Genomic DNA, 52,123 nt, shown 5'->3' with positions numbered 1-52,123 from the left:
GGATCTGCTCCTGGCCGATCAGGTCGACGGCTGACGCGCGTCACGGGGCAATCGCTGGACGCGAGCATCCGGTTGCCGTCCACGGCGGGGGCGCGGCGGTGTCGCATGCCCGGCTGGCGGGCCGCGGATCGCGGATCGCGGATCGCGGATCGCTCGTCACGGTCTCCTGGCCCGTGGACGAGCATGAGCCAGCGAGAGCCGGGGGCCGGCCCACAGGTGGGAACGTCCCCGGCCCTTGGTGGAGACGTCGGCAGCCAGCTCCGAGGGGAAGGCCAGGTGCCCCGTGCCGACCGCTGTCCCGGTCACCCGGAGGCCGGGTGTCACTCCGGGGGCTTCCTGTCCCGGGTCCTCGTCCGCCGCTGACCCTGAGCGGTCTGGGAGCGCCCTTGGTTCGTGGTGCTTCCGGGCCGGTCGGACGACGCCCTCGGGACCAAGTGCCCTGCAACCCGCGAGGGTCGCGCGTCAGGCTGGAGGAGTTCGATCGCGATCGGGAGCGTCCACCGCGACTGTCGGTGAGGTGACCCCATGTGGTGGCTGGTGTGCGGGACCGCAGGCACCGTCGGCCTGCTCGGCGGCCTGGCCACATCGCCGCCCGGGTCGGTGACGGCCCTGGTCATCTCGGTCGGCGCACTCGGAGCCCTCATGGGTGTCGGCGGCCGACTCTCGTCGGAAACCCTGCCCGAGACCGACCTCGGCCGCGCCGTCCTCCGCAGCGCGGGGCTCGGTGCCGTGGCCGTCCTTGGACTCGTCCTGCCCTTCCTCGTGTTCGGGCGGTTCTGGTTCGCAGGGGTGCTCCTGCTGGGCGTGACCTCACCGCCGTGTGTGAGGTGGTGCCGGCTCCGCCGGCGTGGCCCGGCGCTCCCACGTGGGCTCTCGGGGGTGGAGGCGGAGCTGTGGACGGCGTGGGTCGTGTCCGGCCGGGCGCTGGGACATTCGATGTCCGTGGCGGACGCGACGGTCCTCATCGAGGTCCGGCAGCAGATGCTCGACGAGCTGGTGGCCCGGCACGGAGGCATTCCGGAGCAGCTGTGGTCGGCTGGTCAGGCACCTCCCACTCCAGGTGGACGTCGACCCGAGCGCCCCTGACCCTCCGACCGCTGGGCGGTCGCCCGATCGCGTGGCCTGGCCTGTTGACCTGCCCGTGGATCTAACGTTCGCTCGAGGTAGGTGACGGATCGGCGACCCCCGAGATGGAGTGCGCCGGCGTACCGGGTCGCGCCCGCCGACCGTGTGCACTCGTGCCGGAGGGCGCGGCGGCAGGGCCCGCAGCGCAGGTCGAGCAAGGAGAGCCAGTCGTGGAAGACCTCAGCCCCCGTCCGGGAGACCTCGAGCCGATCGAGACGGCATCGATCGACGAGCTGCGGGCGCTCCAGACGGAGCGGATGGTGTGGTCGTTGCGGCACGCCTACGCCCACGTCCCGCACTACCGTGCGTCGTTCGAGGCCGCTGGTGTGCATCCCGGCCACGTCAAGACGCTGGGGGACCTGGCGAAGCTGCCCTTCACCACGAAGGCGGACCTCCGTGCGAACTATCCCTTCGGCATGTTCGCGGTTGCGCGGGAGCAAGTCGCGCGCGTGCACGCATCCTCTGGTACGACGGGCAAGCCGACCGTCGTCGGCTACACGGCCAGGGACCTCGACACCTGGGCCCGGGTCGTCGCCCGCAGCATCAGGGCAGCCGGTGGGCGGCGGGGGCACATCCTGCACAACGCCTACGGCTACGGCCTCTTCACCGGCGGCCTCGGTGCGCACTACGGTGCCGAGCTCCTGGGTTGCACGGTCATTCCCGTCTCCGGCGGCATGACCGAGCGGCAGGTCCAGCTGATCAAGGACTTCGAGCCGGACATCATCATGGTGACGCCGTCGTACATGCTCTCGTTGGTCGACGAGATGGAGCGGCAGGGCGTCGACCCGCGCTCGACCTCGCTGAAGGTGGGGATCTTCGGCGCCGAGCCGTGGACGAACGACATGCGGCACGAGCTCGAGGAGCGGCTCGACATGCACGCGGTCGACATCTACGGGCTGTCGGAGGTGATCGGCCCCGGCGTCGCCAGCGAGTGCGTGGAGACCAAGGACGGCCTGCACCTGTGGGAGGACCACTTCTACCCGGAGGTCATCGACCCCGTCACCGGCGAGGTGCTGCCCGACGGGGAGGAGGGAGAGCTGGTCCTCACGTCGCTGACGAAGGAGGCCATGCCCGTCATCCGGTACCGGACCCGCGACCTGACCAGGCTGCTGCCCGGCACGGCTCGCTCCATGCGGCGTATCGAGAAGATCACCGGCCGGACCGACGACATGGTCATCCTGCGCGGCGTGAACCTGTTCCCGACCCAGATCGAGGAGCTGATCCTCGCCACTCCCGAGCTGTCCCCGCACTTCCAGTGCGTCCTGCAGCGAGAAGGCCACCTCGACTCGATGACCGTGATGGTCGAACGGCGCGGAGCGACGCCCGTCGAGGCTGCGTCGGACGCCGGGCGACATCTCGAGGGTCTGGTCAAGCGGTCGATCGGCGTCTCGGTGGCGGTGCGGGTCGTCGAACCGGCCTCGATCGAACGATCCGTGGGAAAGATGCGACGCATCGTCGACGAACGCCCTGCTCGCTGACCGGGACTCCCTCAGTCGATCGGGTCGCGCAGGATCGGGCAGCTCATGCAACGACCGCCTCCCCGGCCGCGGCCGAGCTCGCTGGCGTCGATGGTGATGACCTCGACGCCGGCCTTGCGCAGCAGGGTGTTCGTGTAGGTGTTGCGGTCGTAGCCCATGACGACGCCGGGCTCGATCGCCAGCACGTTGTTCCCGTCGTCCCACTGCTCGCGCCGGGCACCCCACCTGTCTCCGCCGGTGGGGACGACGCGCAGCCGCACACCGAGGGCCTCGGCGACGACATCGACGAAGGGCCGGTCCTCCTGGCGGATGGCCATCCCGGTCGGACTGGCGTCGTCCCGGTGGAGAACCAGGGTGTTGATCCGGTCCACGACCGGCGCGAAGGCGGTGACGACGTCGCGGTCGCAGAAGGTGAACACGGTGTCGAGATGCATCGCCGCTCGCGAGCGCGGCAGGCAGGCCATGATGACGCGCTCGACGGCGTCTGCCTTGAACAGTGACCGGGCCAGCTGGGTCACGGCCTGCTGCGAGGTGCGCTCGCCCATGCCGACGACCAACGTTCCGTGACCGATCGGCATCACGTCGCCGCCCTCGATGGTGGCGGCGCCCTGGTCGATCGGTCGCTGCTCGGGGTCACCGAACCAGACGGGGAAGTCCTCGTCCGAGAAGGCCGGGTGGAACCGGTAGATCGCCGCGGTCAGGAGCGTCTCCTGCCGACGTACCGGCCAGTGCATCGGGTTCAGGGTCACCCCCTGGAACACCCACGAGCTGTTGTCACGTGTGAACTGGGTGTTGGGGAGTGGCGGCAGGAGGAACGGATAGTCCTCCTGGGAACGCAGTGCCGTCAGGAACGGCCCGCCGGCGTCGTCGGGAACCTCATCGAAGGAGAGGCCGCCGATCATGTACTCCGCCAGGTTCTCGGCCGGCAGCTCGTCGAGCCAGGCCCGAACCGGCTCGACGAGGCCAGATCCCACCTGCGCCTCCGTGATGCGACGGTCGAGCACCCACGCCCTCCCACGCGGATCACGGACGACATCGGCCAGCAGGTCGAGCATCTCGAGCACCTCGACCCCTCGGTCCCGCATCTTGGCGGAGAAGTCGAAGTGGTCACGCCGGGCCTGGCTGACCCAGAGGACGTCGTCGAAGAGCAACGAGTCGCAGTTGTCCGGGGTCAGCCGCAGGTGGGCGAGCCCCGGAGAGCAGACCATCACGCGTCGGAGCCTGCCCGCTTCGGACCAGACCCCGACGCGTGGGGCTGCGGTCGTCGTGGTCATACCGAAACGAACCCCTGGACGAGGCCGATGACGGCCACGACCGACGTGGCGGCCACGACAGCGACCAGGATCCGCTCCACGGTGGTGAACACCGGCTGGTGGCTCTGGACCCGGGCCCACACGAAGAGTGCGGTGCCGACGAGGTAGAACAGGGCCGCGATCAACAGGTACTGCCACCCACCGGCGTACACCAGCCAGACCGCGTAGCCGAGGGCCACGCCGCCCACCAGCAGGTCGCGGGTGCGACCGTGCCCGTCGGCGTAGGTCTCGCCTGTCACGGCCAGCTTCACCTGGAACGCTGCGGACCACAGGTACGGCAGCAGGATCAGCGACGTGGCCAGGTAGACCAGGTCGGTGTAGGTGTTCTCGTTGACCAGCGTCCAGAGCAGCATGGCCTGCACGCAGAGGTTGGTCAGCCAGAGCGCGTTCACGGGTGCTCCGTGCCGGTTCTCCTTGGCGAACGTCCTGGGCAGGACGTTCTCGCCCGCGGGCAGACGCAGGATCTCGACGGCCAGCAGCACCCAGGCGATCAGGGCACCGAGCAGCGAGACCACGAGCCCGGCGGAGATGAAGCCGGCACCCCAGGACCCGACCTCGTTCTCGAGCAGCCCGGCCATGGACGGGTCGGAGAGACCGGCGATGTCGGACTGCGCCATCAGGCCGTAGGAGAGCAGGTTGACGGCGAGCAGCAGGCCGAGCACGCCGACGAAGCCGAGCACGGTGGCGCGGCCGACGTCCTTGCGCTGCCGCGCCCGCCTGGAGTAGACGCTCGCGCCCTCGATGCCGATGAACACCCAGACGGTGACCAGCATCATGTTCTTGACCTGGTCCATCGTGGTGCCGAGCCCGGCGTCGTGGCCCCAGAAGTCGGCGGTGAAGATGCCGGAGCTGAACCCGACAGCGGCAATCGCGACGAAGGTGAGGATCGGGACGACCTTGGCCACCGTGACGACGACGTTGACCGCCGCGGCGTTCTTGACGCCGCTGATGGTCAGGAAGTGGACGAGCCACAGCAGGGCCGAGGCGCCGACGATGGCGACGGTGGTGGTTCCACCCTCGAACCCGTCGAACCAGAAGCCGAGGGTGGACATCAGCAGCACGAGGTAGGCCACGTTGCCCACCCAGGCGCTGACCCAGTAACCCCATGCAGACGTGAAGCCGACGTACTCACCGAAGCCTGCCCGCGCATACCCGTAGACGCCGCCGTCGACATCGGGCTTGCGCTCCGCGAGCCCCTGGAAGACGAAGGCGAGCATCAGCATGCCGACCCCCGTGATCATCCAGCCGATCAGGAGCGGACCCGGGGCCGCGCTCCCGGCCATCTGGGACGGGAGGGCGAAGATGCCGCTCCCGATCATGGACCCCACCACCAGGGCGGTGAGGGCCGGCAGTGCCAGCCCGCTCACGGTACGACGCCCGGTCGACTCCGGGGTACCGGAACTCGGCCTGGCTACTTGGGTACTCATCTGCGGCCTCCTTCGTCTGCAGACGGCAGGGCCAGTCCTGCTGCACCCTCCATGCTTCTCTCCCCGGCACGGGGTGGGCAGAGCCGAAGGTCTCCGCGGCTTCGGGTCCTTCGACACCCTCGCCAGCGGTCTGCCCCCCAACGACCGGCACTCCGTGCGGGTCGGCGACCGGGATGAGAGGCCCAACGGCGCTCAACACGGGACGTACGCCAGATCCCATCGCCCTCAATAACGGGTGGACTGGGGGGACAAGGAAGCGATCCCCGATGAAGAAGCCGCTCGTGCTCGGGGCAGGCCCAGCCGGAACCACGGCTACCACCAGGCCTTGGGCGACGCCTCGAAGAGCACTTCGGACTTCCAGCAGGGATGCCTGTTGGCGCCGTTCGGCGACCGCAGCCGCGACCTGTGCGTCAGCAGCCGGTGCCGCTCCCTCCCCAACGCCCTGCGACCCGCGACCGGAGAGCTCGGCGCCGGCTACGCGCTGCCCGGTGACCGACGCCCGCAGGCGAAGCGCACCCCACTGACGACCCGCCAACCGACGGGCACAACCCCTGAGGAGGGGACACCATGATGACGAAGACGATGGCGACCCTGGCAGCCCTCGCACTGACGTCCGTGTTCACGGCCACCGGTGCGACCGCCAGCGCCACAAACGCAGGACCTGACCCCGGAACGGATCCGGTGATCGGTGCGTGGACGTGGTCCTCGTTCACCGACTGGCAGACCGACCCGAACCCGCCCGCCGATCCTGACGGACAGGCCGGGGAGGACAACCTGCTCAACGTCACTCAGATCGGGGAGCGCTTCGAGCAGGAGGTCGAGGGTGCCGGTACCACCGAGACCACCGACTGGGTTCTCGAGTCCCCCGGTGAGGGTTGGGTCCAGATCGACCAGCGCACCGTGACCGACGTCGAGGCCCACGATGAGGTGATCGTCGAGGCTCAGCCAGGCCAGCACTACTCGTGGAACGGTGGCAACCGTGGGGTGGACGACCCGCCGACGGTGGTTCCTCCGCACGCGGACTGGCAGGCCAACACTGAGCAAGAGCCGCCAGGTCACCTGGTGTCGGCGACGTGGCTCAACGAGAGCCTGCACGTGACCGGCAACTCGCCGTCGAACGCTTCGTGGTTCTACTACGTGCACCCGGTCGAGGAGGTCGTCGAGCACCACGACGCGGTGACCCACGAGGAGTTCCGCTACGAGCTGACGACCTACGGCACCGTCACCGAGTACCGGTGGTCGGTCTACACGCGGGTCAACACGCCGGGCACCCCGCCTGGGGAAACCCCGCCTGGGGAAACCCCGCCTGGGGAAACCCCGCCCGGGGAAACCCCGCCTGGGGTCAACCCGGCCGCCGACGTGCCGCCCTCGGTGAGCACGCCGCCCAAGGCGAGCACTCCGGCCGCTCCGGCGGTCCCCGTCTCGATCGATGCGGGGTTGTGAGGTGAAGCGGCTCCTGATCAGCCTCTTCGCAACGGTCACACTGATCGCCTGCGGAGCGGCTGAGACGGAGCCGCTGCTGCCCTCGGCCACCCCCGCGCACAGATGGGTCGAAGCCACCATCCTCTCCCCGGTCCCCGCCACCCCCCTGCACCTGCGGATGGCGGGGATCGACGCGCCCGTGGTGCCGCTGACCCTGACCGGCACCGAGCTGCTTCCCCCGCCCGACCCGAGGGTCCTCGGCTGGTGGGGGCGACCTGTTGGTGCGCGCCATGGCGTCACGCTGCTGGTCGGGCACACCGTCCACACCGGCGGCGGGGAGCTGGACGACCTCGAATCCGTGCCAGTCGGCGCGACGGCCCGCGTCTCGGGGTTCGCCTACGAGGTGACCTCCGTGCGGGTGGTCAGCAAGCCCGCGCTGGCCGCCCGCGCCGCGAACCTGTTCTCCCAGCATGGGAAACACCGGCTGGTCGTCGTCACCTGCGAGGACTACGACGCCGCCACCGGGGAGTATGCCTCGAACGTCGTCCTGACCGCGGAGCCCCGATGAGGCTGGCGCCTGCGCGGATGCGCGGCTGCGGATCAAGGGCATCCGACCGGCATCAGGGGCCGTTGGTCCCTAGGCCCGGAGACGGGGTGCCGAGGACGGTGGAACTGGAAGCACCCACCGATCCGGGAGGCCGTCATGACTGAGCAGAACCCGCACCCCGTTGTCGTCGCCGTCGGGCACGGTCCGATCGAGGCGGCCCTGGCGTTTGCTGCTGGTGAGGCCGTGCGTGACGGGTGCGGCCTGCACCTGGTCCACGCCGTTCACCTCCTCGCCACCGGCCCGGAGATGCCCCTGGTGGCAGAGACCGACCTCGAACGCGTCGGCCGGGCCGCTCTGAACGCGGCCATGGAGCGTGCGCACGACCTCGTCGAGGGTGTGCCGGTGACCGCCGAGCTGCGCGTAGGAGCCGTCGTTCCCACGCTGGTCGACCTGGCCAGGGACGCGCGGATGATCGTCCTCGAGCGCCGGGACCTCTCGAGCATGATGCGCGTCGTCACCCGCTCGGTCTCCAGCAGCGTGGCCGCCCATGCCCGCGTGCCCGTCGTCTCCGTCCCGACCCACTGGTCACGCGCCCGCACGCACGGTGACTTCCCGGCCGTCACCGTGGGCGTCGACGTCCCGGAGCGGGCAGCGCCGGTCCTGGGTGCCGCGGCCGATGCGGCGAAGAGCCGTGGCGCCGTCCTGCACGTCCTCCACACCTGGACCTTCCCCAGTGCCTACGACGACATCATCCTCACGCGTACCGAGAACCAGGAGTGGGTTGCCCGCGCCACCGCCGAGATCGAGGCCGTGCTCGGCACGCTCGGCGATCGCCTCGCAGGGGTGCCGGTGCAGATCGCGGCCCGTCACGCCTACCCGGCCGACGCGCTCATCGGGGCCAGCCGGGAAACGGACCTGCTGGTGATCGGCCGGCATGACTCGCTCGTGCCGATCGGATCCCATCTGGGGCCGATCGCCCGAGCAGTTCTGCGCGAGGCCGAGTGCCCGGTGATGCTGGTGGACCCTCGGCCCGTGCGGGGCTGGAGGCGGCACTCCCACCAGGACTCCGCCGCACAGCCGGTGTGACGCGCCGGCTCCTCTCCTGGGAGGACCCACTCGAGCGTCCCAAGGTGATCCGATGACCGACCCCACTCTGACCTTCCTGGGCGCCGCGGGCACCGTCACCGGCAGCCGGTTCCTGGTGGAGGGCGACCGCGCTCGGGTCCTCGTCGACGCCGGCCTCTACCAGGGCCTGCCTGCGCTGCGCAGGCGAAACTGGGCCCCGTTCCCCGTCGACCCCGCCTCGATCGACGAGATCGTCCTCACCCACGCGCATCTGGACCACACGGGCTACCTGCCGAGGCTGGTCCACGACGGGTTCCACCACGTGGTGACGTGTACCGCAGAGACAGCCGAGCTCGCGGCCATCGTGCTCCGCGACAGCGCTCACCTCCAGGAGGAGGACGCCGCCTATGCCAACCGGCTGGGCTTCTCCAAGCACCACCCCGCTCTGCCCCTGTATGACCATGGTGATGTCGAACGGACGCTCCCGCTGATCCGCACAGTCACCCTCCACACGCCGCATCCAGTCGGCCGGACCAGCACGGTGACACTCAGGCCGGCCGGACACATTCTCGGCTCGGCAACCGCGACGCTCGAGGTCGACGGGCATCGGGTGCTCTTCAGCGGCGACCTCGGCCGACGGCACCATCCACTTCTGCGTCCACCTGCGGACCCTCCCCGGGTCGACACCATCGTGGTCGAGTCCACCTACGGAGACCGTCTCCACCCGACACCCGACCCGTCAGTCCTGGCCGACGCCGTACGCCGCACGATCGAGCGCGGGGGCAGCGTGCTCATCCCGGCGTTTGCCGTGGACCGCACCGAGCTGGTGCTGATCGAGCTTCGACGACTGATGCGGTCCGGCGAGGTCCCTCACGTCCCCGTGTTCGTGGACAGCCCCATGGCCCTCGCCGCGCTCGACGTGTACCAGCGGGCACTCGACTCACGCAGCGAGCAGCTCCGGCCCGAGCTCAACCGCGGTCGTGACATCTTCGAGGCCGGAGACCTCCACGCCACCCGGACCGCCGACGACTCCAGGCGCCTCAACCGGCCGGCGTCCCCCAGCATCATCATCTCCGCATCGGGCATGGCGGCCGGTGGACGCGTGGTCCATCATCTGGCGCACCAGCTCCCCGACCGCCGCAACACCGTCGTCCTCACCGGATTCCAGGCCGAGGGAACCCGTGGACGACGCCTTCTGGACGGTGCGCGCGAGGTGAAGATCCATGGTCGCTACGTCCCGGTGCGGGCCGAGGTCGTGTCCGTGCCCGACTTCTCGGTCCACTCCGACGCCGACGAGACCATCGGCTGGCTCAGGCGCGCACCGGGCGCACCGGGCACCGTCTACGTCGTGCACGGCGAACAACCCGCTGCCGCCCAGCTCGCGGACCGCATCCGTTCCGAGCTCGGGTGGTGCGCCATCGTCCCTGTCTACGGCGAGCGCGTCCTGCTGGACTGAACCGCTCAGGCGACCGCCAGGCATCCACCGACCACGACAACCGCCGGGAGGAAGCAGAGCGTCAGAGCTCCGGCGAAGCGCAGACCGCCCGCGGCGGCAGCCACGACGACCTTCGAGAAGGTGTTGGTGAGGAGGCCGGCGCCGATGGCCACGATGGCGGTCCCGACGGAGACCGTTCCGGCTGACACGAGGCTCGCCATCGCCACGCTCGCGCCGTGCACGTCGGCCAGTGCCCCGGCCGCGGTCGCCGCCATCGAACCCACGGCGCCGTAGCGCTGCTCGAGCCAGATCGCCAGCGGCAGCACCAGGGAGATGATTCCGGCCAGGACCAGGGCAGGAACGAGGGCGAAGGGTCGCCCCGCTGGTTCGATCGGCTCGTCCGACATCGAGGGTGTGCGGCCCAGCCACCACGCCTCCACGACCATCACCAGGGAGCCGAGGACCACCGCCGGCAGCAGTCGGACCGTGACGCGCGGCTCGACGAACGAGATGACCAGTGCCAGCTGCAGCAGCGTCCCGACGCTCGCCAGGACGGCGCCCGCCAGAGCTCCCCGCAGAGGCGCCTCCGAGCGCCGGAACTTGGCCGCCATCACCCCCGTGGTGGCCGTGCCCGACACGAACCCGCCGGCCATGCCGGCGACCATGAGCCCCCGACGGGTCCCCAGCATCCGCGTCGCCACGTACCCGACCCAGCCGATGCCGATGATCAGCACGACCAGGAGCCAGATCCGCTGCGGTACCCACACGCCGTACGGTCCGACATGCCCCGTCGGAAGCAGTGGCAGCACGACGAACGCCGCCACGAAGAACTTCAGCGCGTCGACCCGCTCGCGGTCGGTCACCGTCTCCCGGACGAACCGATGAAGAGACTCCCGGGAAACGAGCAGCACGGTGATCGCCACCGCCAGTCCGACCGCGAGAGCCGGTTCCGTCACGGTGAGAGCCCCGAGACCGAGGGTTGCGATCGCGGCCGCCTCGCTGGTCATCCCGGGGTCCCTGGACCACGAGTAGCCGACCACGACGAGCAGCACGGCGCCTCCGGCCAGCGCAACCGCGACGACCGCGGGGAGCTGGGCGGCCAACGCCCCCAGTACGGCGATGAGGGCAAACGTCCTGACCCCTGGGCTACCACCGCCCGGCTTGGCCCGCTCGCGCTCCGCGCCGATGAGGAGGCCGATCGCCAGGGCGACGCCCATCGACTGCCACAGCTCAAGCTCGCTCACGATGCGCCACCGTCGCGTCGATACCGGCCCGGGTGGGGATCCCGGTCACGTGCCCGTCAACCTGGCGGAGGGCGACCTCGACGCCTGCCCGCCACCCCGGCGCTCGGCCGTGGCAGGGGGGCACGAGGGCGTCGCCGGCCAGTCCGACCCGCGTCAGCAGCCACGCAACCACGGAGTTCGAGTTCCACATGTCACCGGCGCCGAGACCGTCCCGGCCCCACACCGGGGTCGGGCACTCGGGGACGAGTTCCAACAGCGCACGCGCTTGCGACTCAGTGGCCCGGAGATCAACCGGACTTTCGACGGCCTGGTCCACGTCAGGGATGAGGCCGTTGGGCCAGCGACGGATCTCGTAGCGGAAGAGTCGAGACCGACCGAGCCAGGCGAACCCGACCGGGCCCTCACGGACGACGCCGCGATCGGACTCACCTGGGCTCCACGCGGGCGCCATCTCCACCACCCAGGCCGCTCCACGCAGCCGCACCCGCAGCGCGGAGTGGAAGAGCCTCAGGCGTTCGCGATGGTCTCGCCGAGCCACGAGTGCTTCGTACGCGCGGCCGCACCACCGGACTGCCGGATTTCCATCGGCGCCCAGAGGAAGCCAGAACAGGCACAGCTCGGGGGCCGGCGAGGCGGTCAGGTCCGACGTCATGGTGGGTTCGCCGATCGCGCGGAGATGGTGCCTCAAGTCTCACCCCGCGCCGTCCGCGAACCATGTGCCGAGAGGCCCGTCGGCAGGGGACGAGTGGCACTCGTCGACGAAGTGGGTGATCTCCACGCTGGATGGCACCGACATCCCCCGGAGCGACACGCCAGTCCACTTCGCCGACGACCACCCGGACAGTCCTCGCCAGCCCGCATCGGGCAGCGAGCGGGAGTGGTGGCGGGTGACCCGACCGCCGAGTCGGGCTCACCGGCCGCGCGGACCACGCCCGGGAACCCGGTAGCCGCACGAATGAGCCGTAGGTCCTGTGGTGCCGGGCACCACGCCCCTGAACTTCTGGCTGCGGTCACCCCATGCTGGAGGCATGGCACCGCTGCGAACCGGGTCGAACGCGCCGCCCGCCGTCCCGGAGAACGGGCCCGCTCCTCGCTCGTCCGCGTTGGCCGCACGCGCCACGCATGCCTCCAGGACCTACGGCGCGGGTGACACGGCGGTGACTGCTCTCGACAACCTGGACCTCGATCTGCCCGCCGGGCGCTTCACGGCCATCATGGGGCCCTCGGGTTCCGGCAAGTCGACCCTCATGCACTGCCTGGCCGGTCTCGACACCCTCACCAGTGGCCGGGTGTTCGTCGGCACCACCGACCTTGCCTCGCTCTCAGACCGGGACCGGACGATCCTGCGCCGCGACCGGCTCGGTTTCGTCTTCCAGTCCTTCAACCTGCTGCCGACGCTCACTGCCGAGGAGAACATCACGCTGCCGGCCGACCTCGCCGGACGAGCGGTCGATCCCGCCTGGTTCGACACCGTGGTTGCCAAGCTCAATCTCGGAGACCGGCTGAGGCACCGGCCCGCCGAGCTCTCGGGCGGACAGCAGCAGCGTGTGGCCGTCGGGCGAGCCCTGATCTCGAAGCCCGAGGTCGTCTTCGCCGACGAGCCGACCGGTGCGCTCGACTCGAAGGCCAGCGCTGAGCTGCTGACGTTCCTGCGCTCGGTGGTCGACGACCTCGGCCAGACCGTGCTGATGGTCACCCATGACCCGGGCGCGGCGGCGTACGCCGACCGGGTGGTCTTCCTCGTCGACGGGAGGATCGTCCGGGAGCTTGCCGACCCGACCAAGGATCGCGTTCTGGACATCATGGGGCGGTTGGGCGGCTGACGATGCTCCGGGTGTCGCTCCGCAACCTGCTGCTCAACAAGCTGCGCCTCCTGCTGACCATCGCGGCGGTCACGGTCGGTGTCACCTTCGTGTCCGGCACGTTCGTGCTCTCCGACACCATGGTGAAGGCCTTCGACGAGCTGTATGCCGGGCTGACCTCCGGGACTGACGTGGTCGTGAAGTCCGAACCCGCCTACGACGCCGACATCACCACCACTGGCGGACAGCTCCGCCCGCTCGACGAGGCCATCGTCGCGACCGTGCGGGATGTCCCGGGTGTGGCGGTCGCGGAGGGGTCGGTGTTCGGTTTTGCGCTGGTCCTGGACAAGCACGGCGACCCGATCCAGCCCGGCGGCGCACCGACGCTCGGCACCAGCCTCACCGAGGACCCGGCGTTGGCGGGTGCCGCCGGGTTCCGCAAGGGGCGCACGCCATCCGGCGCTCACGAGATGGCGCTCGACGCGCGTACCGCCGAGAAGGCCGGCTACGGGCTCGGCGACTCCGTCGACGTGGTGCTGCAGGACGGCAGGCGCACCTACACCCTGGTGGGCATCATCGGCTTCGGAGAGACCGACAGCCTGCTGGGCGCGACCATGGCCGGGTTCGACCTCTCGACCGCTCAGCGGGCGCTGGGCAAGGTCGGTGTCGTCGACGAGGTCGACGTCCGGGCCGCGGACGGTGTCAGCGCGCAGGAGCTGCGCGAAAGAATCGCCGGCGTCCTTCCCGGCGGCGTCGAGGCGCTGACGGGGGAGCAGGTGGCCTCCGAAGGCACCGACGCGGTGCGCAGCTCACTCGGCATCTTCACCACCGTGCTCCTCGTCTTCGCCGGCGTCTCGGTCGTGGTGGGGTCCTTCGTCATCTGGAACACCTTCAACGTGCTCGTCGCACAGCGTCGCCGGGAGGTGGCCTTGCTGCGGGCCGTGGGGGCCACCCGCCGGCAGGTGCTCTCGGGTGTCCTCGTCGAGGCCGCGCTGGTCGGGCTGGTCTCCGGTGTCGTCGGGATTCTGTTCGGGGTCGGCCTCGCCAGGGCCATTCGGCTCCTGCTCGAGATGATCGGCGTCGAGCTCCCCAGCACGTCTCCGGCGCTGGAGGCCAGGACCATCGTCGTCGCGCTGACCGTCGGAATGTTGGTGACGATGGTCGCCGCGATCGCTCCGGCCTGGGCGGCCACGCGCGTGGCTCCGATGGAGGCCCTGCGCGACCTCGAGCCGACAAGAGGCGCGGACCGCAGGATGCGGCGTACTGCCGGATGGGTCATCACCTCAGTGGGCCTGGCGATGCTCGTGGCGTGCGCCGTCGTCGGAAACCAGCGCTGGCCGACGGTGTTCGCCACCGTCACGACCTTCGCCGGCCTGGTCGTGGTGGGGCCGACCCTGGCCCGGGGCATGGCACGGCTCGCCGATCACGGACGCCGCGGCGGCGGGTGGCGGATGGCCGCGCGGAACATCGCCCGGAACTCGCGGCGCTCGGCAGCGACCGCCCTGGCGCTCACGATCGGCCTGACGGTCGTCGCTGCGGTCGCGGTGACCGCGACCTCGCTGAAGGAGTCGGTCTCTGCCGCGGTCTCCGCCGGTAACCGGTCGGACCTGATCCTCGAGCCCGCCGGTGCAGGTCTTGGCATCAGTCCGTCGGTGGCTGACCTCCTGCGGACCCGCCACGACGTCGCCGACGTCGTCGAGCTGCGGGAGACAGCAGCCCAGGTGAACGGCGAGAGCTCACTGGTCACGGCGATGGACACGGACGGGCTGGGCCAGGTCATCGATCTGGGCGTCGAGAGCGGCAGCGTGGACGCGCTCGCTCCTGGCAGCCTGCTGGTCGGCACCAGCGCAGCCGACGAGCTCGGCCTCCACACCGGCGACACGGTGACGGTCACCTTCGCCGAGACCGGAGACGTCCCGATGCGCGTGGCCGGTACGTTCAGCAAGGGCAGCCTGATCAACGCGTCCTACGTGATGACGATGCCAGACTTCGTCGCCAACGTGACCTCGAGGCTCGACGGCGCCATCTTGCTGACCGCCGCACCAGGGGCAGACCCCCTCGAGGTCAAGACAGCGGTCCGGGCCGCGCTCGCGGACTACCCGAACGTCACCGTCAACGACTCCGCGGACATCACGCAGAAGGCCCAGGACTCCGTCAACCGGCTGCTCGGCATCGTCACGGCCCTGCTGCTGCTCGCGGTCGTGGTGGCGATTCTCGGCATCGTCAACACTCTCGTGCTCTCCGTCGTCGAGCGCACCCGCGAGCTCGCCCTCCTGCGGGCCGTCGGCGGAACGCGGCGCCAGGTCAGGACCGTCGTACGACGGGAATCGGTGCTGATGGCGTTGCTCGGTGCCCTGACGGGGATTGCCCTCGGCACCATCTCCGGCATCGCGCTCAGCCGGGCCCTCACCGACGAGGGCATCACGGAGCTTCGGGTGCCGGTCGGGACGCTGGCGATCTATGTCGTGGTTGCGGCGGTCGTGGGTGTCCTGGCTGCGGTGGGACCCGCCCGACGGGCCAGCAAGGTCGATGTCCTGGGAGCCATCACGGCCGAATGAGGTGGCCGTCATGCTCGAGCTCTCTCCCGGAACGCACGACGCGGCGCCGTCCTGTGTGCTGGTGACGGCGACGGTCTGGTGCGTTTCCTGACGCTGAGCCAGCGCGTCCCAGCGCACACGGTGTGCGTGACCTGCTCGTCACAGCCGGGAACTACCGGTTCGTCGTGGTCGACCGCAGTGCAGTCGGACATTGGCTGCCAGCGCGTTGACTCACCCGACCGCCAGGTCCTGAGCGGGCCCGGTCAGGGTCCTCCAGTGCGGGTCCGCGCAGCCGGGCGGGGCGCCAGGCTCGGGCTTCTAGCGCTCGTCCTCGAAAACGACGTGTGCGGCGCTCACTGATGAACCGTCGTACTGAGGAACCGGGATGGATTCCAGCACGCTTCGGAGGTGTTCGCGCTCAGCCTCGGGGCACTCGACACGAATGCACTCGGCATTGCCGAACCGTTCCGTCACATGCGTGAAGCCAGCCCTGTCGACGGCGACCGCGAAGACGACCGGGTCCACGCCGTTGGGGATCGCATAAGCGATCGTGTGAGTCCGCGGGTCATGAAGTCGTGTCTCTGTCTCTTTCTCCCTCAGGACCCAGGAGCGCATGAACAGCGCGAACGCCACGCTGAGCGCCACTGCTGCCGTGATCAGAACGGCTGCCGCTACGAACATCACTGCCTCCTCGATCCGACGCCCTGCCGTCAGCCCGGATGACGGTCACGGCGACTGTCCTGGTCCCAGCGTGGGCATCAGTCGCCCCCAGGGCCAGAGCCATGGGTCCCCGGTCTGCAGGCTTTGGTCCTGACCACGGCGACCAGGTGCTGGTCACCCGTCAGCCGCGACGCGACCTTCTCGCGCCATCTTGGAGCGGACTATCGACAAGGTGGTGGACGAGGAGATCAAAGGGGCGGCCAGGGAAGAGGGCGACCAGGAAAGACCGCGAGGGACGTCTCTGGCACGGAGTTGCAGATGGCCCGTGGACTCCGGGGCGAGCTCCAGGAAGCGTGCCATGGATGGCGAGCCGGCATCACGCCTACGCCTCCATGCCGAGGACATCGGTGCCGACCTCGTCCAGGACGGTCCGCTAGCTAGATCACCGATCGCCTCGCCATCGGCTCGGATCGGTCTGAGGGGTGGCACCACAAGTCCGTGCCGCGGGCCTACGCGTCGACCGCATCCGACGCTCACGAGCCAGAGCCATCCACGTCGGTGGTTAACATGCGGAGTCAGCCGACGTATGGAGGCCCATGACTGCCGATGGACGACAGCCGCGCAGGAGGCTGCGCAGCCAGGACTGGTTCGACAACCCTGACAACCCCGGAATGACCGCGCTCTACCTCGAGAGGTACATGAACTGGGGCCTCACCCGGGAGGAGCTGCAGGCGGGCGGGCCGATCATCGGCATCGCGCAGACCGGGTCGGATCTGTCGCCCTGCAACCGGCACCATCTCGAGTTGGCGCACAGGGTGCGTGAGGGCATCCGGGAGATGGGCGGGGTCGCGTTCGAGTTCCCAGTGCATCCGATCCAGGAAACAGGGAAGCGCCCCACGGCCGCCCTGGACCGCAATCTCGCGTACGTCGGTCTCGTGGAGGTCCTGTACGGGTATCCACTCGACGGCGTGGTCCTGACCACCGGCTGCGACAAGACCACCCCTGCCAGCATCATGGCGGCCGCGACGGTGAACGTTCCCGCCATCGTCCTGTCCGGGGGACCGATGTTGAACGGTTGGTACAAGGGGCAGCGCACCGGCTCGGGGACGATCGTCTGGCGGGCCAGGGAGATGCTGGCTGCGGGAGAGATCGACGAGGCCGAGTTCGTCGAGCTCGTAGCATCGTCCGCTCCGTCGCCCGGCCACTGCAACACGATGGGCACGGCGTCGACTATGAACAGCCTTGCCGAGGCGCTTGGCATGAGCCTTCCCGGATCGGCGACGATCCCGGCGCCACATCGCGACCGCGGCCGGGTGGCCTACCTGACCGGCAAGCGCATTGTCGAGATGGTGAAGGAGGACCTCAAGCCCTCCGACATCCTGACCTGGGAGGCCTTCGAGAACGCGATCGTGGTCAACTCGGCAATCGGCGGTTCGACCAATGCACCGATCCACATCAACGCGATCGCGCGCCACATCGGCGTTTCGCTCGGCGTCGAGGACTGGGAGAGGGTCGGCCATCGTGTACCGCTCCTCGTCGACCTGCAGCCGGCGGGGAGGTTCCTGGGCGAGGAGTATCACCGGGCCGGCGGGGTGCCGGCGGTCGTCAGTGAACTGATGCGGCACGGGCTGATCCATGCGGACGCGCACACGGTCAACGGGAAGTCCATTGGTGAGAACTGCCGCGACGTCGTCACCCAGGACGCCGAGGTGATTCGCACCTTTGAGGACCCCCTGGTGCAGGATGCGGGTTTCCTCGTCCTGACGGGGAACCTCTTCGATAGCGCGATCATGAAGACGAGCGTGATCGACGAGGACTTCCGCAACCGCTACCTGTCCGACGCCGAGCACCCGAACGTGTTCGAGGGACGAGCGATCGTCTTCGAGGGGCCCGAGGACTACCACGACCGCATCGACGACCCGTCACTCGAGATCGACGAGGGCTGCATCCTGGTCATCCGGGGCAACGGTCCGATCGGCTACCCGGGCGGCGCTGAGGTCGTCAACATGCAGCCTCCCGCCGCACTCATCAAGTGCGGCGTGCACTCCCTGCCATGCATGGGCGACGGCCGCCAGTCCGGAACCTCCGGCTCCCCCTCGATCCTGAACGCCTCCCCGGAGGCCGCCGCCGGGGGCGGTCTGGCGCTCCTGCAGACCGGCGACCGCGTTCGGGTCGACCTCAACGCCGGAACGGCGGACATTCTCCTGCCGGACGAACAGCTCGCCGCGCGGCGCGCGATCCTGCGGGACACCCCGTTCCCCGTGCCCGAGTCACAAACGCCCTGGCAGGAGATCCAGCGTTCAATGGTGGGCCAGATGGCGGACGGGATGGTCCTCGAACCGGCGGTGGCCTACCAGCGGGTGGCGCAGACCAAGGGCATCCCCCGGCACAACCACTGAGAGATGGGTACCGACACTGGCGGGTACCCCAAGGGTGCCCGAGTCCGGGTCCCGAGCGAGAGAGACGGAGCAGCCGATGCACCTTGTCCGTTACGACGGTGGGGATGGCCCCGTGGTCGGGGTCCGCCGGGAGGACTGGATCACGCCGGTGAGCGGTGTCGGCTCCATGGCGGAGATTCTCGCGATGCGGCGCGACGCGCTGCGCTCGACCGTCGAGTCCGCCTCCGGCGAGCCGATCCAGGTCGCGTCCGTACGCCTGCTCGCCCCACTGGACGGCCGCGCCGAGCTGTGGTGCGCCGGCGTGACCTATGCCCGTTCGCGAGGGGCGCGGATGGAGGAGAGCGCGGAGCAGTCGGTCTACGACAAGGTGTACTCCGCGGAGCGGCCGGAGCTCTTCCCGAAGGCGCCGGCCTGGCGGCTCGTGACGGACAGTGAGCCCGTGGGGATCCGGACCGACTCCGGGCACGACGTGCCCGAGCCGGAGCTTGCCGTGGTGGTGAGCGCGTACGGCGAGATCGTCGGCTACACGGTGTGCAACGACATGAGCTCACGGTCCATCGAGGGCGAGAACCCGCTCTATCTTCCCCAGGCCAAGGTGTTCGCCGGCGCGGCCGCGCTCGCGACGGGCATCAGGCCCGCCTGGGAGGTGCCTGATGCCGCCAACCTCGCCATCTCCCTGGTGGTCCGCCGCGACCGGGCCGAGGTATTCGCCGGTGAGACATCGACCGCTCAGCTCGCCCGTCCTCTGGTTCAGCTGGTGGACTTCCTGTGCCGAGCCAACTACTTCCCTGACGGCGCCGCGCTGGCAACCGGGACGGGGATCGTCCCCGGGCTGGAGTTCAGTCTGCAGCCCGGCGACGTCGTCGAGATCGAGATCGAGGAGGTCGGCAGGCTCGTGAATCGAGTGGAGTGTGGCAAGGAGCCTTTCCAGTGGCTCAACGACCGCGTGGCCGAGGCCATGCCCGAGGAGACCCGATGACCAAGCTTCCCAATACCACCGCAGACCAGCTGGAGCAGGTCCTCACTGCCGCGGCGGCCGCGGCGCCCGCGGTTGCCGCGGCGCTGCCCGCGGAGCGCGCGGCGTGGATCTTCGCCGCAGCGGACTCGCTCGACGCCGCCGCAGACCGCCTCGTCCCGCTCGCCGTGGAGGAGTCCGCGCTCCCCGAGCAGCGGTTGCGGGGAGAGATCGCCCGCAGCTCCGGGCAGCTCCGGCTCTTCGCCGAGGCCCTCGCGGAAGGAGCCCTGCACGAGCCGATCATCGACACCGCCGACCCGGACGCGGAGCCGATTCCCCGTCCGGACCTTCGGCGGATGCTCGTCCCACTGGGCCCGGTCCTGGTCTTCGCCGCCAGCAACTTCCCCTTCGCCTTCAGCGTCTGCGGTGGGGACACCGCCTCCGCGCTCGCGGCCGGCTGTCCCGTGTTGGTCAAGAGCCATCCCGGCCATCCACGGTTGTCCGAGGCGGTCGCCGAGGTGATGGTCACGGCGCTCCGGGAGGCCGGGGCCCCCGAGGGAACGCTCGCCGTCGTCCACGGTGACCGGGTCGGCGTCGAGGCCCTGGGTGATCCACGAATCAAGGCGAGTGGCTTCACAGGTTCGGTGGCCGGGGGGCTGGCCCTGCATGAGGTCGCCGCCAACCGGCCGGATCCGATCCCGTTCTACGGCGAGCTCGGAAGTCTGAATCCCGCGTTCGTCCTGACCGGCGCCCTCGAGGAGCGGCGCTCCGAGATCGCCGCCGGCTTCGTCGCCTCCTACACCTTGGGCGTGGGACAGTTCTGCACCAAGCCCGGGCTGCTCCTGCTGCCGACCGGGCACGGCCTGGAGAAGGAGATCGTGGCAGCCGCCGAGGACGTGGCTGCCGCCCCGATGCTCAACGAGCGGATCCACCAGGGCTACACAGCGGGTCTTGCCAGGCTTCGCGCACGAGACGGGCTGGAGGCGCTGGTGACCGGAGACGAGTCGGAGGGAGGGGTTTCCGCGTCACTGTTCAAGACCACCGTGCCGCGGCTGATCGAGGATGCCGCGGAGCTGCTGGAAGAGTGCTTCGGGCCGACGTCGATCGTGGTCGAGTACGCGGACGACGACGAGCTCTACGCCGCGGCGTCGCTCTTCCGAGGCAATCTCACGGCCACAGTGCACGGCTCCGACGACGATGCAGACGTCGCGGCCAGGCTGCTTCCATTGCTGGAAGGCCGGGCCGGCCGCGTGGTGTGGAACGGCTGGCCCACCGGCGTCGCCGTGTCGTGGGCGATGCAGCACGGTGGGCCGTTCCCCGCGACCGTCGGCTCGATCCATACCAGTGTCGGCACCACGGCGGCACGACGATTCCAGCGCCCGGTGTGCTTCCAGAACATCCCCGGTGGCCTCCTTCCCGAGCTGCTGCGCGACCGGAACTCGCTGAACGTGAGCCGTCGGGTCAACGGTGAGATCACTCGGCGTGACATCACGTCCTGAGGCCGGTGGATCGTGGGCGGTCCTGGACCGTGCCGCGTGGGCGGCGCTCGGAAACGGAAAGGGGGCCTGCGGTGAAGGTGGCCAGGTTGCACGGGGTCGGGGACCTGCGGGTGCGCGACGAGCAGCCGCCGCATCAGGCCGCCGGCCGCTCGCTTGTGCGGGTGCAGGCGATCGGCCTGTGCGGCTCGGACCTGCACTGGTTCTCCGAGGGCAGCATCGGCGACGCCAGCATGCAGCGGCCCCTCGTCCTCGGACACGAGTTCTCCGGCAGGGTCGAGGGCGGAGAGCTCGACGGCCGGCTCGTCGCCGTCGACCCGTCCATTCCGTGCCGACGCTGCCCCACCTGTGCCGCCGGGTTGAGGCATCTCTGCCCGGACGTCGTGTTCGCCGGGCACGGCGAGCAGGACGGCGGCCTGCAGGAGCTGGTCTCCTGGCCGACGTCCCTCCTGCATCCACTGCCGGAGTCGATGAACGCCGAGGAGGGGGCGTTGCTCGAGCCGCTGGGCGTAGCACTCCATGCCCTCGACCTCGGCCACGTTCGGGCAGGTGACCGCGCCGCGGTCGTCGGATGTGGTCCCATCGGCCTCCTGCTCCTCCAGCTCCTCCTGGCCTCCGGCAGCGCTTCCGTCCTGGCCGTGGACCCGCTGCCGCATCGCCGAGCCCTGGCGCGCGACCTGGGGGCGCAGGTGGTCCTCGCGCCAGAGGAGCTCCTGGAAGCTGGAGCGCCCTGGTCAGGACAAGACGCAGCCGTGGATGTGTCGTTCGAGGTGGCCGGCACCGATCAGGCGGTCCACGTCGCCCTCCAGGCAGTCCGCCCCGGAGGCCGTGTCGTGCTCGTGGGTATCCCGGAGGGAGACCAGACGTCGTTCCAGGCCTCCCTGGCGCGTCGAAAGGGGTTGTCCATCCTCATGTCGCGTCGGATGGGGGAGGTGTACCCACGGGCCATCCGGCTCGCCCAGGGCGGAGCGGTCGACCTGGGGCAGATCGTCAGTCACCGCTTTGGCCTTGCCGAGGCAGCTGCGGCACTCGAAACGGCCGTGTCCAGACGCGGGCACAAGGTCCTTGTCATCGCCTGAGGTCACGGGCGCGTTCTCGTCGCGGCCCGCAGGGCAGCCCCACGGCGAGGCGCGGCGCCGTCGGAAGGTGTTCGCAGCGCCCGGTCTCCGGCGTCCGCCTACTGCGCGGCCGCGCTGCCGACGCTCGGCGGCGCGTCCGCGCCCGCCCCCCATGAACTGGGGTCGTCGAAGAGGCTCTGGAGCACCGACAGCGCCGCTCCGGTCATCGCCGTTTGCTGCCCGCTCGCGACCGGACGTACCCGGGGTCGGGACCAGGCGGCGGACAAGACCCGCGTCTGCAGCTGCTCGGCGACCGCTGGTGTCAGCCGTTCCGCCAGTGGGGCGTAGAAACCTCCGAGCACCACCTCGTCGATGTCGACGAGATTGACGGCGTTGGCCAGGGCCACCCCGAGGGCCCAGCCGGCGCGATCCACGGCCCGACCAGCGTCGGCGCTGCCCGCCTCGAGGAGGGCGAGCAGGTCCTCCACGGGCGTCAACGGGTCGAGACCCGCACCCGTCATCACAGCATCGCGGCCGGCGTACCCCTCCAGGCAGCCGCGAGATCCACAGGCGCACGGCGGGCCGTCCGGCTGAACCGTCGTGTGTCCCAGCTCGCCGCTCCAGCCCCGTCGTCCCTGGAACACCTGCCCGTCGTAGACGAGACCGCAGCCGATGCCCACCTCACCTGAGACGTAGAGGAAGCTCGGCCGGGCCTCAGGGTGAGCACAAGCCTCGGCCCAGGCGGCAAGGTTCGCCTCGTTGGCCAGTTCGACAACCTCCAGTGAGGAGAAGGGCGAGCGAGTCAGTACGTCGGCGAGCTGCAGGTCGCGCCAGCCAAGGTTGGGGGCGAGCCGAAGGGTGCCCAGCTCGCGGTCGACGATGCCGGGCAGTGCGATGCCCGCGCCGACGATCCGGACACCGCTCGCCCTGATCTCCTTGATCATGTCGCGTGCCATCGAGGCCAGGAGGTCGAGGGCCTTGCTGGGGCTGCTCTGGTGGAAGTCGCGCACCTCCAGGCGCTCGGCCAGCGTCCGGCCCGACAGGTCCACAGCCCGGCCGCCCAGGTAGGAGACGTTGATCTCCAGGCCGATGGCCGCGAACGTGCCGCCAGCGGCGACGAGGGGGACGGCGGGTCGTCCTGCGCCTCGCCCCGTCACGGGTGGCAGCTCGGTCAACATTCCAGCCGCCACCAGCCGGTCGACGAGCGCCGAAACGGTCGCGCGGGTGAGGCCCGTGCGCGCGGCGACGTCAGCACGTGAAGGGGGAACGGATGCCTCGAGCACCTCCCGCAGCACGAGCCGGAGGTTGTGCCTGCGCAGCGTGGCCTGACGTGCCCCGGGGGTGGTTGTCATCCGCTGCATGGGTCTTGACGCTACCGCAGGCACCGCATAAGTTCATTCGCACAACTAATTTGTCCGCCAATACGGAGGGGCGATGCGTCGGCCGACCCGTGACGACAGGTGCTCGTGTGGGACGAGGACCGTGTGCTGGACCAGCCAGGGCCAGCGTGGTTCGGGTTCGTGTGCACAAGGATCGGCCGCTGCGGCCCACGACCCCGCCGGCCGGGCCGCCGGGGGGCGGGTGCTGGTCACGTGACGAGCACGGACAGGTCCCCTGCGGCGACCGTGGAGTCGCGGCCCGGTTCGGACTCGGCGGAGAGGCAAGCGTCGAGCTCTGCCGACCTGACCCGCGGGAAATCCGGCCGTCGCCCGCGCCGGATGAAGAACCTGCTGTACTCCCAGCGCCTGGCGCCGTACCTGTTCATCGCACCGTTCGTGATCACCCTGTTGGCCTTCTGGATGGTGCCGCTCGCACGAACGTTCATGATGAGTACGCAGGAAGTGCTGTTCGGGCAGGCAACCTTCGTCGGCGCCGAGAACTACGAGCGGCTCTGGAACGACCGGATCTTCTGGCAGGCGCTCTACAACAGCGCCCGCTACATGGTGCTCACCATCGCGCTCCTGATCCCGATCCCCCTGGTGCTGGCCGCGCTGATCAACTCCAAGATCGGCAGTTCGCGCGTCAAAGCGGTCTTCAAGGCATCGATGTTCATACCCGCGCTCACCTCGGTCGTGGTCGCCGGCATCATCTTCCGCTTGATGTTCGCCGAGACCGACTCCGGCCTGATGAACCAGGTCATCGGGTTCTTCGGCGCGGGACCGGTCAGGTGGTTGCGCGAGGACCTCGGAGGGCTGACCGCACTCCTGATGCTGGCCCTGTGGCGATACGCGGGGGTCAACATCCTCTACTTCCTCGCGGGAATGCAGTCGATCCCCGAGGAGTACTACGAGGCTGCGTCCATCGACGGGGCGAGCCGGGTGCAGCAGTTCTTCCACATCACCATCCCGAACCTCAAGCCGATCATGATCTACGTGACGACGATCAGCATCTACGGCGGCCTGGCGATGTTCCTCGAGAGCTTCATGCTCTACGCCGGCAACAACTCGCCCAACAACCAGGGGCTCACCGTCGTGGGCTACCTCTACCGACGAGGGATCGAGGAGAACGACCTGGGATTCGCCTCCGCCGTCGGCGTCGTCCTCCTCGTCCTGATCATGGCCATCAACCTCACCTTCCTCACCCTCACCGGGACCTTCAAGAAGGAGGCTTCGTGATGGGTGCCGAGCGAGGCGGGCGCGGCAAGTACCCACTCCCGAGGGGCCTGCACTCTGCCATCCAGACCGGGTTCCTGGTCGTCCTGACCCTGATCGTGCTCGTGCCGCTCCTGGCGATCTTCGTCGGCACATTCCAGGACGGCAACGAGATCATTCGCAAGGGTCTCTCCCTGGACATCGACCCCGCCACCCTGTCCCTGGACAACTACGTGATGCTCTTCACCGACTCCGGCCCCTACTTCAGGTGGTTCGCGAACTCGATCCTGCTCACAGCGGCGCAGGTGGCCGGCACCCTCCTGGTGAGCTCGTTCGTCGCCTACGGCTTCGCGGTGTACGACTTCCGGGGCAAGAACATCCTGTTCATCTCCGTGCTGCTGCTCATGACCGTGCCTTTCGAGATCATGATGCTCCCGCTGTTCGTGATGGTGAACGACGTCGGCCTCGCCGACTCGTACTCCGTGATCGTGTTCCCGTTCCTCGCCGCCTCGGTCACGATCTTCTACTTCCGGCAGTACTTCCTGGGCATCCCCAAGGACCTGCTCGAGGCCGGCCGGGTCGACGGCGTCACGGAGTTCGGCATCTTCTTCAGAGTGGTCGTCCCTATCGCGAAGCCGGCCTTCGCGGCGATGGCCATCCTCAACGGCATGGTGATCTGGAACAACTTCCTGTGGCCGCTGCTGGTGCTGCGGTCGAGGGAGAAGTTCACGCTGCCGATCGGGCTCAACACGCTGCTCACCCCACATGCGAACAACTACGAGCTGCTCATCATCGGTTCCTTCTTCTCGCTCCTCCCCGTCCTGGTGCTCTTCCTGCTGTTCCAGCGGTTCTTCGTCGCCGGGATGACGGCCGGGGCGCTCAAGGGCTGACCGACACCACCACAGAGATGGAGACACATCATGGCTAGATCCCGCAGATTCACCTCGCTCCTCGCCACGGGACTCGCGGCAGCCCTCCTGCTGGCGGCCTGCGGTGGCGACGGCTCCAGTGACGAGGGCGGGCCGGACGCGGAGGGTCGGTACAACCTCGAGATGTGGGTGTTCGCCGAGCTGCACGCCACCTACTACGAGCAGATGGCCGAGCGGTGGAACGAAGAAAACCCGGACCGGCCCATCGATCTCGAGGTCACGGTGTATCCCTACGAGGACATGCACAACAAGCTGCAGCTCGCCGTGAACTCCGGGTCCGGGCTGCCGGACCTCGTCGACATCGAGGTCAACCAGTTCTCGAACTATGTCAAGGGCGGCGAGTCGCCGCTGTCCGACCTGACCGAGGCAGCAGAGCCGTACGAGGACGACGTCGTCCAGGCCCGTCTCGACCTCTACACCCGAGATGGCGTACTCCGCGGGTTCCCGACCCACGTGGGCGCCTTCGTCGCCTTCTACAACACCGCGCTGCTGGAGAAGGCCGGGATCGACTACAAGACCATCAAGACGTGGGAGGACTTCCAGGAGGCAGGCACCACCTACAACAAGGAGACCGGCCGCGAGTTCGGGGTCGCCAGCACCGGAGTCAACATGGTCGAGCCCCTCATGATCGCGCAGAAGGGCGGCAACCTGTTCGCCGAGGACGGCACCGTCGCGGTGGACAGCCCCGAGGTCGTGGAGACCCTCGAGTTCGAGCAGGAGATGCAGGAGGCGGGAGCGATCTCCACGATTCCCGGAGGTAGCCCCGATGCCGAGGAGGCCTACGGCGCCATCAATGACGGGGACTACGCGGCGATCGTCTACCCCGCCTGGTACACCTCACGCTTCGTCGACTACATGCCGGACCTGAAGGGTGACATTGCGATCGCACCCGCGCCTGTGTTCGAGGACGCCGAGGTTGCGACCATCGGCGGCGGCGGCACCGGGACCGCAGTGCCTGAGAGTTCTCCTGACAAGGAGATCGCCACGGAGTGGCTCGCGTTCGCGAAGCTGTCGCCGGAGGCGAACGTGGCCGTCTGGGAGGTGCTCGGATTCGACCCGGTGAACACGTCGGTGTGGACGAACAAGAAGGTCACCCATGACCCGAACAACAAGTTCAACCAGTACTTCCAGACGAATCTCTTCGACGTGCTCAATCAGTACAGGGGGGACATCGGCCACTTCGATTCCTTCACCAGCGAGAACCTTCCCGCGGTCGACGACATGTTCACGACGGTCACCTACAGCCAGATCTTCGAGGAAGGTGTCCCGGCTGACGAGGCACTCGACCAGGCGCAGACCGACCTCGAGAACCAGCTCAGCGAGTAGGTCGAGGTCGATCCCGGGCGCCGGCTGGACCGCTGACGCCCGGGACGCCGCGAGCCCGGCGGGGTGGGGTCGAGGAAGTCACTCGCCGGTCCACCAGTGATCACCCGAGCACAGGAGAAGCAATGCAGGACGGCAAGCTGTCGATCGATCCGGCGTTCACGGTGGCGCCGGTCAACCGCCGCACCTTCGGCTCGTTCGTGGAGCACATGGGCCGGTGCGTCTACGGCGGCATCTACGAGCCCGGCCACCCCACGTCGGACGACGACGGCCTCCGCGGCGACGTCCTCGAGCTCGTGCGTGAGCTCGGCGTCACCGCAGTCCGCTACCCGGGCGGCAACTTCGTGTCCGGCTACAAGTGGGAGGACGGTGTCGGCCCGGTCGAGCGACGTCCGAGCCGACTCGACCCCGCCTGGAAGACCATCGAGACCAACGCGTTCGGCCTCAACGAGTTCATGTTGTGGGCGGGCAAGGCCGATATCGAGCCCATCATGGCGGTCAACCTCGGTACCCGAGGATTGACCGCGGCCCTCGAGCTCCTGGAGTACGCCAACCATCCGCACGGGACGGACCTCTCGGACCGTCGCATCGAGCACGGAGCCAAGGAGCCGCACAACATCCGCATGTGGTGCCTGGGCAACGAGCTGGACGGGCCCTGGCAGCTGGGCCACAAGTCGGCGGACGAGTACGGGCGGCTGGCGGCGGAGACGGCGCGTGGCATGCGTCAGCTCGACGGCGGCCTGGAGCTCGTCGCCTGCGGCAGCTCGGGCCGCGCCATGCCGACGTTCGGTGCGTGGGAGGCCACCGTCCTGGAGCACACCTACGACGTCGTGGACTTCGTCTCGGCCCACGCCTACTACCAGCTCGAGGGTGACGACGTCGCCAGCTTCCTCGCCTCGTCCGTCAACATGGACCTGTTCATCCGCGAGGTCATCGCCACCGCGGACCACGTGGGCGCAAAGCTCTCCTCTTCGAAGAAGATCAACATCTCCTTCGACGAGTGGAACGTCTGGTACCTGCGGGAGCTCCAGCAGAAGGGCATGCCGGAGGAGTGGTCGACGGTGGCGCCTCGGCTGAGCGAGGACCCCTACACCGTCCTCGACGCCGTGGTGGTCGGCTCTCTGCTCATCACGCTGCTCAGGAACAGCGACCGAGTGACGGCCGCATGCCAGGCCCAGCTGGTCAACACGATCGGCTCGATCCGGGCCGAGGAGAATGGACCGGCGTGGCGGCAGTCGATCTTCCATCCGTTCGCCTTGACCGCGAGGCACGCGCAAGGGCAGGTGCTCCAGCCCCGGGTCGCCGCCCCCACCCTGGTGACCAGCCAGCACGGCGAGGTGTGCGTCCTGGACTCCGTGGCCACGTACGACGCCGCCGAGGAACGCCTGGTGGTGTTCGTCGTCAACCGGCACCCCTCGGAGCCGGTGTCCTTCTCCAGCGAGCTGCGCGCCTTCGGCAGGGTGGAGCTCGTGGAGGCCAGGATGCTGTGGGACGAGGACCTCTTCGCGGTGAACACGATGGACGCACCCGACCGGGTGTCGCCGAAGCCACACAGCTCCGCGCAGGTCGTCGGAACCGCGTTGCAGGCTGCGCTTCCGCCCGCATCGTGGAGCATGATCGTGATGAAGGTGTCCTGACACCGCGCGCGGCCGCTGCGGGCAGGCCTTCGTGACACGGTCACCCTGTGGTCGCCCACCGGGCCGAGGCCCGGGCTCCCCTGCTCCCCGGGTTATCCCTCACCATCCTCCGGCCACTGCTCGACGTTGCTGTCGTAGCAGTACCGATCGACCACCCGTAGAAGGAAAGGCACCAGCGCGATGACCGTGTTCCACGTTGCCACGACCGGATCCGACAGCGCCGCAGGCTCCGCGAGCGCGCCTCTTCGGACCATCAATGCGGCCGCCGCCCTCGCCCAGCCCGGCGACACCGTGCGGGTCCACGAGGGCGAGTATCGCGAGTGGGTGACGCCCGCCCGTGGCGGGCGCAGCGATCGACGCCGCATCACCTATGAGGCGGCCGCGGGGGAGCGGGTGGTCATCAAGGGGTCGGAGCGCATCGCGGAGTGGGCCCGGGAGGACGGCACCGTCTGGCGGGCGGAGGTTCCCAATGCCCTGTTCGGCCGCTTCAACCCCTTCGCCGAGGAAGTCGGCGGAGACTGGCTGGTGCACCCCCCACACGGTCGGCGCAAGCATCTCGGCGATGTCTATCTCAACGGGCGCAGCTTCTATGAGGTGGATGACCCCGCGGCGGTCTCCACGGCGCCGGCCCGCAGCGAGGCCGTCGACGGTTGGACGGGGCTTGCCGAGCCGGTCCTCGACGTCGAGCAGACCCGCTACGTCTGGTCCGCCGAGGTCGGGGAGGAGTCGACAACCATCTGGGCCAACTTCCAGGGCGCCGACCCCACCGTCGAGCTCGTCGAGATCAACGTGCGCCGCTCGGTCTTCTACCCCATGCAGCACCATCTCGACTACATCACGGTGCGCGGCTTCGAGATGGCCCAGGCCGCCACGCCCTGGGCGCCGCCGACCGCGGACCAGCCGGGTCTGATCGGGCCCAACTGGGCCAAGGGCTGGATCATCGAGGACAACCTCATCCACGACTCGAAGTGTTCAGCGATCTCGCTGGGCAAGGAGGCGTCGACCGGGCACAACTACGCGACGCTCCGCGGCGACAAGCCCGGCTACCAGTACCAGCTCGAGTCCGTGTTCTCTGCCCGGCAGGCCGGGTGGGACCGCGAACACATCGGCTCGCACACAGTACGTCGCAACACGATCTTCGACTGCGGCCAGAACGGCATCGTCGGGCATCTGGGGGCGGTGTTCTCGATCATTGAGGACAACCACATCCACCACATCGCGACCAAGCGCGAGTTCTACGGGTACGAGATCGCCGGGATCAAGCTCCATGCAGCCATCGACGTACAGATCCGCCACAACCGGATCGACCACTGCACGCTCGGAGCCTGGCTCGACTGGCAGACCCAGGGAACCCGAGTCGCACGCAACCTGTTCTACGCCAACACGAGGGACCTGTTCGTCGAGGTCAGCCACGGCCCGTACATGGTCGACCACAACGTGCTCGCGTCCCGCGTCGCGCTGGAGGTCTGGAGCCAGGGAGGGGCCTACGTCAACAACCTCGTGGCTGGAGCCGTGCGACTGGATCCCGTGATTGACCGGGCGACCCCCTATCACCGCCCGCACAGCACCCAGGTCAGCGGATACGCGGTGATCTGCGGGGGAGACGACCGCTACATCGGCAACATGTTCCTCGGGGGTGACGCAGCCCTCGCGTATCGACCCGGCAGCGAGGCACACGAGCGCGCGACCTACGGCACCCAGGGCTACGACGGCTATCCCGCCACGTTTGCCGCCTACCTCGAGGAGGTCAACGCGACCTCGGGAGACCACAAGCGGTTCCATGGCGTCAAGCAGCCCGCCTACATCCACCACAATGCGTACGCGAACGGTGCGGCGCCGTACGAGGGGGAGTGCGACGCGGTCGTCACGCACGAGACGGTCTCGCTCTCGGTCGTCGAGGAGGGTGGGCATGTGCACCTGGAGGTCGAGCTGCCCGACGCCCTCGCCGCTCCGCTGACCGGCCCCGTCGCCGGTCGCGACCTGCCACGGGTGCGCCTCGCCGACGGCGATTTCGAGGAACCCGACGGATCTCCGGTGGCCCTCGACACCGACCTGCTCGGTCACGGCAAGGAGCAGGGCACCGCATACCCGGCCGGCCCACTCGCCACGCTGTCCGGCGGCAGCACCCGCATCCGCGTCTGGTGAGGGTCCTGAACCAGGTCTCGTCCGCCCACGGACACCCTCCGGGCTCGGTCTTGACGGCCGCGGCGGCCACCACATAAGTTCATTGACACAACAAATGTCCGCAATCCAGGAGGGGCGATGCGTCGGCCAACCCAGGACGACAAGTTCTCGTTCGGGCTGTGGACAGTCGGCTGGACCGCGCAGGACCAGTTCGGCTCGGCGTCCCGAGAGCCGTTGGACCCGATCGACGCGGTCCACAAGCTGGCTGACCTCGGCGCCTGGGGCGTCACCTTCCATGACGACGACCTGGTTCCGTTCGGGTCGGACAAGGCCACTCGTGAACACCTGCTCGCCGAGTTCGGCGCGGCGCTGCGAGCGACCGGCCTCGTGGTGCCCATGATCACCACCGACACCTTCTCGCACCCGGTCTTCAAGGACGGCGCCCTCACGTCCAACGATCGGGAGGTGCGGCGGTACGCCCTGCGCAAGCTGCTGCGCAACACCGATCTCGCTGCGGAGCTGGGCGCGTCCACCTTTGTCATGTGGGGCGGCCGTGAAGGGTCGGAGTACGACGGGTCGAAGGACGTACGTGCGGCCCTGGACCGCTACCGGGAGGGAATCGACTCGGTGGCGGGCTATGTCAAGGAGCAGGGGTACGGGCTGCGGATCGCGCTGGAGCCCAAGCCGAACGAGCCGCGTGGCGACATCTTCCTGCCCACCGTGGGCCACGCCCTCGGCTTCATCGCCGAGCTCGACCACGGCGACGTGGTCGGCGTGAACCCCGAGACGGGCCACGAGCAGATGGCCGGCCTCAACTTCACGCACGGAATCGCGCAGGCCCTGTGGGCGGGTAAGCTCTTCCATCTCGACCTCAACGGTCAGCGAAGCATCAAGTACGACCAGGACCTCGTGTTCGGGCACGGCGACCTGGTCTCAGCTTTCTTCACCGTTGACCTGCTGGAGAACGGCTTCCCGTCGGGCGGACCCCGCTACGACGGCCCCCGTCACTTCGACTACAAGCCGTCCCGGACCGAGGGGTACGACGACGTGTGGGCGTCCGCCGAGGCCAACATGCGGATGTACCTCCTCCTCAAGGAACGAGCACTGGCCTTCCGGAGCGACCCCGACGTCGCCGAGGCGATGGAGGCAGCCGGCATCGGCGAACTCTCCCAGCCGACCCTCGGAGAGGGAGAGTCGACGGCGGACCTGCTCGCCGACCACCCGTCCTTCGACGACTTCGACGTGGAGGTTGCCGCCGAGCGGTCCTACGGATTCGTACGGCTGAACCAGCTCGCGACCGAGCACCTGCTCGGAGCCCGCTGAGCCCATGGCGCGCGTGGCGGGCGTGGACTCATCCACGCAGGCATGCAAGGTCGTGGTGCTTGACGCGGACTCCGGAGCGCTCGTCCGGTCAGGCAGGGCCGCTCACCCGGACGGCACCGAGGTCGCCCCGGACTGCTGGTGGGAGGCCCTCCAGGCAGCGGTCGAGGACGCGGGCGGGCTGCACGACGTCTCCGCGGTGTCGGTTGCCGGCCAGCAGCACGGGATGGTGACCCTCGACGACGAGGGCCGTCCCGTTCGTGACGCCTTGCTCTGGAACGACACCAGGTCAGCTCCCGACGCGCGCGAGCTGGTTCTGGAGATGGGCGACGGTGACGAGCAGGCGGGTGCTCGCTGGTGGGCCGAGGAGATGGGCTCGGTGCCGGTCGCCTCGCTGACCGTGTCGAAGCTGCGTTGGCTGGCTCGTAGCGAACCAGACTGCGCCGAGCGGGTCGCGGCCGTGGCCTTGCCGCACGACTGGCTCACCTGGAGGCTTGCAGGCTCCGACGGACTGGCGTCGCTCACGACGGACAGGTCGGACGCCTCCGGCACCGGCTACTGGTCACCGCTGACCGGTCGCTACGACTTCGACATGCTCGAGCGCGCGCTGCGTCATGGCGCCGTGGTGCCGCAGGTCCTGGGGCCGACCGACGCCGCCGGTCACGCAGCCCCGGGCGCGGTGACGGGCCTCGGCCCGGAGGTCCTGCTCGGTGCCGGTGCGGGGGACAACGCTGCCGCGGCGCTCGCCCTGGGCCTGGGGCCCGGAGACGTGGTCCTCTCGATCGGGACCTCGGGAGTCGTGTCGGCTCTCACCGAGAGGCCGGTGAGCGACCCCTCCGGAATGGTCACCGGGTTCGCCGACGCGACGGGCCGGTTCCTGCCGCTGTGCGCCACACTCAACGCCTCCCGCGTCCTCGACGCGGCGTGCCGGATCCTTTCTGTGGACCACGAGGAGCTGTCCAGCCTGGCGCTGTCCGCGCGTCCCGGTGCGGAGGGGCTGGTCCTGATTCCGTACCTCGAAGGCGAACGCACTCCCAACCGTCCTGACGCCACGGGAGCGCTCCACGGCCTGCGGTCGGGGAACACGACCCCGGCCAACATCGCGCGGGCCGCGGTCGAGGGCATGCTGTGTGGGCTCGCCGACAGTGTCGATGAGCTCCGGCGCCAGGGAGTCGTCGTACACCGCCTGGTCTTGGTCGGCGGCGGTGCTCGATCCAGGGCCGTCCGGGAGATTGCGCCGATGGTCTTCGGACTCGACGTGGCGGTGCCACAAGTTGGCGAGTACGTCGCGAGCGGGGCTGCCATGCAGGCCGCGTGGGTGCTGTCCGGATGCGGGACTCCACCTCCCTGGTCCGCGCTGCGGCGTGACGACCTGCCCACGATTCCGGCACTCGGCGGTGGGGAGCCCGTGCGCGAGCGCTACCGCGAGGTGCGGGACGCGGCGGAGGGTTAGCGCTCACATGAACGGACTTCTTGCAGGTACCCGGTGCGGAAAGGAAGCGAACGATGAGGGGTAGCCCCGGACGCTCGTCTGCCGCGACCGTCGGCGTGGACTTCGGCACCCTGTCCGGTCGTGTGGTCGTGGTGCGTGTCAGCGATGGGCAGGAGCTGGGCAGCGCCGTACATCCGTACCGCCACGCCGTCGTCGACCGGGTGCTGCCCGGCGGCAGGACGAAGCTGCCCCCCGATTGGGCCTTGCAGGTCCCTGGGGACTACCTCGAGGTGCTGCGGGTGGCCGTCCCTGAGGCCGTCCGCGCAGCGGGGATCGATCCGACGGACGTCGTGGGCATCGCCACCGACTTCACGGCGTGCACGATCCTGCCCACCCTGGCGGACGGCACCCCGCTGTGCGAGCTGCCCGAGTACGCGGGCGACCCGCACGCCTACGTCAAGCTCTGGAAGCACCACGCCGCGCAGGCGCACGCAGACCGCATCAACGAGACCGCCAGGGACAGGAGCGAGCCGTGGCTGGCGCGCTACGGCGGGCTCATCTCATCGGAGTGGGAGTTCGCCAAGGGCCTGCAGCTTCTCGAGGAGGCCCCGGACATCTACGAGGCGATGGCCCACTTCGTGGAGGCGGCGGACTGGATCGTCTGGCAGTTGTGCGGTACCTACGTGCGCAACGCCTGCGCGGCCGGCTACAAGGGGATCTATCAGGACGAGACCTACCCGTCCACGGACTTCCTTGCTGCACTCAACCCGGCCTTCGCCGGCTTCGTCACTGACAAGATCGGTCACCGCGTCGCTCAGCTCGGAGACCGCGCCGGTGGCCTGTCAGCTCGGGCCGCCAAGTGGACCGGACTCCCCGAAGGGATCGCAGTTGCGGTCGGCAACGTCGACGCTCACGTGACCGCGCCGGCAGCGGGAGCAGTGGAGGCTGGCCAGATGGTCGCCATCATGGGCACCTCGACCTGTCACGTGATGAGCAGCCAGACGCTGCGCGAGGTCCCGGGGATGGCCGGCGCCGTGCACGGCGGCATCGTGCCCGGGATGTGGGGCTATGAGGCCGGCCAGAGCGGCGTGGGTGACATCTTCCACTGGTTCGTCAGCAATTGCGTACCGGAGTCGTACCAGAAGGCTGCTCGGCAGAACGGTCAGGACGTGCACGACTACCTCACCGGGCTCGCGTCCCGGCAGCGCGTCGGGGAGCACGGGCTGATCGGGCTCGACTGGCACAGCGGAAACCGTTCGGTCCTGGTGGACCACGAGCTGTCTGGTGTCATGGTGGGTCAGACACTCGCCACTCGTCCTGAGGAGATGTACCGGGCGCTCCTGGAGGCCACAGCCTTCGGGACCCGGGCGATCATCGAGACGTTCGACGCAGCTGGCGTGCCCGTCAACGAGCTGATCATCGCGGGAGGGCTCCTCAAGAATCCGTTCCTGATGCAGATCTACGCCGACGTCACGAAGATGCCACTGTCGACGATCAGGTCCAGCGAAGGACCCGCTGTCGGATCGGCCATTCACGCTGCCGTGGCTGCCGGTGTCCATCCAGACGTGCATGCCGCGGCCGGTGCCATGGGACGGGTGCACGAGAACACGTACCGACCCATCCCCGAGAACTCGCGAGCCTACGACGAGCTGTTCGCGGAGTACCGCCTCCTGCACGACTACTTCGGCCGGGGTGCCAACGACGTGATGCACCGCCTCAAGGAGCGCAGACGCGCCGCACACGGCGGCAGTGCCGAGGCAAGCACCGAGCTCGACGAGATCGTGGCGGGGGTACGGCGGTGACCGTCACCGAAGACATCCGCGGAACCATCCAGGACCTGAGGGCGACGGTCGCGGAGCTGCACTCCGAGCTGACCCGGTACCAGCTGGTGATCTGGACGGCCGGCAACGTGTCGGCGCGCGTCCCGGGCCATGACCTGATGGTGATCAAGCCGTCCGGCGTTCCCTACGACGCGTTGAGCGCCGACACCATGGTGGTCACCGACCTCCACGGCGAGCTCGTGGAGGGCGACTACTCACCATCCTCCGACACCTCGGCGCATGCCTACGTCTACCGGTCCATGCCCGAGGTCGGGGGAGTGGTGCACACACACTCCTCGTACGCGACCGCGTGGGCAGCCCGGGGGGAGCCGATCCCGTGTGTGCTGACGATGATCGCCGACGAGTTCGGCGGGGAGGTGCCGATCGGTCCATTTGCCCTGATCGGCGACGAGTCGATCGGGGAGGGCATCGTGGCGACGCTGCGGAAGAGCCGTTCCAAGGCGGTGCTGATGCAGAACCACGGCCCCTTCACCGTCGGTGACACCGCGAGGGCCGCCGTCAAGGCTGCGGTCATGGTGGAGGACGTGGCCCGGACGGTCCACCTTGCCCGGCAGCTCGGCGAGCCGCTGCCGCTGGAGCAGTCCGACATCGACCGCCTCTACGCGCGCTACCAGAACGTGTACGGGCAGCACTGACTGAACTGTGAGCAAGAGGAGGTCGGCACGGTGAACGTGAGCGGCTCGAACGAGATCTGGTTCCTGACCGGGAGCCAGGGACTCTACGGCGACGACGTCCTGAGGCAGGTGGCCGGTCAGTCCCTGCAGATCGCCGAGGCCCTGGGCCAGGCCGACGAAATCCCACCCCGGATCGTGCCCAAGCCCGTCCTCACCGACGCAGGTGCGATCCGCAGGTTGGCGCTCGAGGCGAACGCCTACGACTCGTGCGTGGGCGTGATCGCGTGGATGCACACCTTCAGTCCAGCGAAGATGTGGATCACAGGGCTCGACCTTCTCCGCAAGCCGCTGCTGCACCTGCACACCCAGGCCAACGTCGAGCTGCCATGGTCCGACATCGACATGGACTTCATGAACCTCAATCAGGCCGCGCACGGCGACCGCGAGTTCGGCTATGCACAGACTCGCATCGGGGTGCGTCGCAAGACGGTCGCTGGACACGTGTCGGACCCCGCGGTCGCGAGACGCATCGGAGAGTGGTCCCACGCCGCCGTCGGGCATGCCGCGCTCCGTGCCATGCGGGTGGCCAGGTTCGGCGACAACATGCGCAACGTCGCTGTCACCGAGGGCGACAAGGTTGAAGCCGAACTGCGCTTCGGGGTCTCGGTCAACACCTACGGGGTCAACGATCTCGTCGACGTCGTGGAAGACGTCACGGACGCAGACATCGACGCTCTGACGTCGGAGTACGAGGGGTGCTACTCGGTCGCGGCCGAGCTCCGGCGTGGGGGAGAGCGCCACGAGTCACTGCGCTACGGCGCCCGCATCGAGCTCGGACTTCGGAACTTCCTGACCGAGGGAGGATTCAGCGCCTTCACCACGAACTTCGAGGATCTCGGCGGTCTCCGGCAGCTGCCCGGCCTGGCCGTCCAGCGTCTGATGGCCGACGGCTACGGCTTCGGGGCCGAGGGTGACTGGAAGTCCTCGGTGTTGGTACGAGCCCTCAAGGCCACGGCCGAGGGCCTTCCGGGCGGGACCTCCTTCATGGAGGACTACACCTATCACCTGGTGCCGGGGGAGGAGAAGATCCTGGGCGCGCACATGCTCGAGGTGTGCCCCACTATCGCGGATCAGCAGCCCACACTCGAGATCCATGCCCTGTCCATCGGCGCGCGCGAGGATCCGGTACGTCTGGTCTTCGACGCCGCCCCGGGGGCCGCCGTCGTACTCGGCATGGCGGACTTGGGCGACCGGTTCCGGCTGGTCGCGAACGAGATCGAGGTCGTCCCACCCGACGAACCCCTGCCCAGACTTCCCGTGGCGCGTGCGGTGTGGCGGCCAGCACCAGACTTGCGGACCTCCACCGAGGCATGGCTGACGGCGGGAGGTCCGCACCACACGGTGCTGTCGACCGCGCTGACCACAGAACACCTCTGGGACCTTGCGGAGATGGTGGGCACCGAACTCGTGCTGATCGATGAGCACACCGACGCGCGGCGCTTCACCCAGGAGCTCCGCTGGAACCAGACCTACTACCGGCTGGCGCAAGGGTTCTGACGGCGGAGGACCTCCTTCCGTGGACGGCTCCGCGACGAGCAGCACGCCGAGATCGTCCAGATGAGGCGCTGGCTCGCGCGGTGGTCGGGCACCGACCCGCACGGCGGCATGGGGTTGCGGCACCAGGTTCGGACACGGCCCGGGCATGGTGGGGCGGACTCGGGCGCTGAGCGAAGCGACCCGCTTCCCGGGCTAGATGAAGAGCAGCTGCGCGCCGGTGGTGATCTCGATGAAGTCCGAGGCGCTGATGATGCCCTCGACCTCGTCGTACAGGTCGTCCTGCTCGAGGTGCTGCATGTCGGCTGACATCCGGCACGCCCAGAGATGACCGCCGGAGTCGACGATCTGCTGCAGGAACTCCGGTACCTCCGGGACTCCGATCTCCGCGATGGACTTCTTCATCTGGTGCGTGGCCATCGCGGTCATGCCCGGCAGCCCGCCGAGGCCCTGGGGCATGTGTGTCGCCGTGTTGCCGAGCAGCGTGAACTTCAGGTCCCCCATCGTCTCCTTGTTGATCATGTCGAAGCCCCAGAAGGTGAAGAAGAGATGCGTCTCGATGCCCTCGCCGAGGGCGGCGTTCGCAAGGACCAGGCCGGGGTAGGCCATGTCGAGGTTTCCCTTGGAGCAGATGATGGCGAGCTTGCGGTCGGAGTCGACGGTGCCGAACGTGGGCACGATCGGAGCGGTCTGTGTGGTTGTCATGTCTCTCGTCTCCTTGCCACTGTGCTGGTGATCAGACGCAGCCGTGCGGTTTGGGCAGGCCCGCGACGTAGGCCAGCTTCTTGGCCGGCTTCTGTGGGAACAGCTGGAACAGGGACTTGGTGGGAATGCCCCCCACGACGCTGATCCTGCGCAGGGTCGCGGTCTCCCCGCGACTGGCGAAGTCCTCCCGCAGGAAGCGGATGGCCTTCCAGTGCGCGTCGGACAGCTCGATCCCGATCTGGGCGGCAAGCGACGTGGCCAGGGGCTCGGACCACTCGCTCGGGTCGGTCATGAATCCCTCGTCGTTGACCTCGATGGTGTGGCCGTCGATCGTCGTCGTGGGCATGGTCTACGCCTCCTTCTTCGGGGTGTTCTTCCCGGCCATGGACATGTGTGCGGGCAGCGGGACCGGGCGGCCGGGCAGCAGCACGTTCCAGTAGATGTGTCGGAAGGCCAGCTTCCCGAGATGGTTGGCGCGGGTCTCCTTGAGCAGGCTCATCGGACCGACGTACGGCAGCGGGTACTTGCCGGTGAGAGGCTCTGTGTCGTAGTTGAAGTCGATCAGCAGGGCCTTGTCGTCACCGGACTCGACGAAGCAGTTGGCATGTCCGTCGAAGGAACCGGTCATCGGCTTGCCGGAGACGCGCTCGAGGAAGTTGTCGACGAAGATCTCGACGGAGAAGTGCGCCACCGAGCCGGCCTTGGATGCCGGGATGTTGTTGGCGTCGCCGACCGCGAAGATCGTGTCGTGCTCCACGGACAGCAGGGTGTGCTTGTCGACCGGCACGTAGTTCAGCTCGTCGCCGAGGCCTGACCGGGCGACGAAGTCCGCGCCCATGTTCAACGGGACCGTGACCAGCAGGTCGAACGGCACCTCGCGCCCGTCGTAGGACACCAGCATCTTGTGCTCGTCGTCGATCCGCTCGACCATGAAGTCGGTCTCCAGGTGGATCTTTCGCTCGTCGAGCATGGAACCGAGCTGGGCGGAGGCGATCGGCTTGGTGAACGCACCGTCCAGGGGAGTCACGAAGACCAGCTCCACCGCGTCCCGCACGCCCTTCTCGCGTAGCCACGACTCCGCGAGGAACGCGAACTCCAGGGGCGCCACCGGGCACTTGATCGGCATCTCGGTGATGTGCACGACCAGCCGCCCGTGGTCGAACCCGGCGAGGGCCTCGGCGAGTGCCTCTGCCCCCTCCAGGGTGTAGAAGTCGAAGATGCTCCTGCGCCACTCGCGCCCGAGCATCCCGGGGGTCTGGTCGGGGCGCGGCGTCGTACCGCTGGCGATCACGAGGTAGTCGTAGCCGAGCTCGCGGCCGTCCTGGAGGAGCACGCGGTCCTCGCGTACGTCGACCCGGTCCACCTCGCCCACCACCAGCTCGACGCCGGCCACGAGGCAGTCGTGCCGGGTCCGGACCACGTCCGCCCTGAGGTAACCGCCGAACGGGATGAACAGGTACCCCGGCTGGTAGTGGTGCTGGTCGTCCTGGTCGACCACCCTGATCTGCCACTCGTGGTCGTCGAGCCGCCGACGGAGCTTGTTGGCGATCATCGTTCCTGCCGTCCCGGCTCCGAGCACCAGCAGTGTCTTCATGGCTCCTCCATCGGCTGGCCGTCACTCCCACGCTAGGGGCCGTTCCCGGGCGCCCACAGGGGACGAAGGCACGCTGCCGGGGGACTTATTTCCCGATCTCGGCCGCGGTTCCGAAGGGGGGCCCGAAGGGGTGCAGTCGCCCTCCGCACCCGGTGCTGCTGCCATCTCTCATCGGCGCCCGTGGTCTCCACGGGCCACCGCGCCGGCAGCGGTCCGATGCGTGTCCACCCTGAACGCTGGCACGGCACGCCCGAACACGGGACCATGAAAGGCATGGAGGAGGTCAGCGTCCGGCCCGTCGATCTCGGACAGCTCGCGGCGCTTCTCCCGGCCGACCGGGCGGAGCGGCTGGCCACCGCTGCTGACCGGGCCCGCTCGGCGTTCGGTGACCGGGTGGTGTGGCACGTGAACGCCACCTCCCACGGGGGTGGGGTCGCCGAGATGTTGCAGACCCTGCTCGCCTACGCGAAGGGGGCCGGGATCGAGAACCGCTGGCTGGTGCTGGACGGCGATCCGCGGTTCTTCGCGATCACCAAGCGCCTGCACAACGTGCTGCACGGCGAGCCCGGGGACGGTGGACCGCTGGGCCCGGCCGAGCACGCGCACTACGAAGAGGTGCTCCGGGCCAACCTGGCGGAGCTGGTCCGTCGCGTCTCGCCCGGAGACATCGTCCTCCTCCACGATCCGCAGACCGCAGGTCTGGCCGAGGGCCTGCGCGAGATCGGAGCGCGGGTGGTGTGGCGGTGCCATGTGGGTCGTGACCGACCGAACGACGTCACCGATGCCGGATGGGAGTTCCTGCGACCGTACGTCAGGCACGCCCAGGGGCTGGTGTTCTCTCGTCGCGCGTACGCGCCGCAGTGGGTCGACGGCGAGCTGCTGGCCGTCATCCCACCCTCCATCGACCCGCTCGCGCTCAAGAACATGGCGTTGGCGCCCGAGCAGGTCACCGCAATCCTGGCGAGGGCCGGACTGGTCGCGGACGGCCGTCGGGAGGGACGGGTCGACTTCCTCCGCCGGGACGGAACGCCCGGGACCGTTCGGTCCCATCGCAGCTCGGGCGGACTTCTGCTGGGCACCGATCCACCCCCGCCGACCGTGCCGCTCGTGGTGCAGGTGAGCAGGTGGGACCGGCTCAAGGACATGGCGGGCGTGATGGAGGGCTTCGTCCGCGCCGTCGACGAGGACGACCTGAACGGCGCGCACCTGATGCTCGCCGGGCCCGAGGTCTCCGGAGTGGCCGACGACCCCGAGGGCGCCGAGGTGCTCGGTGACTGCCGTGAGGAGTGGCGCCACCTCCCCGCGGAGGTCCGCGGACGCGTGCACCTGGCCTGCGTTCCCATGGACGACGGCGACGAGAACGCCATCATCGTCAATGCCCTCCAGCGGCACGCCGCCGTCGTCGTGCAGAAGAGTCTCGTGGAGGGGTTCGGTCTGACGGTCACCGAAGCCATGTGGAAGGGCCGACCGGTCGTGGCCAGCAAGCTGGGCGGGATCCAGGACCAGATCGTCGACGGCCGCGACGGCCTCCTGGTGGAGGATCCCTACGACATCGACGAGTTCGCCCGCATCCTGGGCCGCCCCCTCGCGGATGCCGGGCTCGCCAGTCGCCTGGGCGCCGCGGCCCAGGCCCGGGTGGCCCAGGAGTACGTCGGGGATCGCCACCTCGCGCAGTACGTCGAGCTCTTCTCCGATCTGGTGCGTCACTCCGATCCCGCCTAGTGGCCCAGCCCCCTGTTCCTGCTGGGTGTGGCATCTCCGCCGAGCCTCGGGTGGTGCCGGTCTCGCTGGCACCGGCAGGCGCCACCGGGTGGGGTCGCAGGGAGGGCGGCGGAGCTGAGGTCGGCCGATCAGGCACTGCCGCCGCCCGGTGAGCGCGCAACCGGGTGTGCCTGACCCTCGAGCCGGCGCGGCGCTCGGGGCTGCCGCCGACCGGTCCGTCCGGCTCAGGTGGTGACGGCGCCGAGCACCAGGATCGTCGGCACGGCCGCCAGGAGGATGGCCATGGCCGCCAGAACCGCCACCCGCCGGTCCAGGACCGCTCGGTGGGCGACGCCACCGCGGGGTTGACGGCGGATGACCAGGACGGCGAGCGCCACCAGACCGAGGCCCAGGAGGACCAGCAGCAGCGGAGCAACCACGCTGTCGGGGAACCATCGCGAGACGGCCACCGGCAACGCCTGGAACGCACCGAGGACGCCGACGGCCAGGAGGATCGGGTCCCTTGTCACCAACGAGAGGCCGACGAGCAGTCCGGCGGTCAGGATCGCGGCCGCCACCCCGGCGTCATGGTCGATCGTGAACATGGCGCCGACCATCATCGCGATCCCGCCCACCGCCATCACCCCCTGGCGCGGGCGGAGCACTCCTCCCCATCCGAGAAGCGCCCAGGCTGCGCCCACCGCCCAGATCGCCGCTCCGGGGGTGGTCTCCGGCTCGACGACGACCGCGGCCGCGCTGCCGGATGCCGCGATGACGGCGACGCCGGTCGCCACCTGGAGAAGGAACGAGTTGTCGCGACGATGGAGCAGCAGTCCGAGCACTGTGCTTCCCGCCGAGGCGAGGAGGACGATGGACTGACCACCGAGGTCGAGCACGTCGACCGAGAGGACGACGAGGGTGGCGGCCAGTGCCACGAGTGAGGCCGTCCACAGCACGGCGCGCAGCCGGTGTGCGGCCGTTCCGAGCCGCGAGGGTACGGCGGCGCCCGCGACCACGAGCCCGACCGTCAGCGCCCCGAGGATGACCAGTCGGGCCGTGACCCCGATCTCGGCCCAGTAGCGGGCGCCGATGAGCAGACCTCCGACGAGGACCACCATGCCGCCGACGTACCCGAGGGCCTCCGCGACGAGTGGCGAGCCGCCGGACCGCGTCGCCGGGGCCTCGGGGGTGCGGGCCAGGATGCGGCGGCCCTGCTCGTCACTGATGATGCCCTCGCTCACCCAGGAGGCCACCGCCCCTGTCAGGTAGCGGTCGTGCCGTTGCCGATCGACGTCGGGGACGGAGCCCCGGGCAGACGTGGGTGTCATGGCGATCTCCTTGTCCACCGTCTGTTCACGGTCCTTCAGGAGGCTTCGAGGTCCGGCTGCCGGGCCAGCTCGAACAGGCGGGCTCCCCAGTCGTGGGCCCGGTAGAACTCGCCGAAGGTGGTCGGGCCGTGCACATCGGCGACGTAGAAGCTGGTCGGGCGGTCGAGCAGGGCGAAACCGTGGGCCCGCAGGGCCTTGGCCGCCCGCTTGGCTGCGGAGCCGGGAAGCCGTCGGACCTTCTCGACACGGGTGTCGAACACCGCCACCCGCGGACGCTCCGCAGCGAGCGGGAATGCCGCGGCGAAGGTGTCCAGCCACTCACGCACGCCCAGTGCGGCCCGTGACGGGTCCGCCCCCTGTCGAACCGCGTCCTCCCGGGTCGACTGCCGGCTCAGGGAGAACGCGTGCGTCGGTGCCCCGATGACCACGAGATCGGCCTCGGCGAGGTCATCTGGCCCGACCTCGCGGACATCGGCAAGCGTGGTGCGGCTACCCGCCTCGGCGAGCCCGTCCGCGACCTTGCGGGCAATGTGCTCGGTGTTGCCGAACATCGACTCGTACACGATCACGGTCTTCATGGTGATCTCCTCGTCTCGTCAGGGTTGATAGGAATCGGTGGGGATGACCACGGCGCGGCCGTCGACGCTGCCGTGTGCGAGGTCCTGGTAGGCCATGGCGGCGTCGTCGAGGGTGTAGAGCGACGTCGCGGCGGTCAGCAGCCCACGGGAGGCCAGATCGAGCACCTCGACGAGCTCGCGCCGGTTGCCCCAGTAGGTCGTCTGGACGCTGACCTCGTAGGGCACGCCGAAGAAGGAGACCGGGAGGGTGCCGCCGGCGATGCCGACGATCGTGATGTCTCCCAGCTGCCGGGCACAGGCCGCAGCGGCGGCGAGAGTGTCGTCCGAGCCGACGCAGTCGATCACGAGGTCCGCACCGATGCCGCCGGTGAACTCCCGGATCTCCTGCACCAGGTCCGGCCCGGGGGACAGGGAGAGGTCGGCGCCGTAGCGGCCCGCGAGGTCTCGTGCAGTGCCCCGGGGGTCGACCGCCACCACACGTGCGCCGGTCGTGGCGCGCAGGATCTGCACCGCCATGTGCCCCAGGCCCCCGACCCCGATCACGACGGCGGTCGCCGTCGGACCCAGCTTGTGCCCAGATCGCCGGACCGCGTGGTAGGGCGTCAGCCCGGCATCGGTCAACGGGGCGGCGTGGACCACGTCGAGGCCATCGGGCAGCGGCACCAGGTGCCGTGCAGCCGGCACAAGCATGTACTCGGCCATGCCGCCGTCGAGGCCGAGGCCACCCCCGCCCCCGGGCACTGGCGCCAGATCGGGTCGCTCGCAGTAGGTCTCGAGGCCATCCAGGCAGTGCCGGCAGGTGCCGCACCCCCAGGCGCCGACGACGGCGACCGGCTGGCCGAGCTCGACGCCCCGGGTGCCGGTGCCGATGGCGTGCACCCACCCGGCGTTCTCGTGCCCGAGCGTGAACGGGGGACTCCACGGCAGTGCTCCGGCCTCGAAGTCGTGCATCAGGTGCAGGTCCGAGTGGCACGCTCCTGCGGCACCGACCTGAACCACCACCTCGCCCGGACCGGGCTCCGGTCTCGGGACTTCCTCGAGAACCGGCTCGCTCTTCCATGCGTTCAGTCGCAGCGCCTTCATGTCGTCCTCCAGCGAGGGGCAGGGGGTGTCAGCTTCCAGCCTGCCCCGGAGCGGGGAGTCAGATCAGGGGCGTCCGGCCGGGGGCCAGGGGCCGTTGGTCCCTACGTGTACGGGGCGGGACGGGCCATCGTCGAAGCGGGTGCGCTCACCCCGCACACGGAGCCTGTCATGAACGAGCAGAACCCGAACCCCGTCGTGGTCGCCCAGGGCACGACCCGATCGATGAAGCGCTCGCCTTCGCCGCAGGCGAGGCCGCCAGGTCCGGGTGCGGCATCCACCCTGGTCATGCACCTGCTCACCCAGTGGCCCGAGCTGCCTCTCGTGGCCGAGACCGACCTCGGGCTCCCAGCTCGGCTGAGGGCACTCGCTCAGGGCTGGACGCGCAGCTGACGGGGGATGCCCGCGTTGACCGGGCTGGCCTCGGCCAGCCGGATCTTCACGTCGACGAGGACGACGTCGGTGGGAGTGCACATCACGGGGTTGAAGTCGAGCTCGGCGACCTCGGGAACGTCGACGGAGAGCTCCCCGAGCGTCACCAGGACACGTTCCAGCCGGTCGGTGTCCGTCCGCGCGGCCCCGCGGTAGCCCTCCAGCATGGGCCAGGTCCGCAGCGACCGGATCGCGCGTGCGGCGTCCAGCTGGGTGAACGGCGGCAACAGGAAGGCGCGGTCATCCAGGATCCCGGTGGCGATGCCGCCGGCGGCGACCATGACCAGCGGCCCGAACCCGGGATCGCGGACCACGCCCAGCGCGATCTCGACGCCGTCCACGACCGGCTGGACGAGCACGGGCACGTCTGTGCGTCCGAGCTCGTGTTCGAAGGCACGGGTGGCCGCGATCACCTCCGCGCTCGACTCGAGCCCCACCCGGACCAGTCCCCGGTCGGTCTTGTGCACGATGTTCCTGTCGGCGACCTTGACCGCCACCGGGAACCCGAGCGTGCCGGCGAGCTCCGATGCTTCCAGCGGGTTCGCGGCGATGCCTCCCACGGGCATCAGGCCGTAGGGCTCGAGCAGCCTCGTGGCGTCGTCGGCACGCACCCATCCGGCCGGCCCGGAGGTTCTCAGCAGGTCTCGTGCGATGGCGCGCACAGTGGACGCGCGCTCCGGGTCGTGCGCCGCGGGCTCGGCGCGGGGCGTCTGCCTCCACTCGGCGTACGTCGCGGCCTGGGCGATGGCCTCGATGGCGTGGTCGACCGCGTGGTAGACGGTGACGCCCGCGACGTGCTGTCCGAGGCCGCCCAGTCCGACCAGGACGACGGGCTTCTCAGGGTGGGTCTCGCGAGCTCGGGCCGTTGCCTCCACCAGGGGCTCGGCTGGCGCGACGCTCGTCGGCACCAGGACAACGAGCAGGGTGTCGACCTGGGCACTGTCCAGCAGGGGTTCGAGGACACCGGAGAGGTGGTCGGCGGTCGCGCCGGCGCCGAGGTCGATCGGGTTGCTGGTCCCGGTGGTGCCGGACACCAAACCGTCGAGCTGGGCACGGAGCTCGACCGGCAGCTCCGGGACCAGGAGTCCGTGGGCGTCGGCAGCGTCGGCCGCGAGCACGCCGAGTCCTCCGGCGTTGCTGACGATCGCCACCCTCTTCCCGGCCGGGAGCGGCTGCTCGGAGAGAAGTAGCGCGATCCGGCCCATCGCCTCCGCGCTGCGGCAGGCGAGGACTCCGGCCTGTGCGAGCAGGGCGTCGACCCCGACGGCCGGTGAGGCGGCCGCGGCGGTGTGCGACGCCCCCGCCCGCCGGCCTCCGGCCGATCGTCCGCCGACGACCGCCAGCAGCGGCTTGCGCTCGGCGAAGCGGCGAGCCAGCCTCGCGAACTTCGGGGCGTTCCCGAACGACTCCAGGTAGAGCGCCGCTGCGGTGACCTTGGGGTCGTCGACCCACGCGGCCAGGAGGTCGTTGCCCGACACGTCCGCCTTGTTGCCCAGCGAGATGAACGTGTGGACACCCAGCCCGAGCTCTCGGGCCACGTCGAGCAGGGCGATCCCCACTCCGCCGGACTGGGAGGCGACCGCCAGGCCCCCCGCCGGGGGGTCGCTGAGCGAGAAGGTGGCGTTGAGACTGATGTCGGGATCGTTGGACATGACGCCCAGGCAGTTGGGCCCGACCAGCCTCATGTGGTTCCGGCGCGCGACCCGGACCATCTGATGCTGAACCTCGGCCCCCTCGGGGCCGAGCTCTCCGAGCCCGGAGGAGATGACGACGACCGACGAGACCCCGGCGTCCGCTGCGTCCTCGACCGCCGCGAGCACGCGCTGCGCGGGTACGGCGATGATCGCCAGGTCGATGTGCTCGGGGACGTCCGCCAGACGGGGAAAGGCCGGAACCCCGTCGATGGAGGGAACGTCGGGGTGGACGACGAACACGTGTCCGCGGAAGCCCCGCTGCGTGATCGAGGTCAGCACGGCGTGGCCGAGGCCGGCACCCTCGCGCCGGACACCGACGACCGCGACGCTCCTGGGGTGCAGCAAGGGAGCCAGCGAGCGGGCCTCCGAGACCGACTCACGCAAGTCCGCTGCCGCGACGGCCGTCGCTGAGGCCTGGGTGCTCATCTCCACCGAGACGACCCCCGACTGGCTCCTCCGGGAGACGTCGAAGCCCACGTCGTTGAAGACGCGGATCATCGCCGCATTCTCGGGGAGGACCTCGGCGACGAAACGACGAACCCCCTGGTCACGGCAGGCGGCGGCGAGGTGCTCCAGGAGCAGGCTTCCGAGCCCGTGGCCGTGCTCGACGTCCGACACCAGCAGGGCCACCTCGGCCGAGTCGTGATCGGCGCGCTCAGCGGTCGCCAGAGCGACGATGCGGTTGCGCACCGTCGCCACGAGCGTCGCCACCGTGTTGCCGGTTCCCTGCACCAGGTGGTCGACGTACCGGTGACCGGCCTCGCGGTTCAGCGAGAAGAACCTCAGCCGGAGGTTGTCGTCACCCACTCCGTCATGCAGGGCGATCAGCTCCGCATGGTCCTCGGGGACCATGGGGCGGATGGACGCGATCCTTCCGTCGGCCAGCAGCACATCGGCTGCACGTGCGACGACTCCCTGGGCCATGGGCTCACCTCCAGGCACATCCTGCGGTGTTCCGAACGTACCGCGCAGGGCCGTTGGGCCTGTGCCGAAAGCCCCAATGGCCCTGTGCCCGATCCTCCCGGAGCACGAAGACTGAGGTGACGGTGGAGCCGACCGTCCCGGGCGGCCTTCGGCGGCACGGACAACAGAGCGGGTGTAAGGAGTGGTTCGGATGTTGGTGCGCGAGGTCATGACCAGCCCGGCCGTCACGGTGCCGCAGTCGGCGGCCGTCAAGGACGCCATCCAGCTTCTCGAGCGCCACTCGATCGCCGCCATGCCGGTGGTCGACGAGGTCGGGCGCCTGGTCGGCGTCGTGAGCGAGGCGGATGTCATCAGGGAGATGGTCGTCCCGGACCAGCGAGTCCACGAGCGCCTGGTCCGCCTGAGCACGCCCCCGACACATGCCCGGGTCGCCGACATCATGAGCCGCCATGCGCTGACCGTCTCCAGCGGGACCGAGCTCGCCCAGGCGGCGGAGCTGATGACCAGCACGGTCGTGAAGAGCCTGCCGGTCGTCGACGAGGACGAAGTGGTGGGCGTCATCAGCCGGCGGGACATCATTCGGCTGCTCTCCCGGGAGGACCCCCGGATCGAGGCCGAGGTCGACGAGCTGTTCCGGCAGACCGGGCTGGACTGGCTGGTCGACGTGTCCGACGGTGTCGCCACGGTGGACGGTCCGGCCGACGACGGGGAGCGGGAGCTGGCCCGGGTCCTGGCGTGCACGGTCTCCGGGGTCGTCGGCGTGCACTTCCCGTCCTCGCGCAACGGCTAGCCCGGTTCCATAGGCCTTGCGGTTGCTGCGGTCGTCGTCACCGGGGTCGTGGTCGGGAAAGTCGGCGTACGGAACCTGCTCGACCGGACGACGAGGCGGCGTGTCCCGCTCGTCTGGTACGGCGCGACGCTCGGGGTCGGGCGGGGCCACCCTGCCCTGACCGCAACCACCCACAGGGCGAGACCCTCGAGGTGCAGTCCTCCTGCCATCGCGACAGCGGCCGCCCGGGGCAACACCTGCGCCGAGCTCTGGGCGACGCCCACCATCTGCGAGCCTGTGCGGCCGGCGGCTTGACGAGTCCGACTCACGGTGGACGAATCGGTCCTGCCGGCACGTCAACCACTGTCGAGCAGCGAGCCAGCCCGGACGCGACAGGGACCGGACCCGTCGGCGTCGACGTGAGATCGCGGGATCACGCCGTGTCGCCGAGGCCTCCGACGTACGGCGATGCGATCGCAGTCTCGACGGGCAGCGGCTGCAGGGCCAGCACGGTGACGTCGTCACTCGCTGGCGATCCGAAGCCGAGCAGTGTGGTGAGCACGTGGTCGCACAGCTCATCGGGGCCGGTGGTGGGCATGCGGACCGACTCCAGGCGTGCCAGCCCGTCGCTGATCGAGCTCGACCGTCGCTCCACCAGCCCGTCCGTGTAGAGCAGGAGCGACCCTCCGCGCGGGATCTGGCTGGATCGGTCGACGTACAGCGCGGTGTCGCTCGAACCGACCGGCGGCCCCGGGTCGCCGTGCAGCAGCCTGGCGTCGCCCGCGGCGCCGACGATGAGTGGGTTGAGATGGCCGGCGCTCGACCAGCGGAAGGTGCCGTCGGCGGGATCCACGATGGCGTACAGGCAGGTGGTCAGGTCGGTGACGCCCAGGATGTCCGCCATGGTGTTGACCCGCGACAGCACCGTGGCCGGCGACGTCTCGTGGACGGCGAAGGCGCGCAAGGAGGCCCGGATCTGTCCCATGGCGGAAGCGGCGGGAAGGTCGTGGCCGACCACGTCGCCCACCACCAGCCCGACCTCGCCGGACGGGAGCGCGATGACGTCGTACCAGTCACCACCGACCTGCATGGAGGAGTTCCCGGGCGTGGATCGAGCCGCGAGTCCGACCCCCGGGATGACGGGCAGCTGGTCGGGAAACAGGCCGCGCTGCAGCTCGTCGGCCATGGTTCGCTGTGCCGCCTCGCGGCCGAGCGCGGCGCGGAGCCTGGCCCCCTCCCGCCGGTGCATCCACACCAGCAGCGCCCAGCACGCGAGGGCCGCACCCGAGCCCACGACCAGCAGGCGGGCGGTGACGCGCTCGTGCTGTGCCTGCTCCCGCTCCAGCGCGGCGGAGCTGTCGGCGAGCACGGCGGTGGTGGTTTCCTGTGTGGTGACCAGCGACTCGAACATGGACTGGAACCGGTCGACGGCCACGTCGTCGACCCTCCCCGTCCGGAGCATCGACCGGACGAGGCGCTGCCCCGTGGCGATGTAGGCGTCCTGAACGGGCACCAGGTCCGCGACGGCCCCGGCGACCGCCGGTGGCAGGTCCATCGCGTGCAGCTCGTCGATGTCGCGCCGGAACTGTCGAGCGTGGGCCCGGGTCGTCTCGACGAGGTCCTCGGTCGTGCCGGGCGCGCGGGGCGAGTGCAGGGCCTGCCGAGCGTTCCCCACGTCGGCGCGCAGCGCGTCGTGCATCATGTCCGCGTCCTGGTGGAGCCGCTGGGCCCGTGTGAGCTGACCCATCTCCTGGGCCGTGGTGACGGTGCGGGCCAGCGAGAAGATCGCGGTGGCACCCACCAACAGGGTCAACCCGGCTCCGAGCACCCCCAGCACCACCAGATGGCGGGGCCATGGCAGGTGAAGCACGGCCCACCTCCCACGGGCGCGGCCCGCGAGACCGTCGGGGGCTCCGTCCGGGCGCGCGCGTCCCAGAGCACAACGTACGCCGGTCGCGGGAACGCCGTGGTGGCTCGCGGCCATATGACCCGTTGGTGCCACTCGGTGGTCCCCCGCATGGGTCACGTAGCGGTCTGGTCCCCTGATCGAGGCCGGGCCGACGACCTTCTCGGTCCTCATCGGCCGTCATATCGTGGCCACCATGCGCTTCGCGACGGTCGTGGTCGACGGCACCGAACAGGGCTGCGTGCGGCGGCAGGATGGCCGGTGGGCTCCCCTGCACCGGCTCGATCCGTCGCTGGCGGGTGACCTGCTGACCCTCATCGAGCAGAGCGCAGCCCGCGACCTGCTCGACCCGATCGCGCAGGGGGCCGAGGCACTGGGGGAGCGCGAGCTGGTGGAGGCCGGCGAGGCGACGTACCGGCCGCCCTACCGGCGCCCGCGCAAGATCTGGGGGATCGGGTTGAACTACGCCGACCATGCCGGCGACCTGCACGAGGAGACACCGAGTCAGCCCGCGTCGTTCATCAAGGCCGATCACACGATCGTCGGACCGGGAGACGAGATCGTGATCCCTCACCAGAGCGAGCGCACCACCGGCGAGGGCGAGCTCGGCGTGGTCATGGGCCGCGAAGCCAGCAACGTCCCCCCGGACCAGGCGTTGGACCACGTCTTCGGCGTCTGTGCGGTCCTCGACCAGACGGCGGAGGACATCCTCGCCCTCAACCCCCGCTACCTGACCCGGTCGAAGAACTTCCCGACGTTCTTCTCCTTCGGCCCGGAGGTGGTCACCCTCGACGAGTTCCTGCGTTCACGGGCACTGGAGGACGTCGAGGTGGCGACCTTCCTGGACGGCGCCGAGGTCCGCCGCAACGTCGTGGGCAACATGACCCACGCCCCGCGGGACCTGATCAGCTTCCACAGCCAGATGATGCCGCTCTTCCCGGGCGACATCATCTCCACCGGCACCCCGGGGGCGGGGGTGCTGAAGCCGGGAGTGGTCGCGGAGGCCCGGGTCGAGGGCCTGCTGCCCCTGACCAACCCGGTCCGTGACGACGCAGCTAGGCAGGATCCGGGTCCTCGACCTGCGCGTCGATCAGCGGATTGACCCACGCGGCGCGTGGGTCGGCATCGATGAAGAACGCCCGCAGCAGCAACGTCATCGGCACCGCGAGCAGGGCCCCCAGCGGACCGAGCAGGAACGTCCAGACGACGAGCGAGAGGAACGTCAGCTCGGCGCTCAGGCCGACGCTGTTGCCGACGAAGCGTGGCTGGATGAAGGTCTGGATCGTCACGTTGAGCAGGCTGTAGACCACGAGGACCAGCACCATCTGCTCCCAGCCGCCGTCGAGCAGGGCGAGCAGCGCCGGAGGGATGATGCCGATCACGAACCCGATGTTGGGGATGAAGTTCGTGATGAAGGAGAAGAAGCCCCAGACGAGTGGCAGCGGGACGCCGATGAGCCACAGCGCTCCGGCGTCGAGGACTCCGACGATGGCCCCGAACAGCGCGGTGACGATCAGGTAGCGCTGCGTGCCGTTGACGAACTTCGCGAGCGACGCGTCCAGATGGGGCCGGCTCCGTCGGAGCCAGGCCATCCGCGGCTTGAATCCCGGTGCGGCCACGACGAAGAAGAACATCACGGTGACCAGGAAGAACAGGTTGCCGAGCGCGCCGAGGATCCCCGAGAGCAGGGTGCCGAGGACGTCGGCAACCTGGGTGGGATCGACCTTGGCGAGGGCGTCCTGCACCTGGTCGGAGCCCAGCCCGACACGGGACAGCGCGTCGTTGGTCTGGGCAGAGAGCTGCGTGGCGTCGCCGGCGTACTGGGGGAGCAGGTCGACCAGCCTGACCAGGCAGACGACGGTGCCGATCAGCAGCACCAGCAAGATGGCGTACGCCGCGACCAGCGCCCCGAGGGTGGCCAGCCACCCCGGCCACCGGTGGCGTCGCGCCCAGTTGCCGAGCGGGAGCACGGCGATGGTCAGGACCAGCGCGAGCATCGCGGGCGCGATGATCTCGGCCGCCCCGCGGACGCCGACAGCCAGGGCCACTGCCCCGATGACGCCGAGCATCAGGACGACGATCCG

Annotated in this window: 41 protein-coding genes; 26 read left to right on the top strand and 15 right to left on the bottom strand. The window is 69.5% G+C overall.

The features are described 5' to 3' along the window. Positions 1 to 525: 525 nt before the first annotated feature. Together VFN12_RS10600 and paaK are read left to right on the top strand one after the other, a co-directional pair. Complete coding sequence (locus VFN12_RS10600) at positions 526 to 1,086, top strand: hypothetical protein (protein ID WP_325118636.1); 561 nt, start codon at positions 526 to 528, stop codon at positions 1,084 to 1,086. 209 nt (positions 1,087 to 1,295) lie between these two features. After that, the gene (gene paaK / locus VFN12_RS10595; protein WP_325118635.1) at positions 1,296 to 2,603 is read left to right on the top strand and encodes a phenylacetate--CoA ligase PaaK; all 1,308 of its coding nucleotides are present in this window, start codon (positions 1,296 to 1,298) and stop codon (positions 2,601 to 2,603) included. Between the two features lie 11 nt (positions 2,604 to 2,614). Here paaK and arcA read toward each other — a convergent pair whose 3' ends face one another. After that, the gene (arcA, locus tag VFN12_RS10590; protein WP_325118634.1) at positions 2,615 to 3,877 is read right to left on the bottom strand and encodes an arginine deiminase; all 1,263 of its coding nucleotides are present in this window, start codon (positions 3,875 to 3,877) and stop codon (positions 2,615 to 2,617) included. Then, positions 3,874 to 5,343: an arginine-ornithine antiporter gene (arcD, locus tag VFN12_RS10585; protein ID WP_325118632.1), complete on the bottom strand. Its 1,470-nt coding sequence runs from the start codon at positions 5,341 to 5,343 to the stop codon at positions 3,874 to 3,876. The genes arcA and arcD overlap by 4 nt, the downstream gene beginning before the upstream one ends. A gap of 567 nt (positions 5,344 to 5,910) precedes the next feature. Between arcD and VFN12_RS10580 the strand changes: the two genes are divergently transcribed. From VFN12_RS10580 to VFN12_RS10565, 4 genes are all read left to right on the top strand, one after another. Beyond that, the gene (locus tag VFN12_RS10580; protein ID WP_325118631.1) at positions 5,911 to 6,786 is read left to right on the top strand and encodes a hypothetical protein; all 876 of its coding nucleotides are present in this window, start codon (positions 5,911 to 5,913) and stop codon (positions 6,784 to 6,786) included. 1 nt (position 6,787) lies between these two features. Next, complete coding sequence (locus VFN12_RS10575; RefSeq protein WP_325118630.1) at positions 6,788 to 7,333, top strand: class F sortase; 546 nt, start codon at positions 6,788 to 6,790, stop codon at positions 7,331 to 7,333. A gap of 135 nt (positions 7,334 to 7,468) precedes the next feature. Continuing rightward, complete coding sequence (locus tag VFN12_RS10570; RefSeq protein WP_325118629.1) at positions 7,469 to 8,398, top strand: universal stress protein; 930 nt, start codon at positions 7,469 to 7,471, stop codon at positions 8,396 to 8,398. Positions 8,399 to 8,450: 52 nt separating this feature from the next. Then, positions 8,451 to 9,833: an MBL fold metallo-hydrolase gene (locus VFN12_RS10565; RefSeq protein WP_325118627.1), complete on the top strand. Its 1,383-nt coding sequence runs from the start codon at positions 8,451 to 8,453 to the stop codon at positions 9,831 to 9,833. Between the two features lie 5 nt (positions 9,834 to 9,838). On the opposite strand, the gene VFN12_RS10560 is transcribed toward VFN12_RS10565, so the two are convergent. Together VFN12_RS10560 and VFN12_RS10555 are read right to left on the bottom strand one after the other, a co-directional pair. Beyond that, a complete protein-coding gene (locus VFN12_RS10560) occupies positions 9,839 to 11,056 on the bottom strand; it encodes an MgtC/SapB family protein (protein WP_325118626.1) in 1,218 nt (405 codons plus the stop codon). Next, positions 11,043 to 11,594 (bottom strand): hypothetical protein, encoded by a 552-nt coding sequence (locus VFN12_RS10555; protein ID WP_325118625.1) that lies wholly within the window; start codon positions 11,592 to 11,594, stop codon positions 11,043 to 11,045. Before VFN12_RS10555 ends, VFN12_RS10560 begins: the two co-directional genes overlap by 14 nt. 490 nt (positions 11,595 to 12,084) lie before the next feature. Between VFN12_RS10555 and VFN12_RS10550 the strand changes: the two genes are divergently transcribed. After that, positions 12,085 to 12,879 carry an ABC transporter ATP-binding protein gene (locus VFN12_RS10550; protein ID WP_325118624.1) on the top strand — a complete coding sequence of 265 codons (795 nt, stop codon included), beginning with the start codon at positions 12,085 to 12,087 and terminating at the stop codon, positions 12,877 to 12,879. Positions 12,880 to 12,890: 11 nt separating this feature from the next. Continuing rightward, complete coding sequence (locus VFN12_RS10545) at positions 12,891 to 15,416, top strand: ABC transporter permease (protein WP_325118623.1); 2,526 nt, start codon at positions 12,891 to 12,893, stop codon at positions 15,414 to 15,416. Positions 15,417 to 15,713: 297 nt separating this feature from the next. Here VFN12_RS10545 and VFN12_RS10540 read toward each other — a convergent pair whose 3' ends face one another. Next, positions 15,714 to 16,076: a hypothetical protein gene (locus tag VFN12_RS10540; protein ID WP_325118622.1), complete on the bottom strand. Its 363-nt coding sequence runs from the start codon at positions 16,074 to 16,076 to the stop codon at positions 15,714 to 15,716. A 575-nt stretch (positions 16,077 to 16,651) separates the two neighbouring features. Here VFN12_RS10540 and VFN12_RS10535 point away from each other — a divergent pair. From VFN12_RS10535 to VFN12_RS10520, 4 genes are all read left to right on the top strand, one after another. Beyond that, the gene (locus VFN12_RS10535) at positions 16,652 to 18,454 is read left to right on the top strand and encodes an IlvD/Edd family dehydratase (protein ID WP_325118621.1); all 1,803 of its coding nucleotides are present in this window, start codon (positions 16,652 to 16,654) and stop codon (positions 18,452 to 18,454) included. A 76-nt stretch (positions 18,455 to 18,530) separates the two neighbouring features. Further along, on the top strand, positions 18,531 to 19,433 hold the full coding sequence (locus tag VFN12_RS10530; RefSeq protein ID WP_325118620.1) for a fumarylacetoacetate hydrolase family protein: 903 nt from the start codon (positions 18,531 to 18,533) through the stop codon (positions 19,431 to 19,433). Further along, positions 19,430 to 20,908 (top strand): aldehyde dehydrogenase (NADP(+)), encoded by a 1,479-nt coding sequence (locus VFN12_RS10525; RefSeq protein ID WP_325118618.1) that lies wholly within the window; start codon positions 19,430 to 19,432, stop codon positions 20,906 to 20,908. The genes VFN12_RS10530 and VFN12_RS10525 overlap by 4 nt, the downstream gene beginning before the upstream one ends. A gap of 71 nt (positions 20,909 to 20,979) precedes the next feature. Continuing rightward, entirely contained in the window at positions 20,980 to 21,984 is a 1,005-nt protein-coding gene (locus tag VFN12_RS10520) for a zinc-dependent alcohol dehydrogenase (RefSeq protein ID WP_325118617.1), read from the top strand. A gap of 98 nt (positions 21,985 to 22,082) precedes the next feature. Here VFN12_RS10520 and VFN12_RS10515 read toward each other — a convergent pair whose 3' ends face one another. Beyond that, a complete protein-coding gene (locus tag VFN12_RS10515) occupies positions 22,083 to 23,324 on the bottom strand; it encodes an ROK family transcriptional regulator (RefSeq protein ID WP_325118616.1) in 1,242 nt (413 codons plus the stop codon). A gap of 357 nt (positions 23,325 to 23,681) precedes the next feature. Here VFN12_RS10515 and VFN12_RS10510 point away from each other — a divergent pair, with 357 nt between their 5' ends. The 10 genes from VFN12_RS10510 to araA all read left to right on the top strand — a co-directional run bounded on the left by VFN12_RS10510 (position 23,682) and on the right by araA (position 37,331). After that, positions 23,682 to 24,578: a sugar ABC transporter permease gene (locus VFN12_RS10510; RefSeq protein ID WP_325118615.1), complete on the top strand. Its 897-nt coding sequence runs from the start codon at positions 23,682 to 23,684 to the stop codon at positions 24,576 to 24,578. Beyond that, positions 24,578 to 25,444, top strand: a complete 867-nt coding sequence (locus tag VFN12_RS10505) for a carbohydrate ABC transporter permease (RefSeq protein ID WP_325118614.1) — start codon at positions 24,578 to 24,580, stop codon at positions 25,442 to 25,444. The genes VFN12_RS10510 and VFN12_RS10505 overlap by 1 nt, the downstream gene beginning before the upstream one ends. A 30-nt stretch (positions 25,445 to 25,474) precedes the next feature. Beyond that, positions 25,475 to 26,809 (top strand): ABC transporter substrate-binding protein, encoded by a 1,335-nt coding sequence (locus VFN12_RS10500; protein ID WP_325118613.1) that lies wholly within the window; start codon positions 25,475 to 25,477, stop codon positions 26,807 to 26,809. A 122-nt stretch (positions 26,810 to 26,931) separates the two neighbouring features. Next, on the top strand, positions 26,932 to 28,443 hold the full coding sequence (locus VFN12_RS10495) for an alpha-N-arabinofuranosidase (RefSeq protein ID WP_325118612.1): 1,512 nt from the start codon (positions 26,932 to 26,934) through the stop codon (positions 28,441 to 28,443). Between the two features lie 180 nt (positions 28,444 to 28,623). Continuing rightward, a complete protein-coding gene (locus VFN12_RS10490; protein WP_325118611.1) occupies positions 28,624 to 30,588 on the top strand; it encodes a right-handed parallel beta-helix repeat-containing protein in 1,965 nt (654 codons plus the stop codon). A gap of 117 nt (positions 30,589 to 30,705) precedes the next feature. Beyond that, on the top strand, positions 30,706 to 31,890 hold the full coding sequence (xylA, locus tag VFN12_RS10485) for a xylose isomerase (RefSeq protein ID WP_325118610.1): 1,185 nt from the start codon (positions 30,706 to 30,708) through the stop codon (positions 31,888 to 31,890). 22 nt (positions 31,891 to 31,912) lie between these two features. Then, positions 31,913 to 33,340: a xylulokinase gene (gene xylB, locus VFN12_RS10480; protein WP_325118609.1), complete on the top strand. Its 1,428-nt coding sequence runs from the start codon at positions 31,913 to 31,915 to the stop codon at positions 33,338 to 33,340. A gap of 53 nt (positions 33,341 to 33,393) precedes the next feature. After that, complete coding sequence (gene araB, locus VFN12_RS10475) at positions 33,394 to 35,121, top strand: ribulokinase (RefSeq protein WP_325118608.1); 1,728 nt, start codon at positions 33,394 to 33,396, stop codon at positions 35,119 to 35,121. Further along, a complete protein-coding gene (locus VFN12_RS10470; protein ID WP_325118607.1) occupies positions 35,118 to 35,795 on the top strand; it encodes an L-ribulose-5-phosphate 4-epimerase in 678 nt (225 codons plus the stop codon). The genes araB and VFN12_RS10470 overlap by 4 nt, the downstream gene beginning before the upstream one ends. 30 nt (positions 35,796 to 35,825) lie before the next feature. Continuing rightward, positions 35,826 to 37,331 carry an L-arabinose isomerase gene (gene araA, locus VFN12_RS10465; protein ID WP_414690032.1) on the top strand — a complete coding sequence of 502 codons (1,506 nt, stop codon included), beginning with the start codon at positions 35,826 to 35,828 and terminating at the stop codon, positions 37,329 to 37,331. A gap of 192 nt (positions 37,332 to 37,523) precedes the next feature. Here araA and VFN12_RS10460 read toward each other — a convergent pair whose 3' ends face one another. The 3 genes from VFN12_RS10460 to sqr are packed head-to-tail and all read right to left on the bottom strand — an operon-like array spanning position 37,524 to position 39,627. Further along, positions 37,524 to 38,033, bottom strand: coding sequence for a DsrE/DsrF/DrsH-like family protein (locus VFN12_RS10460; protein WP_325118605.1), 510 nt, complete (start codon positions 38,031 to 38,033; stop codon positions 37,524 to 37,526). Positions 38,034 to 38,064: 31 nt separating this feature from the next. Further along, a complete protein-coding gene (locus tag VFN12_RS10455) occupies positions 38,065 to 38,379 on the bottom strand; it encodes a TusE/DsrC/DsvC family sulfur relay protein (RefSeq protein WP_325118604.1) in 315 nt (104 codons plus the stop codon). 3 nt (positions 38,380 to 38,382) lie between these two features. Next, a complete protein-coding gene (gene sqr, locus VFN12_RS10450) occupies positions 38,383 to 39,627 on the bottom strand; it encodes a type III sulfide quinone reductase, selenoprotein subtype (protein WP_325118603.1) in 1,245 nt (414 codons plus the stop codon). A 273-nt stretch (positions 39,628 to 39,900) separates the two neighbouring features. Here sqr and VFN12_RS10445 point away from each other — a divergent pair, with 273 nt between their 5' ends. Then, positions 39,901 to 41,349, top strand: a complete 1,449-nt coding sequence (locus VFN12_RS10445) for a glycosyltransferase (protein WP_325118602.1) — start codon at positions 39,901 to 39,903, stop codon at positions 41,347 to 41,349. A gap of 224 nt (positions 41,350 to 41,573) precedes the next feature. Here VFN12_RS10445 and VFN12_RS10440 read toward each other — a convergent pair whose 3' ends face one another. The 3 genes from VFN12_RS10440 to VFN12_RS10430 are packed head-to-tail and all read right to left on the bottom strand — an operon-like array spanning position 41,574 to position 44,317. Then, on the bottom strand, positions 41,574 to 42,656 hold the full coding sequence (locus VFN12_RS10440; RefSeq protein ID WP_325118601.1) for a DUF2157 domain-containing protein: 1,083 nt from the start codon (positions 42,654 to 42,656) through the stop codon (positions 41,574 to 41,576). Between the two features lie 35 nt (positions 42,657 to 42,691). Next, entirely contained in the window at positions 42,692 to 43,234 is a 543-nt protein-coding gene (locus VFN12_RS10435; protein ID WP_325118600.1) for a flavodoxin family protein, read from the bottom strand. Between the two features lie 18 nt (positions 43,235 to 43,252). Then, on the bottom strand, positions 43,253 to 44,317 hold the full coding sequence (locus VFN12_RS10430; protein WP_325118599.1) for an NAD(P)-dependent alcohol dehydrogenase: 1,065 nt from the start codon (positions 44,315 to 44,317) through the stop codon (positions 43,253 to 43,255). Positions 44,318 to 44,485: 168 nt separating this feature from the next. Here VFN12_RS10430 and VFN12_RS10425 point away from each other — a divergent pair, with 168 nt between their 5' ends. Further along, entirely contained in the window at positions 44,486 to 44,707 is a 222-nt protein-coding gene (locus VFN12_RS10425; protein WP_325118598.1) for a hypothetical protein, read from the top strand. Here VFN12_RS10425 and VFN12_RS10420 read toward each other — a convergent pair. Further along, positions 44,686 to 47,364, bottom strand: coding sequence for a GNAT family N-acetyltransferase (locus VFN12_RS10420; protein ID WP_325118597.1), 2,679 nt, complete (start codon positions 47,362 to 47,364; stop codon positions 44,686 to 44,688). The two genes, VFN12_RS10425 and VFN12_RS10420, sit on opposite strands and share 22 nt — an antisense overlap. Before the next feature lie 190 nt (positions 47,365 to 47,554). Between VFN12_RS10420 and VFN12_RS10415 the strand changes: the two genes are divergently transcribed. Next, the gene (locus VFN12_RS10415) at positions 47,555 to 48,154 is read left to right on the top strand and encodes an HPP family protein (protein ID WP_325118596.1); all 600 of its coding nucleotides are present in this window, start codon (positions 47,555 to 47,557) and stop codon (positions 48,152 to 48,154) included. A 412-nt stretch (positions 48,155 to 48,566) separates the two neighbouring features. Here VFN12_RS10415 and VFN12_RS10410 read toward each other — a convergent pair whose 3' ends face one another. Then, entirely contained in the window at positions 48,567 to 50,003 is a 1,437-nt protein-coding gene (locus VFN12_RS10410) for a PP2C family protein-serine/threonine phosphatase (protein WP_325118595.1), read from the bottom strand. A gap of 232 nt (positions 50,004 to 50,235) precedes the next feature. Here VFN12_RS10410 and VFN12_RS10405 point away from each other — a divergent pair, with 232 nt between their 5' ends. Continuing rightward, positions 50,236 to 51,141, top strand: a complete 906-nt coding sequence (locus VFN12_RS10405; RefSeq protein WP_325118594.1) for a fumarylacetoacetate hydrolase family protein — start codon at positions 50,236 to 50,238, stop codon at positions 51,139 to 51,141. Here VFN12_RS10405 and VFN12_RS10400 read toward each other — a convergent pair. After that, the coding region (locus VFN12_RS10400; protein ID WP_325118593.1) for an AI-2E family transporter at positions 51,095 to 52,123 on the bottom strand (1,029 nt) is incomplete at its 5' end. The genes VFN12_RS10405 and VFN12_RS10400 overlap by 47 nt on opposite strands.

The organism is Nocardioides sp., from assembly GCF_035703625.1.
Taxonomy (GTDB): Bacteria; Actinomycetota; Actinomycetes; order Propionibacteriales; family Nocardioidaceae; genus Nocardioides.
Note: the sequence above shows the minus strand (reverse complement) of the source record. Positions and strands in the feature narration are given on the sequence as shown.

Coding starts and splice junctions, on each gene's coding strand:
- VFN12_RS10600 (WP_325118636.1), top strand. CDS start 526: ATGTGGTGGCTGGTGTGCGGGACCGCAGGCACCGTCGGCCTGCTCGGC.
- arcA (WP_325118634.1), bottom strand. CDS start 3,877: ATGACCACGACGACCGCAGCCCCACGCGTCGGGGTCTGGTCCGAAGCG.
- arcD (WP_325118632.1), bottom strand. CDS start 5,343: ATGAGTACCCAAGTAGCCAGGCCGAGTTCCGGTACCCCGGAGTCGACC.
- VFN12_RS10580 (WP_325118631.1), top strand. CDS start 5,911: ATGATGACGAAGACGATGGCGACCCTGGCAGCCCTCGCACTGACGTCC.
- VFN12_RS10570 (WP_325118629.1), top strand. CDS start 7,469: ATGACTGAGCAGAACCCGCACCCCGTTGTCGTCGCCGTCGGGCACGGT.
- VFN12_RS10565 (WP_325118627.1), top strand. CDS start 8,451: ATGACCGACCCCACTCTGACCTTCCTGGGCGCCGCGGGCACCGTCACC.
- VFN12_RS10550 (WP_325118624.1), top strand. CDS start 12,085: ATGGCACCGCTGCGAACCGGGTCGAACGCGCCGCCCGCCGTCCCGGAG.
- VFN12_RS10540 (WP_325118622.1), bottom strand. CDS start 16,076: ATGTTCGTAGCGGCAGCCGTTCTGATCACGGCAGCAGTGGCGCTCAGC.
- VFN12_RS10535 (WP_325118621.1), top strand. CDS start 16,652: ATGACTGCCGATGGACGACAGCCGCGCAGGAGGCTGCGCAGCCAGGAC.
- VFN12_RS10530 (WP_325118620.1), top strand. CDS start 18,531: ATGCACCTTGTCCGTTACGACGGTGGGGATGGCCCCGTGGTCGGGGTC.
- VFN12_RS10525 (WP_325118618.1), top strand. CDS start 19,430: ATGACCAAGCTTCCCAATACCACCGCAGACCAGCTGGAGCAGGTCCTC.
- VFN12_RS10515 (WP_325118616.1), bottom strand. CDS start 23,324: ATGCAGCGGATGACAACCACCCCCGGGGCACGTCAGGCCACGCTGCGC.
- VFN12_RS10510 (WP_325118615.1), top strand. CDS start 23,682: ATGAAGAACCTGCTGTACTCCCAGCGCCTGGCGCCGTACCTGTTCATC.
- VFN12_RS10505 (WP_325118614.1), top strand. CDS start 24,578: ATGGGTGCCGAGCGAGGCGGGCGCGGCAAGTACCCACTCCCGAGGGGC.
- VFN12_RS10500 (WP_325118613.1), top strand. CDS start 25,475: ATGGCTAGATCCCGCAGATTCACCTCGCTCCTCGCCACGGGACTCGCG.
- VFN12_RS10495 (WP_325118612.1), top strand. CDS start 26,932: ATGCAGGACGGCAAGCTGTCGATCGATCCGGCGTTCACGGTGGCGCCG.
- VFN12_RS10490 (WP_325118611.1), top strand. CDS start 28,624: ATGACCGTGTTCCACGTTGCCACGACCGGATCCGACAGCGCCGCAGGC.
- xylA (WP_325118610.1), top strand. CDS start 30,706: ATGCGTCGGCCAACCCAGGACGACAAGTTCTCGTTCGGGCTGTGGACA.
- araB (WP_325118608.1), top strand. CDS start 33,394: ATGAGGGGTAGCCCCGGACGCTCGTCTGCCGCGACCGTCGGCGTGGAC.
- VFN12_RS10460 (WP_325118605.1), bottom strand. CDS start 38,033: ATGACAACCACACAGACCGCTCCGATCGTGCCCACGTTCGGCACCGTC.
- VFN12_RS10455 (WP_325118604.1), bottom strand. CDS start 38,379: ATGCCCACGACGACGATCGACGGCCACACCATCGAGGTCAACGACGAG.
- sqr (WP_325118603.1), bottom strand. CDS start 39,627: ATGAAGACACTGCTGGTGCTCGGAGCCGGGACGGCAGGAACGATGATC.
- VFN12_RS10445 (WP_325118602.1), top strand. CDS start 39,901: ATGGAGGAGGTCAGCGTCCGGCCCGTCGATCTCGGACAGCTCGCGGCG.
- VFN12_RS10440 (WP_325118601.1), bottom strand. CDS start 42,656: ATGACACCCACGTCTGCCCGGGGCTCCGTCCCCGACGTCGATCGGCAA.
- VFN12_RS10435 (WP_325118600.1), bottom strand. CDS start 43,234: ATGAAGACCGTGATCGTGTACGAGTCGATGTTCGGCAACACCGAGCAC.
- VFN12_RS10430 (WP_325118599.1), bottom strand. CDS start 44,317: ATGAAGGCGCTGCGACTGAACGCATGGAAGAGCGAGCCGGTTCTCGAG.
- VFN12_RS10425 (WP_325118598.1), top strand. CDS start 44,486: ATGAACGAGCAGAACCCGAACCCCGTCGTGGTCGCCCAGGGCACGACC.
- VFN12_RS10420 (WP_325118597.1), bottom strand. CDS start 47,364: ATGGCCCAGGGAGTCGTCGCACGTGCAGCCGATGTGCTGCTGGCCGAC.
- VFN12_RS10415 (WP_325118596.1), top strand. CDS start 47,555: ATGTTGGTGCGCGAGGTCATGACCAGCCCGGCCGTCACGGTGCCGCAG.
- VFN12_RS10405 (WP_325118594.1), top strand. CDS start 50,236: ATGCGCTTCGCGACGGTCGTGGTCGACGGCACCGAACAGGGCTGCGTG.